Raw genomic sequence first — 41,293 nt, forward strand, 5'->3', positions numbered from 1 at the left:
CGCCACGCTAATGCACTCCGTTACTCTTGGAGTACACAGGAGCAGCGTCGGAACTGACGGCTTAACTTCCCCGTCGCGACGAGCATCGCTCATGCTCACCGCTTTACGTCAGTCGTCATCTGACGAACGACTCAATCATGGAAGCGTTATCTGCGAAGGAACAGTTTTTTCAAAGAACCTGCCGAATAGCCGTAACGACTATCCGACACGGAACATAAACGAACTCACTAAGGGTTGTCAAGAAAAATGACACAGTGTTATTTTTATTGAGAAGCTGAGACCGTCGGTAAATTCAGGAACGTGAGACGATGCTATTAACCCGTACCCAAAAAGCGGCGAGGGGGGTCGACAATTTTTCCCGAAGGATACCTCCCCCGTCAAACGATTGAGGGGCTTCCTCGCTGTTTCTAACATGGAGGGAGCGGTCCGGCTGTTCTATCAAACTGGCAGTTCTGAAGGCTCGGTGCTGGGGAGGGCAGGTGGCTCGTCACTGGCATCAGCGAGTTGGGGTGTCTGCGGCGGGGGAAGGTCGGGAGCGGTGGCCCTGACGCTCTCGTGGTACTGCTTCAGAAAAGCCGGGGTGGCTTCGGCCAGGGGATGGGGAACGGTCACCAATTTGAAGGAGCGGAGATTAAGCAGGGCGAGCTTGTAGGCGTCGAGGGCGAGACGACAACGTTTGTAGTCCATCTGATTGTTGAGAACGGCGCGAGTGAGCTCGACCAGAGCGAGTTGGATGTCGTGGGGGGTCTCGAGCGTAGGCGGTTCATAGTGTCCGTGGCCAGGCGTGTTTTCCGGCTGGCGAGACTGGGCATGGAAATGGCAATAGTTCTGGCCGCGCTGGACGGGGTTAAGACATTGCGCGCCGCTGGCGAAGATGTGGGCGCAGCGGCGCGCGCCGAAGGCGGATTGCTGGTCGGTCATGGTGCGTCTTCCTTATTTGTTTTTTTGGAGCTGAACCGGCAAACAAAGGACTTAGAGGTACATACCGGATAACAAAGGAGTTAGCGATTTCATGTAAACAGCTTTGTTATCAATGAGTTGCATCGTTCCGGTGAATTTCCAGGTAAATACCGCATTACAAAGCGGTTATGTCTGCCGGCGTGTCGCCGTGGACGACAGCGGAAGCAGTAATTTTGTTCTGGATCGTCTATATCCAGTGTAGCGAATTGAAAGGAGTAATTGGGACATTGAGCGCAGGGATATATGTGCCTGCGGGTCAAGGGGATGGAGGTAAATAGTCGTGCGAGGGGGCTTGACAAGTCCGGTGGGAGAATGGGGCAGGCGGCGGGCAGACTTTGCTTAGCGGTGGAACTGCCCCACTCAAGCCAAAAGAGGGCTTGAGTGGGCCAGGCGCCACTAAAACCCCACCTCGCGCAATATCTGTTGAAAACGGGCGCTATCGCGCACGAAGTCCCACATCGGATGCGTCTTCATTTGACGCAGATTTCTGTCCCGCCCTTTGATAGCCAGTTCCAGCTGGCGGTAGCCATTTTCGAAGTCTCCCGTCCTGAAATATGCGTATCCCAAGAGACAATGGTCATCCGCCTGGGTGTCCAGGCGGTCTCGCAGCAATGCGCCCCAGTATCCTTTGGGACCTTGGCTGCGTAGCGCAGTCCGTAACTTTCTGGCGAAAACTTTAGCTTGCTCTTGGGTCATAGCGCCAGGCTCAGGATGCGCCTCAAGCTCGTCAATCGCCTCCGCGTACCGGCCCAGGAGTTGATACGTTTCGGACACATGAAGCGCGGTAACGTAATTATCCGGATAAAGCTCCCGGGTTCGTTTCGCCTGCTTGAATACGTCGTCGTAGCGTCTTGCAATCATGAACATTTTCTCTTCGGTCCCGCTGATTCGACTTGAGAGTGGGTCCAACTCTTCTGCTAACTGGGCTTCTGCAAGGCCCTCCTCAACCCGACCAATCTGTGCGAGGAAAAGCCCGTATTTCATATGCGTGCCGGCATTGCCTCGATCGGTTTTCAATGCCTCTTGAAATTCCTCTGCGGCGCCAGACGTGTCCCAATCGTAAATATGTTTCACCCAAGCTAGCTGCTCATGTGCACCGGGTACCGAACTGTCGAAACTCAAAGCTTTCGCAGCTGCCTCGCGCACATGCGGCCACTCGCCCTCCGCCTCCTGGCATCCCCAGGTTCCAAATAGACTATGGGCGTCAGCCAGACCAACATACGCCGCGGCATAGTCGGGCTGAAGGCGGATTGCCTCCTGATAAAGTTCCACCGCCTTCAACATAGCTGTCTCGTTCCATTCCGCAGCATACTGTCGGGCTCTCAGGTAGAGGTCGTGCGCTTGAGGATTGACGGGCTTTGCAGCCGTTAACAGCCTTTCTTGCTCTGGAGCGATCTTGGTTGATACTTGCAACGCAACATCGTGGGCTATCTCCTCCTGCTGGCGCAGCACATCATTCAAGGAACTGTGGTATTCGCCAGCCCATAAATGCCGATCCGCACGTGCATCAATCAACTGCACAGTAATTCGAATCGTGTCCGCCGAACGGGCTATTGAACCCTCGACGACCGCATCGACATCGAGGACGCGCGCAATTTCCTGTATCGGCTTCTGCACTCCTTTGAACTGCATGACAGAAGTTCGCGATGTCACCCGGAGGTCAGTCAGTTGGGCCAGTGTCGTGATCAGTTCCTCAGTTGTTCCGTCAACAAAATATTCCTGCCCCGGATCGCCTGACAGGTTCTGCAGGGGTAAGACGGCCAAGGAATGAATCTGGGGCTTGCTGGCACGCGCCAACCAGCGATTACGCAGGTTGTGAGCCTTGAGTCCTATTACCACAACCGCGATGACAATCATCCCCGTTAGCAGCAGACCCGTGCGCTGTAAGCGGCTGGCTGGGGAGCTACGGCTATCCCTGGGCGGTGTACTTGCGATTGCTGGGCCGGCCGCCGCATCGTCTGACTGCTCCGCAGTTCGGTCGACGAGGGTATTCGATGAGCCCGTGTCTGTCGGAACCCGATTCCCATTATTTCGCCCCGCATGAATCCCGTTTAGAGAAGCTATGAAACGGTACCCCTTGCCAGTAACGGTTTGGACGAAGCGCGGCTGACCGGGATCATCGCGCAGGACATTGCGCACCTTGCGGACAGCAGTGTTTATGCTGTGCTCAGTGTCGACGAAAACAGCGGTACCCCACAGACGGTCTATGATTTCCTGCCGCGTGACCAGATGACCGTCCTTTTCGACCAGCAGGATCAGTAACTCCATCGGGAGCTTTTCCAGCTTGAGGCGGCGTCCGTCACGCAGCAACTCGTAGCGGTCGCAATCGAGCACGAATTCGTCGAATTTGATCAACCCTAATGACACGGAGCGGCGCACCTAGGGGGGGCTGAAGTATATCATTCGATTCTCGGTAAATCCCCGTAAATGTCATATATTCAATATCTTCTCGCCTCACCACTTCTTCACCATCAATTCACCACTTCTGCATGGACCCAATGGCGAGCCCGCCGTAAAACTCCCGCCTCAGCAGGCGGTTCAAGTGAAGCAGGCAAGGCATCGAGCAGGCGAATGTGACATTAGCCGACAAACCTAACGTCACTCGCGAACTCGAGGCGGGGCGTGACTTACGCTTGGCCAAGCAAATCGAAAGCGTGACTCTGGAGAGGAAGATATGAAAGAAGATATGAAAACAGTTGTCCTACTCGTGTGCATTTTGTTGTTGTCTGTTGCGGCCTATGCTCAATTCACGTTCACCAACATTGACTGTCCCGGAGCCACAAACACCACAGCCCGCGGCATCAACAATCACGGCGAGATCGTTGGCAGAGCGGGAACTTCACCAAATCCACCCCATGCCGTGCTGATCAGCAACGGTCAATGCACTCCCCTTGCTCCAACCACTGTCTTGGGGACGCACCGCAGTGAAGCGTTCAAGAACAACGATCGTGGCGATGTGGTGGGAATTTACTTCGACGATGACGGCTTCTTTCACGGATTCCTGCTCTCGAAAAAGGGTGTATTGACGACGCTCGATTTCCCCGGGGCTAGCGAGACTTATGCTTGGGGCATCAGCGAATCGGGCACGGTCGTCGGGTGGTGGGATATCCTGGACGCTAACTTCGACCTTGTCGCTGCGCACGGTTTTACCTGGGATGGCGGCAGTTTTACTCAAGTGGACTTCCCCGGTTCTGGGGACACCCAGGTAGATGGCATCAACGCCCGTGGCGACTTGGTGGGCGTATGGGACTCTGGTCCCAATACGGCCGGGCATGGGTTCGTAGAGTCTAAGCACGGACAATTCATCAACTTCGATGTTCCGGTAGCCGGAGCGACGTACACTCAGTTGGACGACATCAACGCAAACGGTCAAATTATTGGGGTGTATGTTGACGCCGCTGGTAACGAGCACGGGTTCCTTCAAGCTGGAGCGACGTTCACCAGTCTCGACTACCCTGGCGCAGGATTCACCTCGGTCTGGGGCATCAACAGCGCTGGCCTGATCGTCGGCAACCACTATGACGCTGCGGATGCCAGCACTCCGGCGCATGGCTTCTTGGCAGTACCTTTGAAGAAATAGCCGGGTTCTTGAAACTAGAATTAGTCGGCAGGGCGGTTGCCCTTGGACATCTCCAAAGTCCGCCCTGTTTTGCGTTGAACGAGATAAGGTACAACGAGACGCACCCCCGGCTTCTCCTCAGAGCGAACGCAGGGAGATTTGGGGTTGCGAAGGATGTCAATCACGGCGTCGAGATTCCAGGGCTTCCGCGCAGCATAAAGTATCTTTGACTCATTTAGCTTTTGAGTGATCGCCAAGGGCTTCATGCCGGGTGCCCCAGGTCTCGCGCTTTTCGAGACCTGGGCAGGTTTTCGAGACCTGGGCAGGTTAATGAAAGCTGCTTTCAGTTATCGGGATTCCGACTGACGGCTGAATGCTGACGACCGCTCTACGGATTACCCGATCACAATTCGTACAGTCTGGCCCTAGTCTCCCTGAGCGGGGTACTTCTCCGCCAGATAGTGTCCCAGGTCCTCATCCAGTTGGGCGTAGCCGTTATGCAGGACGTCCCGCAGCGCCTGCTCGGTAGAGGCGCCCTGGCCCAGGCGTTCGAGAATCCGGCGGACATCCGACATACCGTACTTCTCGCGGATGTATTCCACCGCGGCCAGGGATTCGTCGTAAGCCAGGAGCGCTTCCGATGCGGACAGCGACATGAACGATCCTTCCAGCGACCGCAGGGGCAAGAATACTTGCCGGCGGTAGAGCGAAGCCAAGCGCAGGCCGCGCGAATCCAGACTCTTGGGCTCGACGCTCTGTGCCAGGCCTTCATTCAACCACTGTGGGCAGCGTCTGCCAGATGCCTGATTGATGAAGGAGTGCGCCAGCTCATGTTTCAGCACCCGCGCCAATGCGGGGGTGATGGAATTCACGCCTTGCACCGGGATGCGCAGCTTGCCGTCGTTGATCGCGCCTGTCCAGGTGGGCGCCTGGGTTACATCGAAGAACGCCTGCTCGGTGTAGAGCACGACCGGAATATTCTGGTAGGGCGTTATGCCCAGTTCGCCGGCGAGATCGCTGTAGTCTTCCTCCAGCACATTGATGATTTGCTCGCGCAGTTCAGGATTGGTCTTGGAACCTTCGTAGCGCAGCGTGAAGTGGCCGGTGTCGTTCTCCGTGAAGCTGGCTTCGGCCGCCTTCTCCCGCCTGGCCTTGGCCAGCACGGCTTCCAGCTTGGGATCAGGATGCAACCGCAGGGCGTGTTCCCAGGCGGGAATCGCATCGCGTGTGCGGTCGGAGTTGAAATAGGCGTAGCCCAGGATGGTATAAGCATCGGCAGAGTCCGGCGCCGCCTGGGTGGCGCGTTCAGCGTAACCGACCGCTTCCCGGGCGCGCGACAGTTGGATGAGAAGAGCGGCGTAGTTGGTGAGAATCACCGGATGATCTGGCAGGAAACCCAACGCGCGCTCGAAATACATGCGCGCCTGATCGCGATTGCCGTGTTCGAGCTCAAACCGGCCGGCGATGAAGTAGGCAGCGCCAGCCATGTCGGGTTTAGCGGACTCCAGCTCGTAAAGAGCAGAAGGATCCACTTTTCCATCACGGACCACTTTCTTGCCCAGGTCGCCGGCCCAGGCAACGTCAGGCGGAGGCACATCCGGAGCCGCCTTGGGACTTCCCAGATCCTGGCGGGGCGCGCCGGAGACAGGCGCCGCAGGATCCGCGGGGCCGCCGATAAGAGGCTCGCCGTCCTTGTCAATTCGCTCAACGACGATTTTAGGGATACGATAAGTGTTGTCACCGATCTGGTATTCGATGCGTCCGTTCTTTTCCTGAGCGCTATCGGCAACGATGACGCGTCCGTTTTTGAGATGGATGGTGTCTGCCCGGACGGCAGGCGTAAGCAGTAACAAGAAGGGAATGAGAGCCCTGCGCACAACGGCAAATTTTAACAAACGCGGACCTGGGAGCTGGGTAACCGGCGGTCTGCTACTTCTGGTACTAGTTAGCGGGGCGATGGCGCTTGGGCCCGCGGGCTGGCAGGACACGCAGAATGCTCTTTATCCCGAGCCGGTGTCACCCTGGCCCCCGGAGGCGCAGCGCATCGGCAGTTCGCGGGTGATGGCCAGCAACCCGGGAGGCACGCCAAGTCCCTCGGCGGCCCTGTACAGACAACTGCGGCAGATCGGACTGGACCCGGCCAAGGTATACAAGATCCGCGGCGCCTCGATCGACCGCGAAGACGTCCACATGACTCTGGAGGACGGCGTTATCGCGTTTACCGAAGCCGTGGATGGGCGTGTCACTGGGGCTTTTTTTGAGGGCGAAGGGGAAGTGCTCCTGGTTCCACCGGATCGGGTCGAGAAGCGCTCTCTGGGCTTGTTCACGAAGGCCGCGATCCTGGAAGAGAAATTCACCAGCGCATTTCTACGTTTCAACGATGAAACTGCGGCGGAACTGGATCCCTATCTGCGCACGGCGGAGCAGCCGCAGGAATTCGTCAGCAAGTGGAACGAGACCGTGCAAACCCTGGCTGAATCTGACGCCCTGCGTCTGCTTTTGACGTTCCTGAACGCCAAGACCGGGGCAGACGGGAAGCTGCAACGGGATCCCGGTGATCGCATGCTGCGGGCGCGCCTGGCCGGCACCAGCCTGGGCGTCTTCGATCTCTTCTTCGACACCACCGCGGGTGAACAGATCGTGGTTGGGCAGTTGGTTCACTCGGATAACGGCCTGGCCTACTACAACGTGTGGACAGCGTTTCCCATGCGCTCGAAGCGGATGGTGCTGAGCCAGCGCCGCAAGACTGCGGCTCCGACCAAGACTGCCGCGCGCAGTGCCACGCCAGCTGTGGTTTCGGGTATGCCAGTTGAGGAGCCTGGAGACCGTGTGCGCGTCACCGCCTATAAGATTCGCAGTGAGATCAAACCGCCGACCGATCTGGAAGCCGACGCGCAGCTGTCTATGACGGTTCGCAAGGGTGGCGATCGCGTGCTTTTGTTCGAACTATCGCGCTACCTGAAAGTCAACAAGGTGGAATGCGAGGGAGCGCCAATCGAGTTCCTTCAGAACGAAGCTCTGGAAGGAACGCAGCTGTCAAGACGGGGTAACGATATCGTCGCTGTGGTTTTTGCGGAACGTCTCAAAGCTGGGCAAGACTTGCACTTGCGGTTTACCTACGCGGGCCCGGTGATGTCCGATGCCGGCGGCGGCCTGATGTATGTGGGGGCGCGGGGCATCTGGTACCCAAACCGCGGCATGAGCATGGCGGACTACGACCTGGAATTCAGTTATCCGAGCGACTGGACCCTGGTAGCCACCGGTAAGCGGGTTTCTCAGCAGAATTCTGCAGGGCAGATCGTGGCACATTGGGTGGCGGAGAGGCCCACGCCGCTGGCCGGCTTCAACCTGGGTCACTACTCGCATGCCCAGGCCACGGCTGGCCAGGTTGCGGTAGAGGTTTATGCCGCCCCGGGCATGGAGCGCAGCTTCCCCACACAGCAGACGGTTCTTCTTCCCCCGCCGCTGCCTCCGGTGTTTCCCCGTGAGCAGCGGGTTGAAGCTGCGGTGGTGACCAGAGCCGCACCGGCTCCCGCCAGCAATGCGCAGATGGTGGCGGAAAGAATCAGCAGGGGAGTGGAGCAGCTTTCGCAAGAGATGGGTCCCTATCCTTACGGCTCGCTGACGATCTCACAGATGCCGGGTCGCGCCAGCCAGGGCTGGCCCACGCTGGTTTTTCTTTCCAGTTACGTATTCCTCAATGCACAAGAACGCCAGCAGGCGCGGCTTAGCGACTTTGACTCCATCCTGTTCGGTTCCTTAATGCCTGTGCACGAGACGGCTCACCAGTGGTGGGGCGACTTAGTCGGATGGAAGAGTTACCGCGACCAGTGGATTGTCGAGGCTCTGGCCAACTATTGTGCCCTCGCCGCCATAGAAAAGAATCAGTCGCGCGACGTGCAGGATGTGCTGAACGAGTACCGCCGCGAGCTGCTGGCGAAGAATAAAGATGGTGACGAGGCCCGCGATGCCGGTCCGGTGACCCTTGGCATACGGCTCTACTCGTCGCTGTTTCACGAGGGCTATGAAAGCATCAGCTACGGCCGCGGCACCTGGCTGCTGCATATGCTGCGCACCATGATGCGCGACGCTGACTCACTCCCCAATTCCCGGTCCTCGCACAAGGATCCGCAGTCGCAGTATGACGAGCCATTCTTTCGCGCGCTGCTCAAACTTCGCCAGCGCTACGAAGGCAAGCAGATCACCGATCGCGAGTTGCAGGAAGCTTTCGAAGAAGAATTGCCCGATTCGCTACGCTACGAAGGCCGGAAATCGCTGGACTGGTTTTTTGACGAATGGGTGAACGGCACTGCGATTCCGCGACTCGAACTGGCCGACGTCAAATATACTGCCTCTGCCGCGGGCACCCAGATTACCGGCAAGATTCGGCAGAAAGAGGCCCCGAACGAGCTAGTGACTTCAGTGCCGGTTTACGGGATCGCCGGGGCGAGCAAAACTCCCACCCTGCTAGGACGAGTATTTGCCGACGGACCCGAAACCACCTTCCACCTCACGGGACCCGCAGGTACCCATAAGCTGGTGCTCGATCCGTATCAAACCGTTCTCACCCGGCCCTAAGGATGTGGGCACGGTCCTGTGCTCAGCCACAGTTTGTAGCCCCGTCTTCATTGCGCCTTCTTCCACACTAGATCTCTGCCTTGCCTGCGATGAGAAAATCCTCTGATTTTGCCCTCGGCCGTCCCCTGAAAGGTCTTCCATCCTCGGGTGCCCGGCAAGGAATAACACTTCTCGGGCCTCGGTATTCCGGTCCACGGCGGGCTTGCCTCGCGGCATCCACCAGGCGATCCCCTTCGCACCCCAACCTGTTCTTAACAATCCTGTCGTAGTATGAGCGGGCCGCGCGGCACCTGCCAGCTTCGAATGGGGGGAAGACCACATGGCTACCCAACTCGCAACGCCCTCTGCGGTCGATCAGCTTTGGGACCGCTGGCCATATCTCTCGCATGCTGAGCGCCTGAAACAATTTCGTGAAATGCATACCGGGGAGAAGGCCAATTTCTTCCTCGCTCTGAGTCCCCATGACCAAGCCTTTATCTTGTTCGGCCTGCCCGAGGAACAGCGTCACGTGTGGTTGCGTATACTCCCGCCCGACGATGCTGCCGACTTGATTCAAGAAGCTGGGCCGGAATGGCGGGACAAGCTGCTAGCCCTCCTCGACGAACCCACGCGGAAGGAAGTGCTTGCCCTGTTAGCGTACAAGGAGGACGAAGCCGGCGGCCTGATGAATCCGCGCTTCGCGCGCCTGCGTCCCGACATCACGGTCGATGTCGCGGTTTCCTATCTGCGTAAAGAGGCCCCCAGCGTGGTCACGATGTACTACGGCTACGTTCTTGATCAGGATCAGCATCTGTTAGGCGTGGTCTCAGTGCGGCAGCTCTTCACGGCCGGGCCGGGCAAGCTGGTGAAGGAAATCATGACTACGAAGGACCTTGTGTTCGTAAGGCCCGAGACCGAGCAGGAGGAAGTCGCCCGGGTGGTGCGCGACAACCGCCTATTGGCCGTTCCCGTGCTTGATGTCGAGCGACGCATGGTGGGTATCGTCACGGTTGACGACATCGTAGACGTGGTCGAGGAACGGGCCAGCCGCGACATCCAGAACATCGGCGGCATGGAGGCCCTCGATACCCCATACATGCACACGGCGATTCACGAAATGGTCAAAAAGCGTGCCGGATGGTTGGCGATCCTCTTTGTGGGCGAGATGTTCACCGCAACTGCGATGAGCTTCTTCGAGGATGAGATCGCCAAGGCGGTCGTGCTGGCGTTGTTTCTTCCGCTCATCATCAGCAGCGGAGGCAACTCCGGGTCCCAGGCAACGTCGCTCATCATTCAGGCCATGGCTCTAGGGGACGTCAAACTGCGCGACTGGTTCCAGGTGATTCGCCGCGAGCTGGTCTCCGGCGTGGCCTTAGGTATGATTCTGGGCGCCATCGGAATGACGCGCATTTTTCTCTGGCAAAGGGTGTTCGGGACCTACGGAGCACATACTCCGATCCTTGCCTTAACCATCTTCCTGGCGCTGATCGGAGTGGTAACGTTCGGGACGCTCGCCGGTTCGATGCTGCCGTTCATACTACGGCGGCTTGGACTGAATCCCGCAAGCGCCTCAGCTCCATTCGTCGCCACCCTGGTCGACGTGACCGGACTCATCATTTACTTCACCATTGCAAATTTCATCATGTTGCGGCACCTGTAGCGGTTGCGGAATTCGTGATGGTCTGGATTTGTCATCTTGAGCGAGGGCCGGGTACACCTCACCCGGTGCGCGTCGAAGGACCTTGCGTCCGTCCAATCGCCGTCCTTGAAGTATGGTTATTCTTGCGAAAGGTTGGAATTTCGAGGCGCTGCCGCGACAGATCTGGCGCGCCCGCTTTCGCTATCCCAGCAGAATCGGCAGCAGCACACCCAATCCCAGCACGAATAACCACAATGCCGGGGCCGGCGTGCCGACCGGGCGGACGCGGCGCTGCTCTCTCATCGCGATCCGCGGATCCAGTAACAGCCATCGCATGTATCGCCGCTCGAGCAGAAGGAAGACAAAAGCCGTGGTCGCACCGTAGATGAGGTGACCGGGAAGGGATGGAAGCAGAGCCGACGCCGCTTCGGTGCGCCAATCGCATTGTCCGGTTAATGCCAGCGGAAGGAGAGTCATCGGACCCAGATACCACCAGATCAGACCGAACAGCCATCCCCATCCAATCCCGAGTCCCAAGCTAGGAGCCTCGTTGCGAAACAGCAAGCCGTAGGTCATGCCAATTCCAGCGCTGACCAGTAGATGAACGACTACACCGCGCAAGCCGAGCAGTTGAGTGTCCAGACCAGCAACTCTGGAGACCACGCCTGTCGCCAGCATCACCGGGCTCGAAACCAGTCCGCCAGCCAATCCCGCCAGCGCTCCCCACTCGAGTGACCTGATCACGCGCAGCCCTGGCCCTTCCGCCTCCCGGTTCAGGGGGTCCGACTGTATGAACAAACGCAACCAGAGGCGGTCGAGGGTGGCGTAAGTGACGCCCAGGATCAGTCCGTAGATGATGTGCCCTACTAGCGCGCCAAAAAGTGCGCTGCCCTGTTCAGCGGACCAGTCCAATGGAATGTGTCCGAGGAGCGGCCACAATGTGAGTGGACCCAGGAACCAGCAGAAGATGGCATAGCCCACTCCCCATCCCATGCAGGAGCCGTAGCCGCGCACATCTTTTTGGAATAGCAAGCCGAACGTAACACCCATGAGCAGCGCAATCGCGAACTGCCAGCTCATGTTCGCCGCGCGCGAGCTCAATTCGGGACCACCGGCTACCAACGGGAAAAATTCTCCCACCGACATCCACTGATTGAAAACGAATCCTCCCAACATTCCCGCAAGGCCGCCAGCCATGATGGCCCGCCCCCAACGAAACTTCGCCTGATCTGCATCACGCTGCAAGCTGCGCCTGAATCCCAGCGTCACCCCGACCGGCATTCCCAGGCAGATCAGGTAAGCCACCAGCGCCGGAAATTGCTGGCGAACATCCTGCAACATGGCCGTAGAATGCTCTGATCGGACGAGAAGTGGAACGATCCCGGCAGGCAACATCAGCCAAAGCAGAAACGCCGCGCCAAGACCCCAGATCAAACCCGCTCCCGGACTGCTGGCACGGTCGGCAAAGAAGAAGCCGAAGATCAGCCCAAATACCGCGCCCAACAACATGTTCTGCAGGAGCGAGTGGGTCAACAGCGCGCTTTGCGCGACCCCGCCTGCGATCCCTACTGCCACGCCCAGCAGCGGTGCGCTCCACGCCATCGTGCGACGATGCGTACCCAGTCCAACCGTCATAAGGGAAGTCTCTGATGCTGCCATCGAAGCGCTCCTACCGCAAATCAATTGTCTGCACAATATCGCGCGGGAAGAACAGCTCCACCGTCCAATCCATGAGCACTCGAATCTTGCGCTCCAGTCCGGGCAGTTTCGAAAGGTAAATGCCGCGCCACATCAGCCACGCCAGCAACCCCGAGAAGCGCAGCGACTTGCTCCGCGCGAAGGGCACAGTGAGCTCGGCACAGGCGGTCTGGTGCCCCACCACGCAGAGTGCGCCAAGAGAATCGAAATGAAAACCTTGTGGCGGCCGTTCTTCCAGTTCAGCACGGATATTTCTTGCCAGCACCGCTGCCTCACGCAGCGCGAACTGGGCAGTAGGCGGGCAGGGCTTGCCCGACCTGGCGTCCACGACTGCCGCGCAATCTCCCAGCGCCCAAACTCCCGGATGTCCGGGAACAGCCAGAGTTGGTTTGACCACCACTGCACCGCGTTTATCGCGTTCCAGCGGCAGCGATTTCAGAAGCGGATTAGGGGCAGTCCCCGCGGTCCACACCAGCGTCTCAGCCGGAACCGGTCCATCGCTCAGCATCACCATTCCCGGCTGCGCGTCGGTGAGCCGGACATTCAGACGGAAAGTTACCCCGCGCGCCTCCATTCTTTTCTGGGCGTAGCGTGCGAGTGACTCACTCAGCTCCGGCAGAATGCGGTCACGCGAATGCACCAGAATTATTTGCAGCTCTTCCGCATGCAGATTGGGATAATCGGCCAGAATCCCATGGGCGAAATCATTCAGCGCGCCTGCCAGTTCAACTCCGGCAAACCCGCCGCCCGCTACAACGAATGTCAGCAATGGTTTTCGAACCGCGGGGTCCCGCTCCCGATCCGCTCGTTCGAACATCTCGATCACGTGATTGCGAATCCGAATGGCATCCAACAGGCTTTTGAAGTTGAAGGCCAGCTTCTCGATATTGGCCATGCCGAGGTAATTGGAGACTGATCCCAGAGCCAGTACGAGGTGGTCATAAGGCAGCTCACGCCCATCTTCGCCATTGCCGGAAATGTCGGGTTCAAGCACAACGCGCCGGCCCTGCAGATCAATCGCCACCACGCGCCCGCGCATAAACTCCGTACGGTGCAGGCTGCTGCGCAATGGGGTGCTGATGTGACTGGGCTCCAGGCTGCTGCCGGCGACCTCGGCCAGCATCGGTGTAAACAGGAGGGCGTTCGTCTCACTGACCAGCGCAATCGAGACCGAGCGGTCCTGGCGCAGCTCTTCTTCCAGTCGCTCCGCCGTCTTCATTCCTGCAAAGCCGCCACCCAGGATGACAATTCGCGTCTTCACTTCAGGCGCGGCTTCGGCCAACTCTTTCTCCGGACCGAACAACATCGCCGCCAGGTCATTCAGCCCCTGGGTGATCAGGCCTAAAATGGCTCCATACATCACCCATCCGACCAGAGCCGGAAAATGCCCGCGCATTTGTTCAGCGCTCCACTCAGGCTTCTGCGTGGAGAGCAGCGGCACCGCGATTACGCTGATCAGGGCCCAGAGCGGTACACCCAAGGCCGCGGCAGCCATCATTCCATCGACATAGGTTCGGCGGGTCGGACCCAGCGACATGGCATAAGCCGCGCCCAGCGCGAGTCCCAGCACAAATGCCAGCGCCCCGTGACCCAGAGTTGAAACCAGAGCCATAGAGGCAATGGCGCCGGCCACGCTCCCAATTGCCCCTCGCCGGAGATATACGTTCATGAGTTGTTCCTCGCCGAAGATCTCTGCTCCAGAAGATTGCAAACCATTACAGAATACCCACATGATGTACGGCCACAGACATGCGCTGAGATTCGCGCTGCAAAGAAAAGTTCCACCCCAATTCCCTGGACCTGCGGCTGCCGTCCTGCTCAAAAATGCATCCTTTCTGATGGCGAGTCATTTCTGATATCCTTGGCCGTGTGTTAGAGCCCACCGCGCCTGTGTTCAGGAGCATCCAAGGTCAGCATCCTGGCAATAGTTCAAGAATTGTTCAGGATGCCTCCGGTACGAACAGGCGGTTTTGCGATAAGGCCCTCAATAATTAAGGGCTTGTGAGATGCGGAGAGGTGGCCGAGTGGCTGAAGGCGGCGGTTTGCTAAACCGTTGTACGGTCAAAAGCTGTACCGGGGGTTCGAATCCCCCCCTCTCCGCCAGAAACTAAAGGTCCTTCGCTGTGATCAGCATTTCAGCGGCGGGCTCAGACGCGCGCTGGCGCCTCAGGTTCCAATCTGTTCTTGTCCGCTCTGGTTCAGCGCAACGCCCCCCTCTTGAATAATCCCGGTCCCGTGCTGCATAAATAGGCTATGGTGCGGCGTGTGGTAGTGACCGGTATCGGGGCAGTAAGTCCCAACGGCATTGGCCGGGAGGCGTTCTGGAATGCCACCCGCGCCGGAGTGAGTGGTGTGAGGCGCATTAGCCGGTTCAAGCCGGATGAACTCAGGGTTCAAATTGCGGGTGAAGCAGCGGATTTCGCAGAAGAGCAATATCTGGACCCCATCAGCAGACAGCACGTATCGCGTGCCGTGCCACTCGGACTGGCGGCAATTCAAGAAGCGCTAGGTGACGCCGGCATAGAGCACAAGTCCATGACACTGGATGAACTGCGCCGCGTCGGGGTAATGGTCGGATCGGGTGGCGGAAGTCAGGATTTCACCGAGCGGCAATATCAGCTCTACTACGAAGGCAAACACAAGCAGGCCAGCGTTTACGTAATCCCCACCTCCACTATTGGCACGCTGGCTAGTGAATTTTCCATGTATTTCGGTTTCCGCGGACTGAGTCATGTGATCTCGACGGGGTGCACATCGTCAACGGACGCAATCGGCTATGCGGCCCAGCACATTCGATCGGGCCACCTGCACACGATGATTGCGGGAGGAGTAGACGCTCCCATCGCGGAGCTCATCATGCGCGGGTTTATGTTGATGAGAATCCTGACCTCCCGCTGGAACGCGGAGCCGGAGCGTGCTTCGCGGCCATTTTCGCGGGACCGCGATGGCTTCGTGCTGGGTGAGGGCGCCTGGTTCTTTGTGTTGGAGGAGATGGAGCGAGCAAAAGCGCGGGGAGCCAATATCTATGGGGAAATAGCCGGGTACGCTTCGAGCTGCGAAGCTTACCATCGCGTCCGGCTGCAGGAGTGCGGTGAAGAGCCGGCGCGCACGATCCAGATGGCGATTGAGGATGCGGGGGCAGTGCCATCGGCCATCGATTACGTCCATTATCACGGGACCTCCACCGAACTGAACGATCGTATCGAAACACGGGCGATCAAGCTGGCTTTCGAGAAGCACGCCTATCGGCTGGCGGGATCGTCGGTCAAGAGTCTGATTGGACACCCGCAGGGGGCTTGCGGCGCTGCGGGGGTAGCATGCACGCTGCTGGCGATGCGGGATGCGGTTCTCCCCCCAACCATCAACCTCGAGGAGCCCGACCCAGAATGCGACCTGGACTACGTTCCGGAGTGTGGGCGGAAAACAGAGCCGGAATGGGCGGTGTGCAATTGCATCGCGTTTGGCAGCAAGAACTCGGCATTGGTAGTACGCAAGGTGAGCTAAGCGCGTTTCAGGCTGGAGTCGGCTCCAAGGCCGGGCAAAAGAAAAGGGGGCACTCTATGGCGAGTGCCCCTGATTACTGTCAGGAACAATATCCGCGTTATCGCGGAAGCGTTTCAAAGCCCGCCAGCCCGACAGTGGCCATTGGACTACAGCGACGACAGGAAATTCACGAGGTCATTCATATCCTGATCGCTGAGACCGATGTTGAATCTCTGGTTGTAGAAGTTGACCAGGTCCTGCAGAGTCGCTGCGCTCCCGTTATGGAAGTAGGGTGCACGCGACGCCAATCCGCGCAGTATCGGTCTCTTCATCCTCCCCAGATCGTTACATTGGCCAGTGATAAGCGCAAACCCCGGATCGGTGGTCTGAAAAACGTCGTACGTGTTTGTCGGGTCGGGGTTGCTGAAGTACTCTATCGAGCCCTTCGGGCAATAGAAGGTGAACAACGGCTCCCCAGGCCCGGGTGGCAAGGCGGTACCGCAAGGTGCAGGAACGGGATTCTGCGCAGTCGCGGTTAGAAAGGTGGCGTGCTGGCAGAAATTATCGCCAATGCCGGTATGGAACCCTGGCATTCCGGCATCGTCTCCCACATTCACCACGTTGTGGCAATTAGTACACCTTCCAGTGAGTTTGCCGCCGGTGGCTGGAGTGCCGCGGCCAGCGCCCGGGATATCGCTGAATCCCGATACGCCGGCGATGACGAAGGTGCGGGTGTTGAAGATCTGCTGTCCGCGGTAAATCGACGCGCGAGACTGGGAGACGAAGTCGTTGCCGTTAATGCCCGCCCAGTTATCAAACAACGTGAACTCGGATCCCGGGGTGAGGACCAGGTTTGGCGTGGGTGGACTTAGCCGCTGTTCGAAGAGACTTGCGTCTGCTGCGAGAAAGCCAGCCAGGTTTTGCGCGCCACCAGTTGCCCCGCTGCCATCGACGCCGGTCAGGTCCTGTCCCAGAATGTCCCAAGCCTGGGCGAAAAAGACATTGGTCTGAAACTGTACGGCCTGACAGACTGGAGATCCTGCGTTGAGGGGATTCGTGGGAGGACAGTTTTCAGGGTTATTCAGTGCCATCAGGCAGGCTGTGGGGAGCGGGAATGAAGAGTTGAAGTTAACTCCCGCGCAGGCGGCAGGCATGGGGTTGGCCAGGGTTCCTTCCAACTGATTCAGTTGCCGCTGGGTGGCCTGGGCGTGGAAGCCATTGGCGCCAATGAACTGCGTGATCAGGTTCGGCTCACGCGAATCCCACATGATCGCGAATCCTCCCATGGTCGGCGAGCCGGTAGGAACAATATTGGTGTTGTTTTGCGCGGGTGACTTTCCTAAGCAAAAGCCTCCATTGTTACAAGGAGCGAAAGTGGGGCGTATCCGGCCCGGGGTGGAAGCCGGTGCAAGCCCAAGTGGCCCCATCGGATCGAGGAAGGCCAAGTTGGCGGCCGGCAACACCCGACGGTAAACCGATGCTTTGCCGGCCGGCAAGCCGTACTTGGGGTCGTTCTCACAGCCGGTCGGGTCGTAATTGACAAGGACTTTAGACCATTGCTGATTCGCCTTGGCCGGCAGGTCCACATTGATTCGGAAATTGGCTCTTGTGAGCAGCTGTGAGTGCGCGTAAGCAAACGCTGCCCCATTGCTGGAGTTGGCACCCGGAGAAGTCGGACAGTTCGCGGCATCGATGCGGCTGAACAGGGTGGCATTCGGACCAGCCAGAGCGTAGGTGGCTCGGACTGAGGCGGGGGTGAGCGCCCAGCCGTCCTGGGGCTGGTGACAAGTGAAACAGGTGCGGCCATTTGTGCCAAGCGAGGCAAAAAAACCGTTGTTCTTGGTTGTGGTCGCCCCATTTGGTTGATAGCTGGTGATGGTGCCGCTCGGGTTGGCGAACGACATGGACGTGGGAATCCTGCTCGGGGTTTGGCCACTGAGGATCTCCAGCAGCGTCTGCCATGCGGGCCAGTCCTGGGCGCTGATGGTTGAATTAACGCCTGAGCTGCCAACTTGCGCGTGAGCGGGTTCCGGGCGGGTAACCCTGAACGCCACCAGACACATGGCAACCAACAACAAAGCAATAGCAACTCTTCGAGGAGTGTGCTTCATATCGCCTCCTTGAGGGGGGACCTTCCAGTTCTGTGTTTCTTAGTAAAGCCCCATCTTTCCGGCCAGAGGTGAGGCGGGAAGATACCGTTTGGCGATAGAGTGCGCTGCAACTTCTGGCTTTGCAATTCTCCCGACTGCCTAGGCAGCGGGGCTAATCAACACCATTTACTGCTGGTGTGGGGCTTGGAGTCCTGCCTGAGACAGATTCTCCCGGTCCGGTTAGCGAAGATGAGTTCGTGAGGTAAGGTGAAGTTTGAGCAGGAATCAAGCTAAGCGCCGGATAGGAGAGAAACCAGCGTCTATCGCTGCGCAGCGGTCAGGCCATCAGTGGCTGTTTTTCTGGTTGTGGCTGTGATTATGTTCGTGGGCCTGGGTGTGCTGCGCCTCCGCCTGCTCACCGTGTGAAGCCGGCTCCGCGGGTTCGCTTAACGCCGCCGTCACTGAGGCAGGCAACTTGTCCGCGTTAGCCAACAGCAGCGCGATCTGCCACGCCTCGGTCGGCGAGAGGTGCTTATCGAATGCGGGCATGCCGGTGAGGCGAATGCCGTTGATGATCTTCCAGTAGGTCTCGCCGGGCGGGTCTCCGGTTAAGCGCTCATCCTGATGGAACACTTGCGGTGGCCTGGGGTATTCGCCCCTGGCGATGAAAGGAGCGGGTTTGTCGGGCACACCGTGGCACATGGCGCAATGCTCCATGTACTCGTGCGCGCCGGCAAGCAGGTTCTCTTCGGAAGGTTCAATAGGCGCTGTCTTTGGCGCTTCCTTCCGGGCGCGAGCGTCCAGGCTTCCACGCGCTAGTTTTTCTTCGAAGGGCCAGGGAGGCGACGAAGTCGCTACCGGCGCGAAGCCCTGGGCAAAGTAGATATAGAGGAACAGTGCGGTGCACGCCAGCGTCACGACCACACCCAATAAAAATCCTTTCACCCCATGCCTCCCATAACGGCCAAGATTAGACGCTGGCTACAGCCTCAGCGTCTGTCTGACTCTTCGCACACTCAGGAAGTATTCGAGTCGTCTTCAGGTTGGGGCACGGCGTCTGGACGATCGAGGAAGAAGGTTACAACTTCCTCGAATACTTGCGTGCCGACGTTCACGGCGCGGTGCACGCGATCGCCAGGCTCCGACCAATCCACTTCGCCCGCCGTGACCTTGCACGATAGAGTCTCGCTGCCATCGCGGAACTCGATGTTCAGCAGGTCTCCGCTCAGGACAACCGTCACGCGATGGAAGGGATCGCGATGCCAGGGTGTGGACTCGCCTGGAGCCAGCCTCTGTCGCCGCACCAGGTAATTCCCGCGGTGATGGAGTACCTGCTGATTGGGCGGTTGGGTCATAGTCGATCAGCAAGTCACGCTTTCCAGCCTGGGCATGAGTCTAGCAACGGATTGGCAACAGCGTTGGAGTGTTTGCAAATCCTGTTCGGAGAAATCCGGTCCCGCCGCAGCAGGACTTGTGCCCTTGCGCGAGATCTGAATCACGCCCCAGACGTCACCAAAGCTGTCAAGGATAGGAGCCGACATCAGCTTTTGAATTACCTGGGCGTCTGGATTTTCGTCAGCCGTACCGAGCTTCACCATCTCGAAGACGCTGCTGTGCTTAATATTTGCGAAGGTGTTGAAGAGTTCGGCTTTCTTGGACAGAGCAGTTTTTGCGGCTACGGCCGAGCTGGTGAGGGGAATCGAACCTGCGCTGCGCAGTTCAGCCGGAAACAAAAACCTTAGCAGCTTTCCTTGAAGCACCAGCAGCGCGACCTCGGTTTTGCGCAGCTGAAAGATATTCGCCAATTGCTGGCAGACGTCTTCCGCGCTGCATTTGGGATCGCTCGCCAGTGCGTCGAGAGAATCGATGGCATCAGTCCTGGGGCATAAAGTTCGATCATTGTTTCGCAGGGCGATGCTGAAATCAATGCAGGACAGGATACCCAGTTCAGGGCGCAGTTACCTTCAGACGTACCCTTTCGGATAGGACAGGCGGCTTGGTTCGCCACATATAATCCGCGCGGATACCAGGAAGCTGGGAGATTTTCAGACTTGGACAAGAGTAGCCAAAAGGCTCGAAGCGGGCCGTGGATCTACAATCCCTGGGTCGACGAGACGGTAGGCTGCGGCGGCTGGTCAGCGCCGTTGTTGCTGCTTACGTACGTGGCGTCGAGTTCACATGCTATCGCGTGGTCGATAGGGTTTTACGCGCTGGCTTTATTCTTCAATTATCCCCACTACATGGCGACGCTGTACCGGGCGTATCACACGCGGGAGGATTTCGCGAAGTACCGGATCTTCACCCTCCATATCACGTTGCTGATAGCTTCAACCCTGGTTCTGTTGCACGCGTTTCCGCGCCTGCTCCCGTGGGTGTTCACGCTGTACCTGACCTGGAGCCCATGGCATTACAGTGGCCAAAACTTTGGTCTGTTCATGATGTTTGCGCGGCGCGCGGGAGCGCAGCCTTCGTCCGGAGAACGCCGCGCATTGTACTGGGCTTTCGTAGCTTCTTACCTGTTCCTGTTCCTGGGATTTCACACCGGTCATTCGATTGATCCCCTGTTTGTTTCTCTCAATATTCCCGCTCCTGTGAGCCATTGGACGCAATTGCTGCTGGGCACCTGTTTCCTACTGCTGTCTGGCTTTGGCATGCAAGGCTTGAGCAAGAGGAGTGGATGGCGACCGCTGATACCGTCACTGACCCTGCTCTCGACGCAGTTTGCGTGGTTCCTGCTTCCGACCATTCTGTCGCTGGTCAAAGGGTGGCAGATCCCGCAAAGCCGCTACAGCACGGGTGTGCTGGCGTTGATGCATTCCGCGCAGTACCTGTGGATCACGAGTTACTACGCGCGGCGGGAGGCCAAGACCAACGAGAGCGGCAGCAAACCATCAGCCTGGCAACCGCTGCGTTACTTCGGGTTGATGATCGTCGGAGGAATTGCTCTGTTCATCCCCGGACCCTGGGTGGCGAGCTACTTCTTTCATGTTGATTTCGGCACCAGCGTCCTGATCTTCAGTGCCATCGTGAACCTTCACCATTTCATTCTCGACGGCGCGATATGGAAGCTGCGCGATGGGCGCATCGGCAGCCTGCTTCTCAATTCGCAGGAGCGCATCAAGGCTGGCGCCGAGGCTGCCAGTCTGGGCTTTGGCCGGGGTGCACGCTGGCTGGCAGGGGCCACGCTCCAGGCACGGGCTCTGCGAGTGAGCCTGGCACTAGTATTGGTGGCGTGGGCAGTATTGGATCAGGCACGCTACCTGGAAGCGGTTGGGGACAGAACTCTGGCTGGTTTACATCGGGCCGCAGCCATGAACTCCGCCGATGCGGCGCTGCAGATGCGCATCGCCAGCAAGGAACTGGAACTCGGAGACGGCAAGAGCGCAGTGGAGGCCTGGAAGCGCGCCATTGCCATCGCGCCAGCCAATCCTGCTCCCCGCAACGCACTGCTGCACTACCTGACGGAGGAGGGCCGATACCAGGAGGCTTACGAACTGACTGGGCAGTGGGCGGCAAAGAATCCCCGGGATTCGGACCTGCTAGTTAATCACGGCGTGCTGGCGAAGGAACTGGGTCACGCGGATGAGGCCTTTGCAAGCTGGCGGCGGGCGCTTTCGGCTAATCCTTCCCAGCTCGCAGCACACCTGTATCTAGCCGATGAATTGGAATCGCGGGGTCAAGCGCAAGAGGCAATTCCTCATTACGTGATCTACCTGGAGAAAATCGCCCAGCAGGGCGCGGAGCAACTCCCTCCGGCGGACAAGGTAGCGCCAATCCTCTTCCGTCTGGCCAAGTGTCAGCAACTGGCCGGCCGCGAGGAGCAGGCGGCCAAGTCATATGAGTTAGCGGCAACGATTGCAGGACGCAGCGGGCAAGCCAGGCTACAGAGTGTGGCCCTTGCCGGTGAAGCTGATCTGCGAGCGAGGCAGGGGAAAGCCGAGCAGGCACTTCATTTGTATCAGCAAACGCTCAAGCTGGATGCATCAGCGGGAGATCCCAAGGGCGAGGCGGTGGATTGGTACAACTACGCGCTGTTCCTGCGCGAGCACAACCGTCCGGCTCGCCTGGTTTACGCGTGTCTCATGAAATCGCGCAGTTTGCTTAAATCGCCTCAGGACTCCACAGAGCTTCAAATCGTGAACCGCGATATCAAAGAGCTTGCAAGAAGGATTCCGCGGGAAGCGCTTGAGACCGAGCGCGACCCGGAGGCGGCAATCCAACAGGCTCTCGCGGTAACGATGTAAAAGGCGCCTTTCTCTTTCGCAGTACTTGATTTTGCAGCCGGCACTCGCAACTCCGACGTCCATTTGGGGTTTCAACTTTCGACAGGCATTATGTTCACGGCTGTACAACTCGGAACAGCACCACGACGCATGTTCTTCACGCTGCTGGGATATGTCGAAGGGGCGGTTCTGGTGTATCTTGCGCGTGTTTTCTGGCCTCTTCCATTCAGCCGTGACTTCTTGCTCCTCAGTTCACGCGCGCTGGTCGCTGGTTTACAACCTGTCCGAGTATTTGCCAAACCGCTTGCCGCGATGGTTCTGACTTTGATTTTGAGTCTTCAACTTCTGCTCTTAGCCCGTGTCAGCTGGTTCGGCCGCGCAGTTCTCTCGAGTCTGCCTGGGAGCGGCGATTCGTTACTGCTGAGCCGATAATCGTCCAGCTCCAACCGTAGTGTGGCAGGCAGGACGGCTAGTCGCCCCAGGATGCCGGTCCTTGTCCTCTTGTGACTTACATCACAAAGTCTGGTGAGGTGATTCGCGGGCTTGCTTTGGCGCCAAAATGCTACATTGGAAGGCAGTGGCTGCCCCCCAATCCAACTTCGTCAAAGCCTGTAAATGCCTGCCCACCGATTCCACTCCGGTGTGGTTCATGCGTCAGGCCGGGCGCTATATGGCGGAATACCGCGCAGTTCGCAAACGCCACTCCCTGATCGAAATCTGTAAGACGCCGGCGCTTGCGGCAGAGGTCACCATCACCGCCGCTGAAGCGTTAGGGGTTGATGCCAGCATCATCTTTGCTGATCTCCTGCTGCCGCTGGAAGTGATGGGCCTGGATTTCCATTTCGAGGCAGGCGAGGGACCGGTGATCGAGAAGCCAATTCGCGATGCCGAGGGTGTGAAAGCATTGCGCAGCGATCGCTCCAGCGAGCTGAGCTATGTGGCCGAGTCGGTGCGGCTGGTGGTCCGGCACTTCGGCGAGAAGTTGCCGGTGATCGGATTTTGTGGAGCCCCCTTCACCCTGGCCAGTTACATGATTGAAGGGGGCGGATCGCGTCATTACATCGAGACCAAGAAGCTTATGTACCGCGATCCCGAAGCCTGGGACGAGTTGATGGCTAAGCTGGTCACAGTTCTTGCCGAGTATGCTTCCGAGCAAGTGCGGCAGGGAGCCGATGCCGTCCAGGTCTTCGATAGCTGGGTGGGTTGCCTCGCGGTGGAGGACTATCGCCGCTACGTGCTTCCGCGCACCCGCGATCTGGTGCAGCGCTTGAAGAAAACGGGCGCACCGATCATCTATTTCGGGACCGACAGCGCGACCCTGCTGGCATCGATGCAGGAAACCGGAGCCGATGTGATTGGCCTTGACTGGCGCATCCCACTCGATGTGGGTTGGAAAACACTTAGTTTCCAAGGCGCCGTGCAGGGAAACCTCGACCCGGTAACCTTATTCGCCGATGTCAAGGAGCTGCGCACCCGGGCCCTGGATATCCTGGAGCGAGCCGCCGGACGTCCCGGTCACATCTTCAACCTGGGACACGGCATTCTCCCGGAAACCCCGGTGGAGAATGTCAAAGCTCTCGCGCAAATCGTGCACGAGCATTCGGCAAAAATGCTGAGGACGGAAGCGTGATGACGACGAATGGGTCGAACGCGAATTCCAAAACAGCCGTCCTGCTGCTGGCTCACGGCAGCCCCGATAGGGTGGAGGAGATCCCCGAATTTTTGCGCTACGTTACTGGAGGGCGGCCGGTGCCAGACGCGGTGGTGGCAGAGGTCCAGCATCGCTATGGACTGATTGGCCATTCGCCGCTGACGGAAATCACTTTGCGCCAAGCACAGGCGCTATCCGAACAGATTCAGCTCCCTGTTTATGTAGGTATGCGCAATTGGAATCCGTTTATCGCCGACACAGTTCGTCAAATGGCCGCGGACGGAATCGAACGGGCGGTAACGATTTGTCTGGCGCCGCAGAATTCCCGCACCAGCGTGGGGCTTTATCGGAGTGCTCTCCAGGGCCAGCTGGATACCATGCCATTCGAATGTGATTTTGTGGAAAGCTGGCACGATCACCCGCTGCTAATTCGGGCCTTCGCCGAGAAGCTCAAGGCAGGCTGGACACGAGGCTGCGAAGAAGCGGGCGAAGGTCTGCCGGTGATCTTCACCGCCCATAGCGTTCCGCAGAGAACTATCGCCGAAGGCGATCCCTATCAGCAACAGGCACACGACACGGCGGCGTTGGTGGCGATGGAATCTGGTTTCTTGAGGATGGAAGATTGGACCTTCGCATTTCAGAGCCAGGGAATGTCGGGCGGTCCCTGGCTGGGGCCAAGCGTAGAAGACACGATTGCGGATCTCCAAGGCAGAGGCCACAAGGGAATATTCGTGCAGCCTATCGGCTTTGTCTGTGACCACGTGGAAGTCCTCTACGACATCGATATCGGTTTTCGGAAGTTCGCCGCCGATCGTGACATGAAGCTGTGGCGGGCGGAGTCGCTGAACGATTCGCCACTCTTTATCGCGGCCCTGGTGGATGTGGCCCGTTCGCGGCTGGCAACGGGGGCACCGCCGCAGAAAATTGTTCAGATCAAAGTGTGAACCTGATGAAGAGAGTGGCTATCGTCGGGGGCGGAATTTCAGGGCTGGCAGCCGCCACTGTGCTGGAGCAGGCGCGAAAGGCCGGGAGCCCCGTCGAGTACACGATCTTTGAATCCAGTAATCGGCTGGGCGGGGTGATGGTTACCGAGGTCGTCGAAGACTGCGTTCTCGAGGCCGGGCCCGATTCGTTTCTGACTGAGAAGTCTTACGGCCTGGATTTCTGCCGGTCTCTGGGACTCGGCGATCAGCTTATCGGGTCGAACGATGCCGAGCGCAAAACCTACATCCTGGTTGAGGGACGACTGGTCGCGATCCCGGACGGTCTGATGTTCATGGTTCCGACACGGATCCTGCCCACGCTTACGACTCCTTTGTTTTCGCTTGGCACGAAGCTGCGCATGGGCATGGAACTGCTTCGCAAGCCGAACTCAACACCAGCTCAACAGGATGAGACGGTAGCCGAGCTGGTGGAACGGCATTTCGGAAAAGAGATGGTGGATAGGCTGGCTGATCCATTGCTGGCAGGCGTGTATGGCGGCGATGCCGCTTCTCTGAGTGCGGCTGCGGTGTTGCCTCGCTTCGTGGAGATGGAAAGGAAATATGGCAGCTTGAGCCGGGGAATGCTGGCCGCGCACCGAAGAATGGAAGAGATGGCGCACAAGAGTCCGTCTGCGCAGAATTCCAAGCCGCGTCCTCTGTTCAGCTCGCTAAAAAATGGAATGCAGCAGCTGGTGGATTCCGTCGAGGCAAGGCTTTCGCCGCAGGCATTGCGCACCCGTACGACGGTGAGCGAGATCGGGCAAGTTGGCGGGGGCTGGTTGGTGTCCATCAACGGGACCCGTCATCCGTTTGATGCAATCGTGCTGGCGCTGCCGGCCACTGCGGCGGGCATTCTGCTTAGCTCAGCCAGCCCCGCAGTTTCTGCCGAACTAAAGCAGATCGCCTATAGCTCGTCGGTTACGGTGACGCTCGGTTACGAGCGGCCGGCACTGCAGCAGCTTCCTCCTGGGTTTGGTTTTCTGGTGCCGCGGACGGAAGGCAAGCGGATGCTAGCCTGCACATTTGTGCACAACAAGTTTCCGCATCGGGCGCCGCCTGAGCGTGGAATAATTCGCTGCTTTTTGGGAGGCCTGCACGACGAAGGCATACTGGGGCTGAGCGACGCAGAAATCCTGAATATTGCGCGTCTCGAGCTGAAACAAGTTCTGGGACTCGCGGCCGAGCCCAGGTTCAGCCGCATTTATCGTTGGCAGAAGTCGATGGCCCAGTACGGGCCTGGGCACCTCGATCGCATTGCGCGGATCCAAAGAGAAGTCGATCAGATTCATGGTCTGGCGGTTGCGGGGAATGCCTATCAGGGAATCGGGGTACCGGATTGCATCGCCTCAGGTCTGAAAGCCGCGTCTTCGATACTCATTCAGCTCGGGCTTTCTGCCGCGAGCGCAACGACCGAGCCGGTACCGACGACAGTTCGCCGCTGAGTGCTGTTCAAATTGAACCTGCCAATCCGCAAGAAGTGCAAGCTTCTTGCCCCCTGGGTGCGTATAGGCAGGCTGTGGACAAAAGGAGCAGAGAGATGATCGCGCGAGTGTGGCATGGCTGGACCAAACCCGAAAACGCTAACGCTTATGAACACCTGCTGCGAAGCGAAATTCTTCCTGGAATCCACCGGGTGGCGGGATATCGCGGCGCCTATCTGTTGCGCAGCGACGGCAAGGGTGGTGACGAGGTCGCTTTCATCACTATCACCCTGTTCGACTCGATGGATGCAGTGCGCGCCTTTGCCGGTGAAGACTACGAAAAAGCTGTGATTCTTCCCGAAGCCCACAAGCTGCTGGCGCGTTTCGATGCCAAGTCCCAGCACTATCAGGCGGTGATTCAGCCCTGACGGGCGTGTCCAACCGGTGATCTTCTCAAGCCTTCTTCTACCCAGTAAGCTTTGAATATGCATATCGAGCGCGTCTGTGTTTATTGCGCCTCCAGCCAGCAGGCGGACCCGGTCTACCGGGCCACAGCATATAGGCTGGGCGAAGTTCTAGCGGCCAACGGAATCACCATCATCTACGGTGGAGGCGGCCTGGGCTCGATGGGCAGCCTGGCAGAGGGCGCCCTGGCAAATGGTGGTTGCGTGATTGGGGTGATTCCTCGCTTCATGAAGGAGTTGGAGTGGTCACACAATCAATTAAGTGAGCTGCAGCTGGTGGAAAATATGCGCGAGCGCAAGCACCTGATGCTCAAGGACAGTGATGCGGTTATCGCCCTGCCTGGAGGTTGTGGCACGCTGGAAGAATTGTTTGAGGCGATCACCCTGAAGCGCCTGGGTATTTACTTAAATCCCATAGTGCTGGTGAACGTAAAGAAATTCTTTGATCCCTGCCTGGAGTTGCTTGATCACTGCATCCGTGAGCGCTTCATGGATGTGCGGCATTCCGATATGTGGACGGTGGTAGATGAACCGGAGCAAGTGATCGACGCCATTCGTTCTGCGCCCCGCTGGAACGCTGATGCGCAGCAGTTTGCCGTCCTGGTGGGCAAGGCGGTTCCTGAATCAGCGAGTCCTAGAACTTCGGAGTGACAACAAATCCCATCTTATCGGGTTAGCATATAAAAAGAGGCCAGGCCACTGATTAAGCGGAGCAGGGAGCGGAGCTCCGAAATCAGAAAACGGAGCATTCAAGAGCAGTGCCGGCGCCGGAGGGCGGGATAAGTTCGTTTCGAATAACCAAACGGTTCGTAAAATGCCTGCTAATTGGCGGCCTGGATATTCGTCTTGATGAAGTGAGCAGTTGGGGATGAAGAAGAAACTGGCAGTCATAATTTCCGTAGTCGTAGCACTGGTGCTATTACAAGCGGCCGTGCACCGGCAGTTGCGCGCGCAGTCGCAAGCCGCCCAGCCTGTACATGACATGTCTCACATGACGCAACCGGATGGGCAGGACGCCGGCATGGATCACGCGGTGCACGCCATGTCCCATAAGCATATGGATATGGGTCCGCACATGAAAATGACGGATCTGCGGCCACTCCAGCCAGGTGACAAAGAGAAAGCCGACGCCATCGTCGCCGAGACGCGAACGACTCTGGACAAATATCGCGACTACAAGGTCGCGCTGGCAGATGGCTACCGTATCTTTTTGCCAAATCTTCCGCAGAAGATGTATCACTTCACAAATTACTGGTACGGATTTGAAGCGGCCTTTCGTTTGAATCCAGAGCACCCAACATCCTTGCTCTACGAAAAGACTGTCGACGGCGGCTGGAAGTTGATTGGCGCCATGTACACAGCACCGGCGCAGGCGACGGAAGAGGAGTTGAACGAGCGCATTCCGCTAAGCATCGCGCAATGGCACGAGCACACCAATTTTTGCGCTGCCCCCAAGGGGCTGGAATCGGAATACTTCGGCTCCAAAGCGCGCTTTGGCCTGGCCGGTTCGATTGTCAGCGAAGGTGAATGCCAGAAGGCAGGCGGGAGCTTCAAGCCCGTGATCTTCGGATGGATGGTGCACGTGTATCCCTTCGAGAAATCGTCCGCCGAGGTCTGGTCGGTGGAGCGGCAGATGGACCACAGTCACGGCGGACACATGGATTAAGCCGGCAATCCATATCAGCATTCAGCTTCATGCCAGCGAACTGCCGGAACTAAGCTGGCGCCACAGTGGACAAGGCTGGCTCCGATGCCGTCTCCGAGGCAGGATGCAGGCTGATACGCGACGATAACCGCTGCGAGGGCTCTTCGACCAGGCAGTACATCAGATAGGCGGCAGCCAGAGAAGCGCCCACGGCAGCAATATCAATCATCAGAAGGTAAGAACCGGAGTACGGCAGCCGTGAGGCCAGGCCGATGAAGGTCAGCCCTACAGGCAAATGCAACAGGTAGAGCGAATAGCTCACATCACCCAACTTGTTGAACCAGCGGTTCTGGAATGAGCAACTGGCGATTACCATTCCGGTTGCTGCCGATACACAGGCGACGGGCAATCCGATGGGCGAGCGCATCATCGCGAGCACTGCCGCAATTGAGAGCAGCGTGCGTATTCCGCCACTTAAACCTACCCGGTATTGAAATACGAAAACACCCAGCAGGAAGATTGGCACGCTGTGAAAAACGAGCCGCTCATGGCGCATGCCAAGATAGAAGCTGCCCATTAAGAGGGACGCCGTGGCCACCTGAACCCAGGCCCTGCGGTTCGAGAGTAAGGGGAAAACTAAGCCAATCAGCAGGTACCACTGGAGCTCGACGGCGAGCGTCCAATACACGACGTTGAACCACGGCTTGCCGGCGACGTCGTTCAGGTAGAAGAAGTGCAGAAGCAGCTGGCTGAATCCCACTTCCGGCCGGTATCCATCCGCCGTAGGCACCCAGAGCGCGGCGTAGATCATGACCAGCGTAATCACGATCGAAGCTACGTACGGCGGATGCAGGCGTGCCAGCCGCTTTGCCGCAAAACGAAAGTAGTTCTGCAGCCGATATCCTGCGCGATACATGCTGTAAGGAATGATGAATCCGGAGATGACGAAGAAGACGTGAACTCCGAGCCATCCATACGCGCCGCTGCGATGCAATAGCGGGTGCTGTCCATAGGTGAAGTGGAACCAGCAGACAGCGAGCGCAGCCAGTCCGCGAAGCGCTCCTACGATTTCAATGCGTGTCTGGCTCGATGGAGGAAGCACCATTCATCATACTATTTGGGTCATTCGACGGGTGATCTTATGATGTGCGACGGTGCTGTCAGGTTGTGCTGTGGAGTTCCCTTCCGCGAGTCGTGCTGTTCATTTCCTCCACCAGGGATCGCACCAGCTGGGCAGCAGGCATGGCGCGCGCACGGGCAACGCCTTGTCCTGCATAGAGAGAAAGAAATCCTGGCTCGCCCCGCTGGGCTGCCGCGGTGCGCATAGGGCGCGTGAGGGCATTCTGTACCGGATACGGGAGGATCAGATCTTCTTTCCCACGCAACTGCTCAATAAACGTATTCACGAGTCCACGTGCGGGACGGCCGGAAAAGGCGCGTGTGATCACGGTTGTATCGCGTGACGCCGCCAGGATCGCCTGTTTGTATGCCTGGGAGGCGCCGCTTTCCGGGCAGGCTAAGAAGGCTGTGCCCAGCATTGCTGCCGTGGCGCCTCTTGCCAAGACTTCGGCGATGTCGCGGCCGTCCATCAAACCCCCGGCGGCGATTACCGGCAACGACACCGCGCGGACTAAACCACTTACCAGATCGCGTATGGGAACCATGGCTGCATCAAAGGGCGCGGCGAAAGTACCGCGATGCGCTCCCGCTTCGCTGCCTTGCGCGATGACCGCATCGACACCGGCGCGCTCCAGCATGCGGCCTTCCTCTACGGTGGTTGCCGTGCCCAGAACCAGAATGCCAAGCCTGTGAAGGCGCTCCATATCCTCAACCGACGGAATGCCAAAGGTGAAGCTGAAAACCGCCGGCCGCGCGTCGAGCACTGCTTCCAGTTGCTGTGGGAACGGATCCGGAGGTATTGGGGGCAGAGTGGCAGGCGTTATGCCCAGTTGCTCATGGACGGGTTTGAGCAAAGTCAAAATCGGTTCTGCATCCAAGGGACCAGCGTGATCCCAGCCGCCGGCAAACAGATTCACGTTGAATGGCTTGTGGGTGAGCTGCCGAATTCCAGATATCGCTTCCTTGATTTGCGCTGGTGTCATGTAAGCAGCGCCAAGCGAGCCGAGACCTCCGGCATTGGAAACCGCGGCAACCAGTTCCGGCGTGCTCGGTCCGCCGCCCAAGGGAGCCAGAATGATTGGATGCTCGATGCCGAACTGTTTTAAGAATTCACTCTTTCTGGATATCATCACCTGAGTGCTCCTATCTATAAACAGAGGACCGGATCCCTTGAAAAGGCTCTATTTTCGTAGCGTGGTTGTTGCCGCCGCCCTGCTGCTTTGTCTGATCGCTTCGGCGGCAGACAGAACCGAAGAACAAAAGACTTCTTACCGCAAGGCCATGGAAGTGGCGGATCAAAAGATTGCCGACGAGGTAAAGGCACACTCCGAACTGATGAAGAATCTGGAATACCTGACCACGCAGATCGGACCGCGGTTGACGGGCTCGCCGCAGATGCAGAAAGCCAGCGACTGGACCCTGCAGCGCTTCAAGGAGTACGGCATTGCCGCACATCTGGAGACGACGGAGATTCCCCAGGGTTGGACGCGCGGGAAGGATCAGGCGGAGATCGTCGCCCCGGTTTCGCGGCAGATCGAAATTCGCGCTATGGGATGGAGCAAATCGACCAACGGCGCGGTGACGGGTCCGGTGCTGTTGGTGAAGGCCAAGAAGATGTCCGACCTGGGAGCTTACAAGAGGAAAATAAAGGGAGCAATTGTATTGCGGGAACCAGTGGAATTGCCCTCGGCGAACGAGGTGCCAGAGAACGCTTATGATGCGGTGATTGCGCCTGCGCGCGGCGTGCAGGAAGGTCCTGAAGCGGGTTGGTCGGAGCGCAGGAAGCTGCTTAATGCCATCGCGGCCGAAGGCCCGGCGGTGATTTTGCTGGACAGCGGAAAGACGGACAGCCTGTTCAGCATGTCATCGCTCAGCCGCTACCGTCCCTCGGATGCGCCTTTGGGATTCCTCACTCATGAGGATTACAGCCTTATCTATCGCCTGTCGCAGGCGGGGCCAGTCACGATGAAAGTAAACCTGAGCGGGACGTTCAGCGCCGGGCCGGTGCCGGCATCCATAACGATCGCCGAGATTCAGGGCAGCCAGTTTCCTAACGAACGCGTGATCATCGGGGGTCACCTGGATTCCTGGGACCTGGGCCAGGGTGCGCTCGACAATGGCACCGGGGCAATGGCCGTGATCGAGGCGGCACGCACATTGAAGGCTCTCGGCTGGCAACCCCGACGCACGCTTACTTTCATTCTCTTCACGGGAGAGGAGCAGGGGAGCATCGGCGCGGACTTGTATCTCGACAAACACACGGCTGAAATCCCGCAAATGGACGGGGTGCTGATTCTCGATACGGGCACCGGCAAGGTCTTTAGCATTGCCCTGGAGAATCTCTACCAGACCGCGCCGCTTATGGCTGAAATCTACACTCCCCTCAAAGAAATATTCGACCTGGAGCCGCTCAGCACGAGATATTTCGGCGCTTCAGATCACGTGCCCTTCCTGAATAAGGGTGTGCCGGCATACTTCTGCGTTCAGAGGGTGGCGAAATACGGGGAGGCGCATCACAGCCAGACCGACACGTTTGACAAAGTGATCCCCGACGAAATTAACGAGGGTGCGGCGCTCTTAGCCGCCTGGATGTGGAACGTCTCGGAGATGCCGGAGGCGCTGCCTCATCATGCTACTAACACGGAATTTGAGGACTAGGCGAGGCAGCAGGCGGCAAATTAGCAAGGAGCAGTGGGAAGCTATCTCATATGAACCGCATGAGGAAACCGTGTGTTCCCCCAGGGGCTAAGGCCCGCATTTTTCCTGGCCTAGTCGGCACGGCTGAAGCCGTGCTAGTTCAACTTGCTCGCGCAAGCGAAACTCCCGATCCTGTCAGCCCCGGAAGGAATTGACCTGCCGGATCCGTAGCCGCCGATCTCAGGCGCTCGATGACACCGCGCCGCGCGCGCTCGAACGCATCTTCTTGTCCGAGCAACTGGAAGACCGAGTTGGCTTCATGCACCAGTGCAACCAGCTCGAACGCGATTTGTGCAGGGTCGAGTTCCAGGCTGATCTGACCCAGGCTCTGAGCGCGCTGCACCTCACCGCGAATCGCTACGTACCACGCTCTCATCAGGCTGACAATCTTCTCGCGCACCGGCCCGGAACGGCTGTCGAATTCGGCTGCTACTGCAGCAAAAAAGCATCCACCCCGAAAGGTCCGACGTTGGATGCAGGCGATCCATGCCTCCAGCATGGCGCAAAGACGTGGGATGCCGGGCTGTGATTCGGCGGCTGGGTTGACTACCTCCTGCATAAAAGTTTCACGGGCCGCCTCAACTACTGCCAGCTGCAATTCTTCCTTGCAGCCGAAGTGCGAGAACAGCCCGCTTTTGCTCATGCTGAGTTCAGAAGCGAGGCGTCCAATGGAAAGGCCGTCCAAACCCTCGGCGGAGGCGATATCAGCGGCGGAACGCAGGATACTTTGACGTGTCTGCTCGCCTCTGGGAGTGGTGTACTGGCGTGCCGGACGTGCGGGGCTAAACGAACGATCGTGCTTCATGGGCCGATTGTTCGCCCGAAACCTGCAATCGTCTAGAAACTATCTTGATTCCCGCTCGGCTCGAGCAGCTTCTTCGGAGATGGCCACAAGCACACAGAATCCGGCAATGCACCAGTTGCCTCCCTTCCATTCTGCCGCTAACCTTCCGCCACACACTAGAAGCCTGGAGGCGTGATGCAGATTGACCGTCTGGCAAAGCTGCTCTTGTTGCTGATTGCGATTTTTTTGGGAGTGATCGGGTTGCGTCCGGTGCTTGCTCCAGAGCCAGTGCAAGCCCAGCCGGATGGCTCGAATCTCTACATTGAGCCCGGGACCACCATGCTGCGCGCGCCCGATGGAAGCACTCAGGTGCAGGGCAAGGTTGTAATAGATCTCAGCAATGGAAAGGTGTGGGGTTATCCCACGCTGAACAGCGCTCCCTATCCGATCGACGTAACCACGTCAACTCCTCCTGTGTCGCGCCCTATTTATCTTGGCCGTTTTGATCTCGGGGCGATGCACAAATAGGTCAGAGAGCGCGGACAGAGTGGCTGGACAAAGTGTTTGTGAGAAGTCTGTCGTGCCCGAGGGCACTCACAATTTTGTTTCATTTTCCGCGCGGCTGAGGTTGGAGGCCATGCCATTCAGCCCCTCCGGGGCTGTATCTTTGACTGTCTCCAACCACCTGGACCTGGCGAGAACGAGCTTTCGCACAACCCTGGAAAATTGCAGTAACGAAGCGGGATCATAGAAGCTGGGCCGCGTCCTGGTTAACTTGCCATGCGTGTAGAATCGCGATGGCGACATTCATGGGCGTTCTCCCCGCATCAAGTCCTGCACAGCGCAGCTTTCTGCACCGTGTTTTGCGCGCCCTGAGGCCGTCGCACGAGCACTCCGCATTTTCCGCCACCCTTCTGCTGATGACGGCGGTGATGCTGTCGCGAGTGATTGGTTATGTGCGGGAAGCATACATTGCGTGGGCATTTGGCGCGGGTCCGCAAACTGACGCCTATGTCGCCGCGTTTACACTTCCTGACTTTTTGAACTACATCCTGGCCGGCGGCACCGCCTCCATAACGTTCATTGCGATCTACACCCGTTTTCTGACGAAGCAGCGCGAGACCGAGGCTCAGGAAACGTTCTCCGTAATCATCACGGTCATGACCAGTGTGCTCACACTGGGAGTAGTGGTGGCAGAAATATTCGCGCCCCAGATCGAGCGGGTGATCTTTCCGCGATTCTCGCCCGAACAAATTCGGCTCTGCGTTTTTTTGACACGGATCCTGCTGCCGGGGCAGATCTTCTTCTACGTCGGGGGCGTGGTATCGGCAGTCCTGCTTTCCCGCCGGCTGTTCCTGATCCCCGCGTTCGCACCGCTGCTCTATAACCTGTTCATCATTCTGGGGGGCGTGCTCCTGTCCGGCCGCCTGGGTATAGCTTCGTTGGCGGTGGGCGCCCTTGCTGGAAGCTTTACCGGGCCATTCCTGATCAACGCCATGGGAGCGGTACGCACCGGGATGCGGTACGTGCCGAATTTTGATACCGGCAACCCTGCGTTTCGCGAATGGGTGGGGCTATCTATTCCGCTTATGTTGGGAGTCTCCCTGGTAACTGCCGACGATTGGATCTTGCGCTATTTCGCCTCTGGGGGAGCGGGTGACATTACTCGCCTGAACTATGCCAAGCGGCTTTTCGCAGTGCCGATGGCGGTGCTGGGGCAGGCGGCAGGTCAGGCTTCGCTTCCATTTTTCGCGCGTCTGTTTAACGAGAAACGCCTGCGGGAATTCGCAGAGACCGTCAGCGGGGCGGTGTCTCGGATTTCTGCGGCATCGTTCCTGGTTACAGCCTGGATGATGGCGACGGCTCTTCCAGTGATCGACCTGGTTTACCGCCGTGGCCGGTTTCACTTCGGGGATTCCCGCGAGACTGCGGCCTACTTTTTCTGGTTTGCGCTCTCACTAGCCTTCTGGTCGGCGCAAGCGATCTACTCGCGCGGTTTCTACGGCGCCGGCAATACGCTCACGCCGATGGTCGCCAGCAGCATCATCACGGTTGCGTCGCTTCCGGTGTACTGGTCGCTGTTTCATGCGCTCTCGGTTGTGGGCCTGGCGATTGCTTCCGATATCGGCATTATGGCTAACACGGTTGTGCTTGCCATTCTGCTGCACCGCCGTAGCCTGGTGCCGGCTCAACTTCTGGGTTGGAAAGAGCTGGGGAAGGCAGCGATCACAGCGCTGTTTGCTGGAGTCGTAAGCTACAAGGTGGCGGGTGTGTTCGCGATTGATGGCAGCCGTCGAGCTGATCTGGAAGCGCTGGCGCTAGCGACGATTACCTGGGCGGCGGCAGTCGCCGGAGGGCTTGCGATCACTCGCTCACAACTATTGCACGATCTGCGGCAACGGCGTCGAGAACCATCGGCGGAAAGCAGTGCGCCGGAGGCGCTAAGCAGCCGCGCTGAACCGTGAGAATCAGCGCAGGATGCGCATGCTTTTCCAATCGTAGGCGAACTTTTTCCCGCAATCGAGGCAGACGACATAATGAGTGGGGCGGTCGCCGACTGAGTCCCAATCACCCTCAGGCCTCTTCACCGGCTCCGCAGCGGTAAAGGGCTTGGAGACATTCCGGTGCCGGCAGGAAATGGAAAGCAGTTGCAAGACCTTTTCCAGCATATGCGCTCGAGCGCCGCGCAGCTCGACGCCCGGGCGCAGGGAGAGGAGAGTGCAACTGCAGCGGCAATTCAGATCAGTTGAGGCTGAGGGAAAACGAAGCGCTTCCACTCAGCCTGCCATTAAACTCTCACGTTCTAAACCCGGGCGGGCGTGGCGGACGCCGTTTCCACGGCTTCTTTGGTCTCGCCGTTCACTTTCTGGCCGGGCTTGCGGATGTCGATACCACCCTTGAAGAAGGCGCCATCTTCGATGCTGATGCGCTGGGCGACTACGTCACCGGTCAGCGAGCCTTCGGTGCGGATATCCACGCGATCACTGGCAGCCAGGTTACCTTTCACCTTGCCCAGGACGACAATCTCGCGCGCGTTTATGTTGGCGTTCACGACGCCATTGCGGCCGACGGTGACGCGGTTGCCAGGAAGATTGATGGAGCCCTCGACTCGGCCGTCGATATAAAGCGACTCGGAACCGGAAACCTCACCCTTGATAACCAGCGACTTGCCAATGGTGGCCTGGTCCTGCGGGGTCACGGTGGCATTGCGTGGCGCCGCCGCGGGAGTGGGTTCAGTGTAGGCCGGCGCCGCAGGGGGCGACGTACGCGGCGGCTCAGGTGTAGAGGGGGTGGGTGTACTGGAACTCGTGGGCTTCCACATGTACTTCAAATCCTTTCCTGTAGGGGATCAACGGGTAACACTCGCACTTTTCTCGCCAAAACCTGCCAGCGTCCAGCAATGACACGAACCAGCGCAAACACAGCCTGTGCAGGTCAATTCAACTCTGATAAGGCGCTGGCTGGTCTTCTTTGCCTTCGCGAATTTTTTTCGTGGCGATGTAAATATTGCTGGTGTTACCGACTTAGTTATACCCGTGTTGCGCCGTTGCCGCAAATAAGAAAGGTGTGGAAAACATCTGGAAAACCTGGGCCCTTGGGCCGAAGTACATGGCCCACGGATTCGAGAGATTCCCACTGACAGGAATTTAAAAAGACTTCCTGGCATAGGTGCTTTTGGTTGCCGGACTCTGGATTTCTTAAAATTTCTTCGTTCTCTGCCAATTCGTGAAATCCGTGGCGGTCCTGTTCCGCGCCCGGTCATTTCCGGACACAGAACAAGGGGAAGACTGCGAACCCACTCCCCATTAAAATCGAAATAGTCATGCTGTCGGACAGCGCCATCCTGCGAAAAATCGAGCAACAACCCAAGCAATCCGCCGGATTCAAGCAACTGGTGCGCGAACTGGGCCTTAAGAATGAAGAACGACGCGAGCTGGAGCATCGTTTGGAAACGATGGTCAAGCGTGGACAGTTGACCCACTCTGACGATCGCTATGCCATGCCTCGCCGGGCGGCGGCGAAGAACCAGGCTGTGGGGCGGCTGATTATGCATCGCGATGGATATGGTTTCGTAATCCCGGAGAGCGACGAAATTCGTGGCCTTATCCAGGGTGACATCTTCGTCAGCGAGCGCGCTATGGACAACGCCATGCACGGAGATCGCGTGCTGGTGGAACTGGGAGCGATCCGCTCCGATGGTCGGGCTGAGGGGCGAATCCTGCGAGTGCTCGGACGAGCTCACCCGACCGTGGTCGGAACCTTTCACTACGGCAGCAAATACAACTACGTTCGGCCGATCGATGAAAAGATCACGCAGGACATCATCATTCAGCGGGGCCAGGAGTACCCGCGCCCGTCAGAGGCCGAAGGTGAAGAGATGGAGTCTGACCACAGAGGCGGCCAGCCATCTCCAAGAATTCGACGGGAGACGCCACACCGTGTCCTGGGCAAGGAAGCCAGACGAACCACGGAGTGGAGCGACCTGGAGGGCGTGGTCGTGGATGTGGAGATCACCGATTGGCCCACCCCCACGCAGAATCCGCGGGGCCGCGTGCTGGAGATTCTTGGTTATGAAGACGATTTTGGGGTGGATGTCGAGATCATCATCCGCAAGCATCATATCCCGCATCGATTTCCGACGGAGGTGCTGGAGGAAGGGCAGCAGTTTGAAAACATTCTTTCCGCCCGCGAACTGCGCCAGCGCCGCGACTACCGCAATCTTCCCATTGTGACCATCGATGGTGAGACCGCACGCGATTTCGACGACGCGGTTACGGTTCGGCGGTGCTCGAACGGCAATTTCGAATTGCAAGTGCATATTGCAGATGTGGCGCGGTATGTCACCGAGGGCACGGCACTGGATCGGGAGGCGAGGTTGCGAGGAACCTCTGTGTACTTTCCGGACCGCGCTGTGCCCATGTTGCCGATGGAGCTTTCGACCGATCTCTGCAGCTTGCGGCCACAGGTCGATCGGCTGGTGCTGTCCTGCGTGATGGAGATCGATCACCAGGGAGAAATCGTCAGATTCGTTCTCAACGAAGGCGTCATCCGTTCCGCCGAGCGCATGAGCTATACCGACGTGAACGCGATCCTGGAGGGGGATTCCATCCTGCGCCAGCGCTACGCCGGCATCGTGGACATCTTTGAGCTGATGCGCGAGCTGGCGATGATTTTGCGACGAAAGCGGGAGCGGCGAGGGTCGATCGACTTCGACTTACCCGAGCCAGTCATCGAGTTCGACGAACTCGGTCTGATGAAAGCCATCACCCGCTCAGAACGCAACATTGCTCATCGCATCATTGAAGAGTTCATGTTGTCAGCGAACGAGTGTGTCGCCTCCTACCTGGATCAAAAACAGGTTCCCAGCCTATACCGCATCCATGAAAAGCCGGATCCCAAGAAGGTGTTCGAGTTTGAGAGCCTGGCCGCGGCCTTCGGATATTCGCTGGGGGTAGGCGCATTGCCTGTACGGCGCATGGAGGTGAAGGCCGATCGGCGAGAGCGGCGCGGTACTGGCCGCAGTGCCCGCCAAGTCGAGATTCCGCAGGATGTTCGCATCACGCCGCGTATGTATCAGAAACTAGCACAGAAAATCGAGGGCAAGCCGGAGGAGCGCATCCTTTCGTACCTGATGCTGCGCTCGCTGAAGCAGGCGCGCTACTCCGAGGAGAATGCGGGCCACTTTGCCCTGGCCGCGAGCAGCTACACACATTTCACTTCGCCCATTCGGCGCTATCCCGATCTCATCGTGCATCGGATATTGAAGGAAGTGCTGCGTGATTCAGCGGAAGAGCACGACGGCGAGATTCCAATTGGAGCAGGCCGGCTGGTGGCTTCTCAGCCGGGATGGGAGCGCGCCGGATCAACGCCTCAGACCGTGCGGGATGCCGCGACCGATAGCCGTTCGCCCTGGTCCAAGGGATCGCCCAAGCGAGCTGATCGCGGGCATCATTCGCGCGCGCCGGGAAGTCAACAACTGCAAGGTCCAATTCCGTTGCAAGTCCTGCACGAGATCGCAGAGGAGAGCAGCGAATCCGAGCGCCGCGCCGATGACGCTGAACGTGAGCTGATGGACTGGAAGAAAGTGAAATTCATGGAGGAGCGCATTGGAGAGCACTTCGATGGTCTAATCATCAGTGTTACGAAATTCGGTTTCTTTGTGGAGTTGACCGAATTGTTCATCGAAGGACTGGTGCCGCTGGCCACGCTTACCGATGACAGATACACGTATCACGAGAACACCAAGCAGATCATCGGCCAGCGCAACCGCAAAACCTACGCGCTGGGGCAAACTGTGCGAGTGCTGGTCGATCGAATCGATCCGGTGATGAAAAAGATCAACTTTGCGGTGGTGGAGGAGATTTCGTCACGAGCGCAGCGGCGAGGACGGCGCGCGTAGAAGGCACAGGTCCGGTTCCAGGCGTTAGCCGGAACCGAACCTGCAGAGTCGCGCAACAGCCGACTGCAATCTAGACGGTGACCGAATCGAACAGGCTCACGCTGGTGGGAGTCTTGAAAGGCACGACGAAGTACTCAAACGTCAGGTGCTTTTTGTCGGCAGTCACCCGCAGGAAGCCGGGATTATCTTCGTTATAGTTCTCGAGAGTGACGTCCTGCAGGGTAGTGGTGAAGGGAGTCTTGATAGGCTGTCCTGCTTTGCGCTGAAGCTTGTGCATCAGGGTGTCGGTGTTGGCGTAACCACCGGCGCCGGCCACCAGGTAGGGGACGGTCTGCTTGCCCACTTTTCGTGAAAACCTCTGGTAGTTGTGCACGTGTCCGGAGAGGATCGCGTCGGGAATGCGCCTGGTTTTTTCGATGGCGCGATCGAGAGCCGAGAGGATATCGGGACAGCCGCCGTGGCTGCTATCAAGCGAAAACGGCGGATGGTGCACGGTCACCAGAAGCCAACGATCCGCGGGAGCATTTTTCATCTGATCCTCAAGCCAAGCCTGCTGTTCATTAGTACCGCGGGCATCGAGCGAGCCCTCGACATTGGAATAGAGGCCAATGATGTTGAGCAAGGGAGTTTCCAGGGTCCAATACACATAAGGCTGGGTCATGGTGTCGCGATAGGGATAATCGTGATGCGCGAAGGTGTCGCAGAAATTCTGGATGAACCCGTAGAGCGTAGGTTCGGTGTCGATGGGATCGCCCTTGCGAACACGAATGTCGCCATCGTGATTGCCGGGAATGGCGAAGATGGGAGCGGGGTAGTACTGGTAGGGCTCGTAGAACTGCCACTTGTACAGTGTGCTCTGGCCATTGAAGTAGATTACGTCTCCCAGGTCGTAAAAGAACATGGGCTTTGCGCCATCGCCGGCCTTGGTGATCTGAGCTTCCATGGCATCGGAGATGGCACGCTGCACGTCGTCGCCGTGGATGCCACCCGTGTCGCCCACAGAGTGGAAGACGAGTTGTCCTGACTGCGCGATGCGAGTGTCGGCATCGGGGAGGATGCTGACGAGTGGAAGGGTGAGATTGACGTTGTTGGTGACGGGAGGGGGCTCGAAGTAAGGATCATCCTTAGGGTCGGCGACGGGATCTCCGAAGGGACGACGCGACTTGCCGAAATTCTGTCCCTTGGGCGCGGAGCGCTGAGTCAGTATGCGTGGAGTTTGCGGAAAGAAGCTGGGCTGACGGCTGGGTTGACGGGTCTGTACGGCTGGCATATTCACCTCGTGAATAGAGATTCAATAGGCCATAGGTATAGGAAGATTCACCGAATTTTCAGATTTGGCGGCGTGACCCGGAGTGTCATGATTTGGAATCCGGGACTGAAAAAGCGCCAGCCTATCCACCCCGAAGGAACTTGAACATTGTCGCCGAAAAGCTGCTGCCTTGCTGCTTTTTCGCGTTGGCTTCACGAATTAAGGAACGAGGTGGAGAAAATGAAATCCGCTACAATTGCGTTATGCCGATTTCCAGCGAAGATGTAATGGACAAGCTGCGCAATTGCTATGATCCGGAGATCCCTCTGAACGTGGTAGATCTGGGATTGATTTATGGTGTGCAAGTAGAGAACGAAGGCGACGTAGTAGTGGAGATGACCCTCACCGCGCAGGGCTGCCCATCGCACGCCGAAATCAGCCGCGACATCCGCCAGACGCTGCTCAGTATGCCCGGTGTGAACACCTGTAAAGTCAATGTGGTCTGGGATCCGCCGTGGACGCCACAGCGCATCAGCCCGGAAGGCCGCCAAAAGCTGGGAATTGAAGACGAATAGGCTCATCGAAAAGCCGATGCGGCGCGTAACAGGCAAATCAGAAGCCGACGAGCGTGAGCTGGCTCGCGTCTGGGGATTCGCGCTCTCACTTCGGGT

The 41,293-nt window shown here is 58.2% G+C and carries 32 protein-coding genes and 1 tRNA gene; 18 read left to right on the forward strand and 15 right to left on the reverse strand.

The features are described from left to right. Positions 1-438: 438 nt before the first annotated feature. Complete coding sequence (locus tag VEG30_06195; protein HXZ79502.1) at positions 439-921, reverse strand: hypothetical protein; 483 nt, start codon at positions 919-921, stop codon at positions 439-441. A 435-nt stretch (positions 922-1,356) separates the two neighbouring features. After that, positions 1,357-2,817: a hypothetical protein gene (locus VEG30_06200; protein ID HXZ79503.1), complete on the reverse strand. Its 1,461-nt coding sequence runs from the start codon at positions 2,815-2,817 to the stop codon at positions 1,357-1,359. Positions 2,818-3,051: 234 nt separating this feature from the next. On the opposite strand from VEG30_06200, the gene VEG30_06205 reads away from it, so the two are divergent. Together VEG30_06205 and VEG30_06210 are read left to right on the forward strand one after the other, a co-directional pair. Then, entirely contained in the window at positions 3,052-3,222 is a 171-nt protein-coding gene (locus VEG30_06205) for a hypothetical protein (protein HXZ79504.1), read from the forward strand. 424 nt (positions 3,223-3,646) lie between these two features. Continuing rightward, positions 3,647-4,540: a hypothetical protein gene (locus VEG30_06210; protein ID HXZ79505.1), complete on the forward strand. Its 894-nt coding sequence runs from the start codon at positions 3,647-3,649 to the stop codon at positions 4,538-4,540. 404 nt (positions 4,541-4,944) lie between these two features. Here VEG30_06210 and VEG30_06215 read toward each other — a convergent pair whose 3' ends face one another. Next, positions 4,945-6,396: a hypothetical protein gene (locus VEG30_06215; GenBank protein ID HXZ79506.1), complete on the reverse strand. Its 1,452-nt coding sequence runs from the start codon at positions 6,394-6,396 to the stop codon at positions 4,945-4,947. Between VEG30_06215 and VEG30_06220 the strand changes: the two genes are divergently transcribed. Both VEG30_06220 and mgtE read left to right on the forward strand, forming a co-directional pair. Next, positions 6,380-9,097, forward strand: coding sequence for a M1 family aminopeptidase (locus VEG30_06220; GenBank protein HXZ79507.1), 2,718 nt, complete (start codon positions 6,380-6,382; stop codon positions 9,095-9,097). The genes VEG30_06215 and VEG30_06220 overlap by 17 nt on opposite strands. Before the next feature lie 319 nt (positions 9,098-9,416). Next, complete coding sequence (mgtE, locus tag VEG30_06225) at positions 9,417-10,736, forward strand: magnesium transporter (protein ID HXZ79508.1); 1,320 nt, start codon at positions 9,417-9,419, stop codon at positions 10,734-10,736. 180 nt (positions 10,737-10,916) lie between these two features. Here the strand turns inward: mgtE and VEG30_06230 are convergent, their stop codons facing one another. Then, entirely contained in the window at positions 10,917-12,374 is a 1,458-nt protein-coding gene (locus tag VEG30_06230; protein HXZ79509.1) for a hypothetical protein, read from the reverse strand. 10 nt (positions 12,375-12,384) lie between these two features. Next, entirely contained in the window at positions 12,385-14,082 is a 1,698-nt protein-coding gene (locus VEG30_06235) for an NAD(P)/FAD-dependent oxidoreductase (GenBank protein HXZ79510.1), read from the reverse strand. Between the two features lie 341 nt (positions 14,083-14,423). Between VEG30_06235 and VEG30_06240 the strand changes: the two genes are divergently transcribed. Together VEG30_06240 and VEG30_06245 are read left to right on the forward strand one after the other, a co-directional pair. Next, positions 14,424-14,516 (forward strand) — tRNA-Ser (locus tag VEG30_06240). 150 nt (positions 14,517-14,666) lie between these two features. After that, positions 14,667-15,917 (forward strand): beta-ketoacyl-[acyl-carrier-protein] synthase family protein, encoded by a 1,251-nt coding sequence (locus VEG30_06245; GenBank protein HXZ79511.1) that lies wholly within the window; start codon positions 14,667-14,669, stop codon positions 15,915-15,917. 146 nt (positions 15,918-16,063) lie between these two features. Here the strand turns inward: VEG30_06245 and VEG30_06250 are convergent, their stop codons facing one another. From VEG30_06250 to VEG30_06265, 4 genes are all read right to left on the reverse strand, one after another. Continuing rightward, a complete protein-coding gene (locus VEG30_06250) occupies positions 16,064-18,007 on the reverse strand; it encodes a hypothetical protein (GenBank protein HXZ79512.1) in 1,944 nt (647 codons plus the stop codon). Between the two features lie 324 nt (positions 18,008-18,331). Continuing rightward, complete coding sequence (locus VEG30_06255; GenBank protein HXZ79513.1) at positions 18,332-18,931, reverse strand: cytochrome c; 600 nt, start codon at positions 18,929-18,931, stop codon at positions 18,332-18,334. Positions 18,932-19,002: 71 nt separating this feature from the next. Beyond that, positions 19,003-19,341, reverse strand: coding sequence for a hypothetical protein (locus VEG30_06260; GenBank protein HXZ79514.1), 339 nt, complete (start codon positions 19,339-19,341; stop codon positions 19,003-19,005). A gap of 6 nt (positions 19,342-19,347) precedes the next feature. Further along, positions 19,348-19,791 (reverse strand): GAF domain-containing protein, encoded by a 444-nt coding sequence (locus tag VEG30_06265; protein ID HXZ79515.1) that lies wholly within the window; start codon positions 19,789-19,791, stop codon positions 19,348-19,350. Positions 19,792-20,037: 246 nt separating this feature from the next. Between VEG30_06265 and VEG30_06270 the strand changes: the two genes are divergently transcribed. From VEG30_06270 to VEG30_06300, 7 genes are all read left to right on the forward strand, one after another. Next, complete coding sequence (locus VEG30_06270; GenBank protein ID HXZ79516.1) at positions 20,038-22,230, forward strand: tetratricopeptide repeat protein; 2,193 nt, start codon at positions 20,038-20,040, stop codon at positions 22,228-22,230. Positions 22,231-22,786: 556 nt separating this feature from the next. Then, the gene (hemE, locus tag VEG30_06275; protein ID HXZ79517.1) at positions 22,787-23,839 is read left to right on the forward strand and encodes a uroporphyrinogen decarboxylase; all 1,053 of its coding nucleotides are present in this window, start codon (positions 22,787-22,789) and stop codon (positions 23,837-23,839) included. After that, positions 23,839-24,804, forward strand: a complete 966-nt coding sequence (hemH, locus tag VEG30_06280; protein ID HXZ79518.1) for a ferrochelatase — start codon at positions 23,839-23,841, stop codon at positions 24,802-24,804. Before hemE ends, hemH begins: the two co-directional genes overlap by 1 nt. A gap of 5 nt (positions 24,805-24,809) precedes the next feature. Continuing rightward, on the forward strand, positions 24,810-26,285 hold the full coding sequence (gene hemG / locus VEG30_06285; GenBank protein HXZ79519.1) for a protoporphyrinogen oxidase: 1,476 nt from the start codon (positions 24,810-24,812) through the stop codon (positions 26,283-26,285). A 95-nt stretch (positions 26,286-26,380) separates the two neighbouring features. Continuing rightward, positions 26,381-26,692, forward strand: a complete 312-nt coding sequence (locus VEG30_06290) for an antibiotic biosynthesis monooxygenase (GenBank protein HXZ79520.1) — start codon at positions 26,381-26,383, stop codon at positions 26,690-26,692. A gap of 57 nt (positions 26,693-26,749) precedes the next feature. After that, positions 26,750-27,379 carry a TIGR00730 family Rossman fold protein gene (locus tag VEG30_06295; protein ID HXZ79521.1) on the forward strand — a complete coding sequence of 210 codons (630 nt, stop codon included), beginning with the start codon at positions 26,750-26,752 and terminating at the stop codon, positions 27,377-27,379. A 217-nt stretch (positions 27,380-27,596) separates the two neighbouring features. After that, positions 27,597-28,394 (forward strand): hypothetical protein, encoded by a 798-nt coding sequence (locus VEG30_06300; GenBank protein HXZ79522.1) that lies wholly within the window; start codon positions 27,597-27,599, stop codon positions 28,392-28,394. 49 nt (positions 28,395-28,443) lie between these two features. Here the strand turns inward: VEG30_06300 and VEG30_06305 are convergent, their stop codons facing one another. After that, positions 28,444-29,478, reverse strand: a complete 1,035-nt coding sequence (locus VEG30_06305; protein ID HXZ79523.1) for an acyltransferase — start codon at positions 29,476-29,478, stop codon at positions 28,444-28,446. 55 nt (positions 29,479-29,533) lie between these two features. Further along, a complete protein-coding gene (locus VEG30_06310; GenBank protein HXZ79524.1) occupies positions 29,534-30,622 on the reverse strand; it encodes a nitronate monooxygenase in 1,089 nt (362 codons plus the stop codon). 40 nt (positions 30,623-30,662) lie between these two features. Here VEG30_06310 and VEG30_06315 point away from each other — a divergent pair, with 40 nt between their 5' ends. After that, a complete protein-coding gene (locus VEG30_06315; GenBank protein ID HXZ79525.1) occupies positions 30,663-32,150 on the forward strand; it encodes a M20/M25/M40 family metallo-hydrolase in 1,488 nt (495 codons plus the stop codon). Positions 32,151-32,289: 139 nt separating this feature from the next. On the opposite strand, the gene VEG30_06320 is transcribed toward VEG30_06315, so the two are convergent. Next, positions 32,290-32,994, reverse strand: a complete 705-nt coding sequence (locus VEG30_06320; GenBank protein HXZ79526.1) for a TetR/AcrR family transcriptional regulator — start codon at positions 32,992-32,994, stop codon at positions 32,290-32,292. A gap of 174 nt (positions 32,995-33,168) precedes the next feature. Here VEG30_06320 and VEG30_06325 point away from each other — a divergent pair, with 174 nt between their 5' ends. After that, positions 33,169-33,501: a hypothetical protein gene (locus tag VEG30_06325; GenBank protein HXZ79527.1), complete on the forward strand. Its 333-nt coding sequence runs from the start codon at positions 33,169-33,171 to the stop codon at positions 33,499-33,501. A gap of 269 nt (positions 33,502-33,770) precedes the next feature. Then, entirely contained in the window at positions 33,771-35,438 is a 1,668-nt protein-coding gene (gene murJ / locus VEG30_06330; protein ID HXZ79528.1) for a murein biosynthesis integral membrane protein MurJ, read from the forward strand. A gap of 3 nt (positions 35,439-35,441) precedes the next feature. Here the strand turns inward: murJ and VEG30_06335 are convergent, their stop codons facing one another. Then, a complete protein-coding gene (locus VEG30_06335; protein HXZ79529.1) occupies positions 35,442-35,642 on the reverse strand; it encodes a hypothetical protein in 201 nt (66 codons plus the stop codon). Positions 35,643-35,776: 134 nt separating this feature from the next. Next, complete coding sequence (locus VEG30_06340; GenBank protein ID HXZ79530.1) at positions 35,777-36,295, reverse strand: polymer-forming cytoskeletal protein; 519 nt, start codon at positions 36,293-36,295, stop codon at positions 35,777-35,779. Positions 36,296-36,796: 501 nt separating this feature from the next. On the opposite strand from VEG30_06340, the gene VEG30_06345 reads away from it, so the two are divergent. Beyond that, entirely contained in the window at positions 36,797-39,373 is a 2,577-nt protein-coding gene (locus VEG30_06345; GenBank protein HXZ79531.1) for a VacB/RNase II family 3'-5' exoribonuclease, read from the forward strand. Positions 39,374-39,443: 70 nt separating this feature from the next. On the opposite strand, the gene VEG30_06350 is transcribed toward VEG30_06345, so the two are convergent. Next, positions 39,444-40,643: a metallophosphoesterase gene (locus VEG30_06350; protein ID HXZ79532.1), complete on the reverse strand. Its 1,200-nt coding sequence runs from the start codon at positions 40,641-40,643 to the stop codon at positions 39,444-39,446. Between the two features lie 242 nt (positions 40,644-40,885). On the opposite strand from VEG30_06350, the gene VEG30_06355 reads away from it, so the two are divergent. Further along, positions 40,886-41,197, forward strand: a complete 312-nt coding sequence (locus VEG30_06355) for an iron-sulfur cluster assembly protein (protein HXZ79533.1) — start codon at positions 40,886-40,888, stop codon at positions 41,195-41,197. Positions 41,198-41,293 lie beyond the last annotated feature (96 nt).

The organism is Terriglobales bacterium (genome assembly GCA_035624455.1).
Taxonomy (GTDB): Bacteria; Acidobacteriota; Terriglobia; order Terriglobales; family Acidobacteriaceae; genus DASPRM01.

Bases quoted from the DNA above. Each gene is read 5' to 3' on its own strand.
- hemG (HXZ79519.1), top strand. From the start codon at position 24,810: ATGAAGAGAGTGGCTATCGTCGGGGGCGGAATTTCAGGGCTGGCAGCC.
- VEG30_06245 (HXZ79511.1), top strand. From the start codon at position 14,667: ATGGTGCGGCGTGTGGTAGTGACCGGTATCGGGGCAGTAAGTCCCAAC.
- VEG30_06350 (HXZ79532.1), bottom strand. From the start codon at position 40,643: ATGCCAGCCGTACAGACCCGTCAACCCAGCCGTCAGCCCAGCTTCTTT.
- VEG30_06295 (HXZ79521.1), top strand. From the start codon at position 26,750: ATGCATATCGAGCGCGTCTGTGTTTATTGCGCCTCCAGCCAGCAGGCG.
- VEG30_06250 (HXZ79512.1), bottom strand. From the start codon at position 18,007: ATGAAGCACACTCCTCGAAGAGTTGCTATTGCTTTGTTGTTGGTTGCC.
- VEG30_06325 (HXZ79527.1), top strand. From the start codon at position 33,169: ATGCAGATTGACCGTCTGGCAAAGCTGCTCTTGTTGCTGATTGCGATT.
- murJ (HXZ79528.1), top strand. From the start codon at position 33,771: ATGGCGACATTCATGGGCGTTCTCCCCGCATCAAGTCCTGCACAGCGC.
- VEG30_06200 (HXZ79503.1), bottom strand. From the start codon at position 2,817: ATGATTGTCATCGCGGTTGTGGTAATAGGACTCAAGGCTCACAACCTG.
- VEG30_06230 (HXZ79509.1), bottom strand. From the start codon at position 12,374: ATGGCAGCATCAGAGACTTCCCTTATGACGGTTGGACTGGGTACGCAT.
- VEG30_06335 (HXZ79529.1), bottom strand. From the start codon at position 35,642: ATGCTGGAAAAGGTCTTGCAACTGCTTTCCATTTCCTGCCGGCACCGG.
- mgtE (HXZ79508.1), top strand. From the start codon at position 9,417: ATGGCTACCCAACTCGCAACGCCCTCTGCGGTCGATCAGCTTTGGGAC.
- VEG30_06220 (HXZ79507.1), top strand. From the start codon at position 6,380: ATGAGAGCCCTGCGCACAACGGCAAATTTTAACAAACGCGGACCTGGG.
- VEG30_06320 (HXZ79526.1), bottom strand. From the start codon at position 32,994: ATGAAGCACGATCGTTCGTTTAGCCCCGCACGTCCGGCACGCCAGTAC.
- VEG30_06310 (HXZ79524.1), bottom strand. From the start codon at position 30,622: ATGATATCCAGAAAGAGTGAATTCTTAAAACAGTTCGGCATCGAGCAT.
- VEG30_06305 (HXZ79523.1), bottom strand. From the start codon at position 29,478: ATGGTGCTTCCTCCATCGAGCCAGACACGCATTGAAATCGTAGGAGCG.
- VEG30_06195 (HXZ79502.1), bottom strand. From the start codon at position 921: ATGACCGACCAGCAATCCGCCTTCGGCGCGCGCCGCTGCGCCCACATC.
- VEG30_06300 (HXZ79522.1), top strand. From the start codon at position 27,597: ATGAAGAAGAAACTGGCAGTCATAATTTCCGTAGTCGTAGCACTGGTG.
- VEG30_06345 (HXZ79531.1), top strand. From the start codon at position 36,797: ATGCTGTCGGACAGCGCCATCCTGCGAAAAATCGAGCAACAACCCAAG.
- VEG30_06355 (HXZ79533.1), top strand. From the start codon at position 40,886: ATGCCGATTTCCAGCGAAGATGTAATGGACAAGCTGCGCAATTGCTAT.
- VEG30_06235 (HXZ79510.1), bottom strand. From the start codon at position 14,082: ATGAACGTATATCTCCGGCGAGGGGCAATTGGGAGCGTGGCCGGCGCC.
- VEG30_06290 (HXZ79520.1), top strand. From the start codon at position 26,381: ATGATCGCGCGAGTGTGGCATGGCTGGACCAAACCCGAAAACGCTAAC.
- VEG30_06260 (HXZ79514.1), bottom strand. From the start codon at position 19,341: ATGACCCAACCGCCCAATCAGCAGGTACTCCATCACCGCGGGAATTAC.
- hemH (HXZ79518.1), top strand. From the start codon at position 23,839: ATGACGACGAATGGGTCGAACGCGAATTCCAAAACAGCCGTCCTGCTG.
- VEG30_06210 (HXZ79505.1), top strand. From the start codon at position 3,647: ATGAAAACAGTTGTCCTACTCGTGTGCATTTTGTTGTTGTCTGTTGCG.
- VEG30_06340 (HXZ79530.1), bottom strand. From the start codon at position 36,295: ATGTGGAAGCCCACGAGTTCCAGTACACCCACCCCCTCTACACCTGAG.